The 54,773-nt window shown below is 76.0% G+C and carries 55 protein-coding genes and 2 tRNA genes (2 of these 57 cut by a window edge); 35 read left to right on the top strand and 22 right to left on the bottom strand.

The genetic code is table 11. The annotated features are described in order from the left end of the window. On the top strand, nucleotides 1-155 hold the 3' portion of the coding sequence (locus BKA00_RS09965) for a type II toxin-antitoxin system prevent-host-death family antitoxin (RefSeq protein WP_230298848.1). The gene continues 124 nt to the left of window position 1, outside the view; only the last 155 of its 279 coding nucleotides appear in the window; the start codon falls outside the window, past its left edge; its stop codon occupies nucleotides 153-155. On the opposite strand, the gene BKA00_RS09960 is transcribed toward BKA00_RS09965, so the two are convergent. The 3 genes from BKA00_RS09960 to BKA00_RS09950 all read right to left on the bottom strand — a co-directional run bounded on the left by BKA00_RS09960 (nucleotide 145) and on the right by BKA00_RS09950 (nucleotide 3,098). Further along, nucleotides 145-1,347, bottom strand: a complete 1,203-nt coding sequence (locus BKA00_RS09960; protein ID WP_185024642.1) for an MFS transporter — start codon at nucleotides 1,345-1,347, stop codon at nucleotides 145-147. The two genes, BKA00_RS09965 and BKA00_RS09960, sit on opposite strands and share 11 nt — an antisense overlap. Continuing rightward, nucleotides 1,344-2,078 carry a DeoR/GlpR family DNA-binding transcription regulator gene (locus BKA00_RS09955; protein ID WP_338072196.1) on the bottom strand — a complete coding sequence of 245 codons (735 nt, stop codon included), beginning with the start codon at nucleotides 2,076-2,078 and terminating at the stop codon, nucleotides 1,344-1,346. Before BKA00_RS09955 ends, BKA00_RS09960 begins: the two co-directional genes overlap by 4 nt. A gap of 204 nt (nucleotides 2,079-2,282) precedes the next feature. Next, the gene (locus BKA00_RS09950; RefSeq protein WP_185024640.1) at nucleotides 2,283-3,098 is read right to left on the bottom strand and encodes a glycerophosphodiester phosphodiesterase family protein; all 816 of its coding nucleotides are present in this window, start codon (nucleotides 3,096-3,098) and stop codon (nucleotides 2,283-2,285) included. A 114-nt stretch (nucleotides 3,099-3,212) separates the two neighbouring features. Here BKA00_RS09950 and BKA00_RS09945 point away from each other — a divergent pair, with 114 nt between their 5' ends. Continuing rightward, nucleotides 3,213-3,431 (top strand): EF-hand domain-containing protein, encoded by a 219-nt coding sequence (locus tag BKA00_RS09945; protein WP_185024639.1) that lies wholly within the window; start codon nucleotides 3,213-3,215, stop codon nucleotides 3,429-3,431. 18 nt (nucleotides 3,432-3,449) lie between these two features. Here BKA00_RS09945 and BKA00_RS38215 read toward each other — a convergent pair whose 3' ends face one another. From BKA00_RS38215 to BKA00_RS09915, 6 genes are all read right to left on the bottom strand, one after another. Continuing rightward, on the bottom strand, nucleotides 3,450-5,285 hold the full coding sequence (locus BKA00_RS38215; protein ID WP_230298847.1) for an MFS transporter: 1,836 nt from the start codon (nucleotides 5,283-5,285) through the stop codon (nucleotides 3,450-3,452). 230 nt (nucleotides 5,286-5,515) lie between these two features. Continuing rightward, the gene (locus BKA00_RS09935) at nucleotides 5,516-6,067 is read right to left on the bottom strand and encodes a TrmH family RNA methyltransferase (protein ID WP_185024638.1); all 552 of its coding nucleotides are present in this window, start codon (nucleotides 6,065-6,067) and stop codon (nucleotides 5,516-5,518) included. Next, nucleotides 6,064-6,678 (bottom strand): class I SAM-dependent methyltransferase, encoded by a 615-nt coding sequence (locus BKA00_RS09930; RefSeq protein ID WP_185024637.1) that lies wholly within the window; start codon nucleotides 6,676-6,678, stop codon nucleotides 6,064-6,066. The genes BKA00_RS09935 and BKA00_RS09930 overlap by 4 nt, the downstream gene beginning before the upstream one ends. A 49-nt stretch (nucleotides 6,679-6,727) precedes the next feature. After that, nucleotides 6,728-7,675, bottom strand: coding sequence for a VWA domain-containing protein (locus BKA00_RS09925; protein ID WP_185024636.1), 948 nt, complete (start codon nucleotides 7,673-7,675; stop codon nucleotides 6,728-6,730). Continuing rightward, nucleotides 7,672-8,685, bottom strand: a complete 1,014-nt coding sequence (locus tag BKA00_RS09920) for a DUF58 domain-containing protein (RefSeq protein ID WP_185024635.1) — start codon at nucleotides 8,683-8,685, stop codon at nucleotides 7,672-7,674. Before BKA00_RS09920 ends, BKA00_RS09925 begins: the two co-directional genes overlap by 4 nt. Further along, the gene (locus BKA00_RS09915; protein WP_185024634.1) at nucleotides 8,682-9,698 is read right to left on the bottom strand and encodes an AAA family ATPase; all 1,017 of its coding nucleotides are present in this window, start codon (nucleotides 9,696-9,698) and stop codon (nucleotides 8,682-8,684) included. The genes BKA00_RS09920 and BKA00_RS09915 overlap by 4 nt, the downstream gene beginning before the upstream one ends. Before the next feature lie 1,044 nt (nucleotides 9,699-10,742). Between BKA00_RS09915 and BKA00_RS09910 the strand changes: the two genes are divergently transcribed. Continuing rightward, nucleotides 10,743-11,396: a LysE family translocator gene (locus tag BKA00_RS09910; protein ID WP_185024633.1), complete on the top strand. Its 654-nt coding sequence runs from the start codon at nucleotides 10,743-10,745 to the stop codon at nucleotides 11,394-11,396. Between the two features lie 99 nt (nucleotides 11,397-11,495). Next, entirely contained in the window at nucleotides 11,496-13,142 is a 1,647-nt protein-coding gene (locus tag BKA00_RS09905) for a DUF885 domain-containing protein (RefSeq protein WP_185024632.1), read from the top strand. A gap of 111 nt (nucleotides 13,143-13,253) precedes the next feature. Here the strand turns inward: BKA00_RS09905 and BKA00_RS09900 are convergent, their stop codons facing one another. Beyond that, nucleotides 13,254-13,616 (bottom strand): hypothetical protein, encoded by a 363-nt coding sequence (locus BKA00_RS09900; protein ID WP_185024631.1) that lies wholly within the window; start codon nucleotides 13,614-13,616, stop codon nucleotides 13,254-13,256. Between the two features lie 206 nt (nucleotides 13,617-13,822). Continuing rightward, complete coding sequence (locus BKA00_RS09895; protein WP_185024630.1) at nucleotides 13,823-15,283, bottom strand: benzaldehyde dehydrogenase; 1,461 nt, start codon at nucleotides 15,281-15,283, stop codon at nucleotides 13,823-13,825. A gap of 339 nt (nucleotides 15,284-15,622) precedes the next feature. Here BKA00_RS09895 and BKA00_RS09890 point away from each other — a divergent pair. Beyond that, nucleotides 15,623-15,695: transfer RNA gene (locus BKA00_RS09890), tRNA-Cys, on the top strand. A gap of 41 nt (nucleotides 15,696-15,736) precedes the next feature. Further along, nucleotides 15,737-15,809 (top strand) — tRNA-Arg (locus tag BKA00_RS09885). A gap of 43 nt (nucleotides 15,810-15,852) precedes the next feature. Here BKA00_RS09885 and BKA00_RS09880 read toward each other — a convergent pair. Continuing rightward, a complete protein-coding gene (locus tag BKA00_RS09880) occupies nucleotides 15,853-16,305 on the bottom strand; it encodes a hypothetical protein (protein WP_185024629.1) in 453 nt (150 codons plus the stop codon). Between the two features lie 168 nt (nucleotides 16,306-16,473). Further along, nucleotides 16,474-17,199 (bottom strand): TetR/AcrR family transcriptional regulator, encoded by a 726-nt coding sequence (locus BKA00_RS09875; protein ID WP_185024628.1) that lies wholly within the window; start codon nucleotides 17,197-17,199, stop codon nucleotides 16,474-16,476. 94 nt (nucleotides 17,200-17,293) lie between these two features. Between BKA00_RS09875 and BKA00_RS09870 the strand changes: the two genes are divergently transcribed. From BKA00_RS09870 to BKA00_RS09810, 13 genes are all read left to right on the top strand, one after another. Further along, nucleotides 17,294-18,319: an ATP-binding cassette domain-containing protein gene (locus tag BKA00_RS09870; protein ID WP_230298846.1), complete on the top strand. Its 1,026-nt coding sequence runs from the start codon at nucleotides 17,294-17,296 to the stop codon at nucleotides 18,317-18,319. After that, entirely contained in the window at nucleotides 18,316-19,149 is an 834-nt protein-coding gene (locus tag BKA00_RS09865) for an ABC transporter permease (protein ID WP_185024626.1), read from the top strand. The genes BKA00_RS09870 and BKA00_RS09865 overlap by 4 nt, the downstream gene beginning before the upstream one ends. A gap of 223 nt (nucleotides 19,150-19,372) precedes the next feature. Then, a complete protein-coding gene (locus tag BKA00_RS09860) occupies nucleotides 19,373-19,780 on the top strand; it encodes a (R)-mandelonitrile lyase (RefSeq protein WP_185024625.1) in 408 nt (135 codons plus the stop codon). Nucleotides 19,781-19,832: 52 nt separating this feature from the next. After that, nucleotides 19,833-20,600 carry an SDR family NAD(P)-dependent oxidoreductase gene (locus BKA00_RS09855; RefSeq protein WP_185024624.1) on the top strand — a complete coding sequence of 256 codons (768 nt, stop codon included), beginning with the start codon at nucleotides 19,833-19,835 and terminating at the stop codon, nucleotides 20,598-20,600. 120 nt (nucleotides 20,601-20,720) lie between these two features. Next, the gene (locus BKA00_RS09850) at nucleotides 20,721-21,731 is read left to right on the top strand and encodes a hypothetical protein (protein ID WP_185024623.1); all 1,011 of its coding nucleotides are present in this window, start codon (nucleotides 20,721-20,723) and stop codon (nucleotides 21,729-21,731) included. A gap of 118 nt (nucleotides 21,732-21,849) precedes the next feature. Continuing rightward, on the top strand, nucleotides 21,850-23,010 hold the full coding sequence (locus tag BKA00_RS09845) for a hypothetical protein (protein ID WP_185024622.1): 1,161 nt from the start codon (nucleotides 21,850-21,852) through the stop codon (nucleotides 23,008-23,010). Nucleotides 23,011-23,095: 85 nt separating this feature from the next. Then, nucleotides 23,096-23,830: a response regulator transcription factor gene (locus BKA00_RS09840; protein WP_185024621.1), complete on the top strand. Its 735-nt coding sequence runs from the start codon at nucleotides 23,096-23,098 to the stop codon at nucleotides 23,828-23,830. Beyond that, complete coding sequence (locus tag BKA00_RS09835; protein WP_230298845.1) at nucleotides 23,827-25,320, top strand: HAMP domain-containing sensor histidine kinase; 1,494 nt, start codon at nucleotides 23,827-23,829, stop codon at nucleotides 25,318-25,320. Before BKA00_RS09840 ends, BKA00_RS09835 begins: the two co-directional genes overlap by 4 nt. Before the next feature lie 92 nt (nucleotides 25,321-25,412). Continuing rightward, on the top strand, nucleotides 25,413-26,729 hold the full coding sequence (locus BKA00_RS09830) for a bifunctional glycosyltransferase family 2/GtrA family protein (protein ID WP_185024620.1): 1,317 nt from the start codon (nucleotides 25,413-25,415) through the stop codon (nucleotides 26,727-26,729). After that, nucleotides 26,726-28,825 carry an ArnT family glycosyltransferase gene (locus BKA00_RS39780; RefSeq protein ID WP_185024619.1) on the top strand — a complete coding sequence of 700 codons (2,100 nt, stop codon included), beginning with the start codon at nucleotides 26,726-26,728 and terminating at the stop codon, nucleotides 28,823-28,825. Before BKA00_RS09830 ends, BKA00_RS39780 begins: the two co-directional genes overlap by 4 nt. 16 nt (nucleotides 28,826-28,841) lie before the next feature. Then, nucleotides 28,842-30,893: a glycosyltransferase family 39 protein gene (locus BKA00_RS09820; protein WP_185024618.1), complete on the top strand. Its 2,052-nt coding sequence runs from the start codon at nucleotides 28,842-28,844 to the stop codon at nucleotides 30,891-30,893. A gap of 62 nt (nucleotides 30,894-30,955) precedes the next feature. Further along, nucleotides 30,956-31,255: a 4a-hydroxytetrahydrobiopterin dehydratase gene (locus BKA00_RS09815; RefSeq protein ID WP_185024617.1), complete on the top strand. Its 300-nt coding sequence runs from the start codon at nucleotides 30,956-30,958 to the stop codon at nucleotides 31,253-31,255. 7 nt (nucleotides 31,256-31,262) lie between these two features. Beyond that, entirely contained in the window at nucleotides 31,263-31,736 is a 474-nt protein-coding gene (locus tag BKA00_RS09810) for a TIGR00725 family protein (protein WP_185024616.1), read from the top strand. A 101-nt stretch (nucleotides 31,737-31,837) separates the two neighbouring features. Here BKA00_RS09810 and BKA00_RS09805 read toward each other — a convergent pair whose 3' ends face one another. From BKA00_RS09805 to BKA00_RS09790, 4 genes are all read right to left on the bottom strand, one after another. Further along, on the bottom strand, nucleotides 31,838-32,194 hold the full coding sequence (locus BKA00_RS09805; RefSeq protein WP_185024615.1) for a hypothetical protein: 357 nt from the start codon (nucleotides 32,192-32,194) through the stop codon (nucleotides 31,838-31,840). Nucleotides 32,195-32,350: 156 nt separating this feature from the next. Beyond that, nucleotides 32,351-33,142 (bottom strand): SDR family NAD(P)-dependent oxidoreductase, encoded by a 792-nt coding sequence (locus BKA00_RS09800; protein ID WP_185024614.1) that lies wholly within the window; start codon nucleotides 33,140-33,142, stop codon nucleotides 32,351-32,353. Nucleotides 33,143-33,153: 11 nt separating this feature from the next. Next, a complete protein-coding gene (locus BKA00_RS09795; RefSeq protein ID WP_185024613.1) occupies nucleotides 33,154-33,309 on the bottom strand; it encodes a hypothetical protein in 156 nt (51 codons plus the stop codon). Further along, nucleotides 33,306-35,180 carry a hypothetical protein gene (locus BKA00_RS09790; RefSeq protein ID WP_221493086.1) on the bottom strand — a complete coding sequence of 625 codons (1,875 nt, stop codon included), beginning with the start codon at nucleotides 35,178-35,180 and terminating at the stop codon, nucleotides 33,306-33,308. The genes BKA00_RS09795 and BKA00_RS09790 overlap by 4 nt, the downstream gene beginning before the upstream one ends. A gap of 174 nt (nucleotides 35,181-35,354) precedes the next feature. On the opposite strand from BKA00_RS09790, the gene BKA00_RS09785 reads away from it, so the two are divergent. After that, a complete protein-coding gene (locus BKA00_RS09785; protein WP_185024612.1) occupies nucleotides 35,355-35,747 on the top strand; it encodes a cupredoxin domain-containing protein in 393 nt (130 codons plus the stop codon). 3 nt (nucleotides 35,748-35,750) lie between these two features. Continuing rightward, nucleotides 35,751-37,064, top strand: a complete 1,314-nt coding sequence (locus tag BKA00_RS09780; protein WP_185024611.1) for a hypothetical protein — start codon at nucleotides 35,751-35,753, stop codon at nucleotides 37,062-37,064. Nucleotides 37,065-37,090: 26 nt separating this feature from the next. Here BKA00_RS09780 and BKA00_RS09775 read toward each other — a convergent pair whose 3' ends face one another. Continuing rightward, nucleotides 37,091-37,615, bottom strand: coding sequence for a pyridoxamine 5'-phosphate oxidase family protein (locus BKA00_RS09775; protein WP_185024610.1), 525 nt, complete (start codon nucleotides 37,613-37,615; stop codon nucleotides 37,091-37,093). 99 nt (nucleotides 37,616-37,714) lie between these two features. On the opposite strand from BKA00_RS09775, the gene BKA00_RS09770 reads away from it, so the two are divergent. Further along, the gene (locus BKA00_RS09770; protein WP_185024609.1) at nucleotides 37,715-38,185 is read left to right on the top strand and encodes a PPOX class F420-dependent oxidoreductase; all 471 of its coding nucleotides are present in this window, start codon (nucleotides 37,715-37,717) and stop codon (nucleotides 38,183-38,185) included. Here the strand turns inward: BKA00_RS09770 and BKA00_RS09765 are convergent. Further along, nucleotides 38,182-40,497 carry an ATP-binding cassette domain-containing protein gene (locus tag BKA00_RS09765; protein WP_185024608.1) on the bottom strand — a complete coding sequence of 772 codons (2,316 nt, stop codon included), beginning with the start codon at nucleotides 40,495-40,497 and terminating at the stop codon, nucleotides 38,182-38,184. The genes BKA00_RS09770 and BKA00_RS09765 overlap by 4 nt on opposite strands. A gap of 61 nt (nucleotides 40,498-40,558) precedes the next feature. Between BKA00_RS09765 and BKA00_RS09760 the strand changes: the two genes are divergently transcribed. Both BKA00_RS09760 and BKA00_RS09755 read left to right on the top strand, forming a co-directional pair. Then, the gene (locus tag BKA00_RS09760; RefSeq protein WP_185024607.1) at nucleotides 40,559-41,512 is read left to right on the top strand and encodes a helix-turn-helix transcriptional regulator; all 954 of its coding nucleotides are present in this window, start codon (nucleotides 40,559-40,561) and stop codon (nucleotides 41,510-41,512) included. A gap of 122 nt (nucleotides 41,513-41,634) precedes the next feature. Further along, nucleotides 41,635-42,006, top strand: a complete 372-nt coding sequence (locus tag BKA00_RS09755) for a VOC family protein (protein ID WP_185024606.1) — start codon at nucleotides 41,635-41,637, stop codon at nucleotides 42,004-42,006. A 22-nt stretch (nucleotides 42,007-42,028) separates the two neighbouring features. Here BKA00_RS09755 and BKA00_RS09750 read toward each other — a convergent pair whose 3' ends face one another. Further along, nucleotides 42,029-43,405 (bottom strand): cytochrome P450, encoded by a 1,377-nt coding sequence (locus tag BKA00_RS09750; RefSeq protein ID WP_230298843.1) that lies wholly within the window; start codon nucleotides 43,403-43,405, stop codon nucleotides 42,029-42,031. Nucleotides 43,406-43,467: 62 nt separating this feature from the next. On the opposite strand from BKA00_RS09750, the gene BKA00_RS09745 reads away from it, so the two are divergent. After that, entirely contained in the window at nucleotides 43,468-43,665 is a 198-nt protein-coding gene (locus BKA00_RS09745; protein ID WP_185024605.1) for a hypothetical protein, read from the top strand. Here the strand turns inward: BKA00_RS09745 and BKA00_RS09740 are convergent. Continuing rightward, nucleotides 43,662-44,567, bottom strand: coding sequence for a LysR family transcriptional regulator (locus BKA00_RS09740; RefSeq protein ID WP_185024604.1), 906 nt, complete (start codon nucleotides 44,565-44,567; stop codon nucleotides 43,662-43,664). The genes BKA00_RS09745 and BKA00_RS09740 overlap by 4 nt on opposite strands. Nucleotides 44,568-44,651: 84 nt before the next feature. Between BKA00_RS09740 and BKA00_RS09735 the strand changes: the two genes are divergently transcribed. The 9 genes from BKA00_RS09735 (at nucleotide 44,652) to BKA00_RS09695 (ending at nucleotide 52,512) form a co-directional block, all read left to right on the top strand. Beyond that, nucleotides 44,652-45,710: an aminotransferase class V-fold PLP-dependent enzyme gene (locus BKA00_RS09735; RefSeq protein ID WP_185024603.1), complete on the top strand. Its 1,059-nt coding sequence runs from the start codon at nucleotides 44,652-44,654 to the stop codon at nucleotides 45,708-45,710. A gap of 83 nt (nucleotides 45,711-45,793) precedes the next feature. Then, the gene (locus BKA00_RS09730) at nucleotides 45,794-46,819 is read left to right on the top strand and encodes an NAD-dependent epimerase/dehydratase family protein (RefSeq protein ID WP_185024602.1); all 1,026 of its coding nucleotides are present in this window, start codon (nucleotides 45,794-45,796) and stop codon (nucleotides 46,817-46,819) included. 37 nt (nucleotides 46,820-46,856) lie between these two features. Next, nucleotides 46,857-47,543 carry a glycosyltransferase family 2 protein gene (locus tag BKA00_RS09725; RefSeq protein ID WP_230298842.1) on the top strand — a complete coding sequence of 229 codons (687 nt, stop codon included), beginning with the start codon at nucleotides 46,857-46,859 and terminating at the stop codon, nucleotides 47,541-47,543. Continuing rightward, nucleotides 47,540-48,223: a TIGR04282 family arsenosugar biosynthesis glycosyltransferase gene (locus BKA00_RS09720; RefSeq protein WP_185024601.1), complete on the top strand. Its 684-nt coding sequence runs from the start codon at nucleotides 47,540-47,542 to the stop codon at nucleotides 48,221-48,223. Before BKA00_RS09725 ends, BKA00_RS09720 begins: the two co-directional genes overlap by 4 nt. Then, entirely contained in the window at nucleotides 48,220-48,852 is a 633-nt protein-coding gene (locus tag BKA00_RS09715) for a class I SAM-dependent methyltransferase (RefSeq protein WP_185024600.1), read from the top strand. The genes BKA00_RS09720 and BKA00_RS09715 overlap by 4 nt, the downstream gene beginning before the upstream one ends. Continuing rightward, the gene (locus BKA00_RS09710) at nucleotides 48,849-50,003 is read left to right on the top strand and encodes a molybdopterin-dependent oxidoreductase (protein ID WP_185024599.1); all 1,155 of its coding nucleotides are present in this window, start codon (nucleotides 48,849-48,851) and stop codon (nucleotides 50,001-50,003) included. The genes BKA00_RS09715 and BKA00_RS09710 overlap by 4 nt, the downstream gene beginning before the upstream one ends. Then, nucleotides 50,000-50,479 carry a hypothetical protein gene (locus BKA00_RS09705; protein ID WP_221493085.1) on the top strand — a complete coding sequence of 160 codons (480 nt, stop codon included), beginning with the start codon at nucleotides 50,000-50,002 and terminating at the stop codon, nucleotides 50,477-50,479. The genes BKA00_RS09710 and BKA00_RS09705 overlap by 4 nt, the downstream gene beginning before the upstream one ends. Further along, the gene (locus BKA00_RS09700) at nucleotides 50,476-51,879 is read left to right on the top strand and encodes a hypothetical protein (RefSeq protein ID WP_185024598.1); all 1,404 of its coding nucleotides are present in this window, start codon (nucleotides 50,476-50,478) and stop codon (nucleotides 51,877-51,879) included. Before BKA00_RS09705 ends, BKA00_RS09700 begins: the two co-directional genes overlap by 4 nt. Nucleotides 51,880-52,059: 180 nt before the next feature. Further along, complete coding sequence (locus tag BKA00_RS09695; RefSeq protein WP_185024597.1) at nucleotides 52,060-52,512, top strand: DoxX family protein; 453 nt, start codon at nucleotides 52,060-52,062, stop codon at nucleotides 52,510-52,512. A 92-nt stretch (nucleotides 52,513-52,604) separates the two neighbouring features. Here BKA00_RS09695 and BKA00_RS09690 read toward each other — a convergent pair whose 3' ends face one another. Then, a complete protein-coding gene (locus BKA00_RS09690; RefSeq protein ID WP_185024596.1) occupies nucleotides 52,605-53,663 on the bottom strand; it encodes a 3-oxoacyl-ACP synthase III family protein in 1,059 nt (352 codons plus the stop codon). Nucleotides 53,664-53,814: 151 nt separating this feature from the next. Between BKA00_RS09690 and BKA00_RS09685 the strand changes: the two genes are divergently transcribed. Then, on the top strand, nucleotides 53,815-54,773 hold the 5' portion of the coding sequence (locus tag BKA00_RS09685; protein WP_185024595.1) for an ACP S-malonyltransferase. It continues 73 nt past the right edge of the window; the window shows 959 of its 1,032 coding nt (coding positions 1-959); its start codon is at nucleotides 53,815-53,817; its stop codon lies beyond the right edge, outside the window.

Here is a 54,773-nt window from a genome sequence, read left to right as displayed (position 1 = left end):
TCCTGGAGACGGTCCGCGCCCAGCGCGCCGACCTGCAGGTCGGCGGGACCGTCCCGCCGGGGCAGCCGTCGCGGCCCGCCGAACGGCCCCAGCAGCAGCCGCAGCCGCCGATGCGCATCGCGGCCGAGTACCGCCCGCCCGGCTTCAGGCCCTGACCTCGGTCTCGCTACCGGTGCGCAGGCCGGCGCCGGGCCCGGGGCGCACGAGTCCCGCCGCCGCGGCCGCGACGACGCACAGCGCCACCGGCAGGAGCAGCGTCAGGCCGAGCGGCATGACGCGGGTGAGCGGGCCGATGACGGCGGGGCCCGCGAGCATCCCGAGGTAGCCGAGCCCGGCCACGCGGGAGACGTTGGCGCCCGAGGACTCCCGGTCATGGTGGCCCGCCGCGCTGAACAACTGGGGGACCGCCCCGGACAACCCCGCCCCGAGCACGGCCCAGCCGGCCAGGGCCGGCGCGGCCCAGGGCGACAGCGCCGCCACCGTCAGGCCGCCCGCGGCCAGGGCGGTGCCGTAGCGGAGGACGGCCACCGGGCCGTGGCGCGCGGCGAGCCGGTCGGCCAGCAGGCGCCCGCCGGTCATGGCGGCGGAGAAGGCCCCGAAGGCGAGCGCCGCGGTGCCGGGGGAGGCGCCCAGATCGCGCAGGTGCAGCACGCTCCAGTCGTTGGCCACCCCCTCGCACAGCATGATCATGAAGGCGAGGACGGCCAGCCCCCGGATCCGCCGGGGCGTCCGGCGGCGCGCCGGCGGGGCGGCGGTGTCCGGCGTTCCGCCGGACCGCAGCAGCGCGGGAGCGGCCGCCGCGCCCACGGCCGTGCTCAGGACCGCCGTCATGGCGAAGGTCGCCGCCGGGCTCCAGTTCCAGGTGAGCGTCCGGGCGCCGGCCAGGGCGGCCAGCACGCCCCCGAGGGAGAACGCCGCGTGGAAGGCGGCCATGACGGGCCTTCCGTAGCCGCGCTCGACCTGGACCGCGTGGGCGTTCATGGCGACGTCCAGCGCTCCATGGGCGGCGCCGAGGACCAGCAGCGCCGCGCCGAGGGTCCAGGCGTCGGTCGCCAGGCCCGGGAGGACCAGCGCGGCACTGGCCGCCGCGGCGCTGAGCGGCACCACCCTGCGGGCGCCGGCGCGGTCGGTGAGGGGCCCCGCGACCCGCATCCCGGCGACCGCGCCCGCGCCGAGCAGCAGCAGGAGCCGTCCGAGCACCGCGTGGTCGATCTCCGTCCGGTGCTCGATGGACGGGATATGGACGATCCACATTCCCAGCAGGAAACCGGCCAGGGTGAAGTAGGCGAAGGTGGCGAGCCGGGCGGCCCGCGGTGATCCGGCAGGTCCGGGAGGGGCGCCGGTCATACGAGCCTGACGTCCACGCCGGCGTCCCGCAGCCGCGCGACGGCGGGGCCGGGGGCGGACCGGTCGGTGATCACCATGTCGAGGGCGGTGGCCGGGCAGACGAGGCCGAGGCCGCTGCGGCCGAACTTGGCGCCGTCGCACACCGCGACGGTGCGGCGGGCCGCCGCGATCGCCGCGCGCTTGACCGGGACCTCGTCCAGGTCGTGCGCCGTCAGCCCGTGCTCGGCGGACAGCCCGCACACGCCGAGGACGGCGGTGTCGACGCGCAGCGCGGCGAGCGACGCCTCGGCGAGCGGCCCGGTGAAGGCCAGCGAGCCGGGCGCGGCCCGCCCGCCCGGGACGAGCAGCCGGATCTGCGCGGCCCCGCTGAGGGCGTTGGCGGCGTGCAGGTCCAGGGGGACGACGGTGAGCCGCCGGCGGGCGATCGTGCGGGCGACGGTGAGGGCGGTGGTCCCGGCGTCCAGCACGACGGCCTCGCCGTCGGAGAGGAGCGCGTCGACCTCGGCGGCGATCCGCTGCTTGGTCTCGGCCGCCTCGTGCTCGCGCACGGCGAAGGGCATGGCCTCCCCGCGCAGCAGCAGGCTCACCGCGCCGCCCCGCACCCGGCGCAGCACGCCCCGCTCGGCGAGCAGGTCGAGATCGCGCCGGATGGTCATCTCGGATGCGCCGGTCTCGTCGGCCAGGTCCGCCACGCTCACGCGCTCGGTCGTTCGCAACCGCTCAATGAGCATGTCCACCCTTTTCGAACTTTCCATGTGTTCAATCAATCAGATTCGATGTTAGATAGTCAATCGAGACCTGAGGAGCCGCCATGCCCGGGATCGTGTTCGACTACGCCGGCGTGATCAGCGCGTCCGCCCGTGGGCGCCGGGGTGCTGCCGCCCGAGACGGTGGCGGTGCCGCCCGGGCGCGCCTCGCCGGGTGAGCCCGGGGGGTCAGGACGGGGCGGGCGGCGGGTTCTCCTGCGGCCACAGGCCGCGGGAGGCCATCACGTCGCGGAGGGTGACCAGCTCGTCGGTCATGATGCCGTCGATGCCGAGGTCCAGGAGGCGCTTCATGGTGGCGGCGTCGTTGACCGTCCAGGCGTGGACCTGCAGGCCGAGCCGGTGGGCGTGGTCGATGAACGCCTCGGTGACGAAGGGGACGGGGCCGAGGCCGTAGGGCACCTGCGCGCAGGCGACGCCGGTGGCGGCGAGGCGCACGAGCTTGGCGGTGGGGCCCCCGATGGACTTGGCGCGCAGCGCCATCAGCCCGCGGGGGCCGAGCGCCATGCACACCTCATGGTCGGTGAACTGGGGGAGCCGGGCGCGCATCTGCGCCAGCCTGCGGGTGGAGAACGACGTGATGCACACGCGGTTCCAGGCGCCGGTGCGGCGCAGCGTCTCGGCGAGCGGCCCGATGACGGGGGCGTCCTTGAGGTCGATGTTGACGCGCGCCTCGGGGAAGGAGCCGAGGACGTCCTCCAGGCGGGGGATGGGCTCGGTGCCGCCGATGCGGGCCTTGGCGACCTCGGCGTAGGGGAGCCGGGCGATGGCGCCGGTGCGGTCGGTGACCCGGTCGAGGGTGCGGTCGTGGAAGGCGACCACGACGCCGTCGGCGGTGGCGTGGGCGTCGGTCTCCAGGTAGCGGTAGCCGAGGTCGGTGGCGCGCTGGAACGCGGCCATCGAGTTCTCGGGGCGGCCGGCCGCGCCGCCCCGATGGGCGAAGGGGATCGGGCCGCGATGGTCGAGGAATTCGTACGAGCGCCGCACCCGTCCGATTATGGCCGACCGCGCTGCCCGATCTGACCTTACTGCGTAAAGGGCGGGGGCCGGAGCGACACTGCTAACGTCGGCGCCGCAATCGATCAGCGAGGGAGCACGAGCATGGCGGACGTGAACGACTACCGGGCGACCTTCGAGCTGGTGGACGTGGACGGCGACGGCTACATCTCGACGGCGGAGCTGAAGAACCTGATGACCCGGCTCGGGCAGGACATCACCGAGACGCGGGCCGTGGAGGTGGTCGTGGCCGCCGACGCCAACCGGGACGGCAGGATCTCCCTGGAGGAGTTCACCGCGCTGATGGAGCAGGCCTCCAGGTGACGGCGGCGGCCGCGCGGTTCACCGCGCCCGGCGCCGCAGCTTGAGGGCGTTGTCGGTGCGGGTCATGGAGCGCCCGTCGGGTGCGGTCTGGACCCGCTCGTGCTCGTCGCTGCGCAGGACCTCCCAGTCGGCTTCCGGCAGGGCGAGCGACTCCAGGACCTCGCCGGGCGTGGGCAGGTGCACTCCCGGGTGCGCGTCCGGGTCCCACGGCGGGGGCCCGGCGTGCCCGACGACGAGCAGGGTACCGCCGGGCGCGACGGCGGCCGCGGCGGCCCGCAGGACCTCCTCGCGCGGCATGTCGGCGGGGGAGTGCAGGAACTGCGCCGAGACCAGGTCGTAGGACCCCTCGGGGAACGAGGCGGCCAGATCGCGGCGCTGCCAGTCGACGCGGTCGGCGACGCCGGCCTCCTCGGCGTGCCCGGCGGCGCGCTCGAGCGCCACGCCGGAGATGTCGACGGCGGTGACGCGCCAGCCGCGGCGGGCGAGCCAGACGGCGTCGGCGCCCTCGCCGCATCCGAGGTCCAGGGCGGTGCCGGGCTCCAGGCCGGCGGCTTCCTGCACGAGGACGGCGTTGGGCTCGCCGCTCCACATGTGATGGTGTTCGGCGTAGCGGGAGTCCCAGTACTGCTGGTGGGTGGTGGTGTCGTCCATGCTCCGATCGTGCGCGGTGACCCCGTCCGGAGGCGAACCCTGTTGCCGTTTCGGCAACGCGAGCAGGACGAGGGGGACCAGGGCGGCGGGGGCCGCGGCGACGGCGTAGCAGGCCGGGAGCGGCAGCGCCTCCAGGGCCGCGCCCGTGGCGGCGGTGCCGCCGGCCGCGCCGAGGTTCAGGGCGGTGTTGACCCAGGCGACGGCGCGCGTGCGGGCGCCGGGAGGCGCGTCGGCGTCGGCGAGCAGGTAGGCGGTGGTCAGCGTCGGGCCGATGAACAGCCCGGCGGCGAACGCCGCCGCGGCAAGAACGGCGACGGACGGGGCGAGTCCCGCGGCGGCGAGGCCGAGGCCGAGCGGGCAGGCGAGCGTCGCGAGCCTGGCCCGGCCGGGCGCCGAGCGGCTCAGCGCGCCGTAGGCGAGGCCGCCGATGGTGCTGCCGACGCCGATCGCGGCCTCGACCCAGGCGACCGCGGCGGGCTGGTGGTGCTGCTGCGTGAACGCGACGGCCAGCAGGCCGGTCGAGCCGAGGATGACACCGGTGGCCGTGGCCGTGATGGCCGGCGCGAGCGGGAACGCCCGCACGCGGGCCGCGCGGCGGTGCGGTTCCGGCCGCGGCGCCGCGGCCGGTGAGGCGACCATCCCGGCTGTTCCGGCGGCGATGAGCAGGGCTGCGAGAGCGACTCCGAGGGAGGGGGCGGCGACGGTGGCGAGCAGTCCCGCCAGGAGTGGGCCGGTGACGAAGACCAGTTCCTCCGACACGGTGTCGAGGCTGTAAGCGCGCCGCAGGAGCGGCCCGTCCGGCAGGAGGGTGCTCCACAGCGTCCGCATGACCACGCCGACCGGGGGCGCGGTGACGCCGGCGGCGAGGACCAGGACGGTGAGGAGCGCGACGGGGGCGCCCGGCCGTGAGGTCAGCACGGCGAGGGCGGTGAGGACGAGAGCGTAGGCGGCGGCCATCGGGGCCATGACGCGGCGCGGTCCGTGCCGGTCGATGAGTGCGGCGCGGACCGGTGAGACGGCGGAGACGGTGAGGCCGAGCAGGGCCAGCAGCCCGCCTGCCTGGGCGTAGGAGCCTGTGGACGCTGTGAACGCCAGCGTGAGGGACAGGTAGAGGGTCCCGTATGACAGGCGTGCCAGGAACGCGAAGGCGAAGGTGCGGGAGGCCTGGGGGGCGCGCAGCACGGCCGCGTAGGACGATGTCACGGAGAAGTTCCTCAGAGGGGGGCTACGGGGACGCTGGAAGCCGCCGCCGTATGAGCGGCGGCAGGGGCGTCTACCCATAGATGAGGAACTGCATGGCTTGATCGTAACGCGCCCGCGACGGTCGCGGTATCCCCGGCGGCCTCGTCCTCGCGATGAATATCGATCGCTGATGCGCGGTGACAGGGCGCTTCAGCGATGCATCACGTGCGGCGAACGCGAACGTGCCCGGGTCAGGCGCTCCATTCGCGCCGGCGGGCCTCGGCGAGGGCGACGGCGGTGGCGACGGCGACGTTGAGGGAGCCGACGCGTCCGATCTGGGGGATGTAGGTGACGGCGTCGGCGGCGCTCAGGAGGGCGGGGGAGCAGCCGTGGTCCTCACTGCCGATGGCGAGGCAGACGTCTCCGTCGAGGGGCGCCTCGTGCAGGGGCACGGCGTCGGCCGTCAGCTCCACCGCGACCAGCCGCAGACCGGCCTTGCGGACGGTGGCGGCGGCCTCGGCGGCGGTGCCGGCGTGTTCCCACGACACGAGGCGCTCGGTGCCGAGGGCGGTCTTGGCGACGTTGCGGTGGGTGGGGGCCGTGGCGTTGCCGGCGAGCCAGAGGTGCTCGACGCCGAACACGGCGGCACTGCGGATGATCGAGCCCATGTTGAACGGCTGGGTGACCGATTCGACGAGCAGGTCGACGCGGGCGCCGGTGCGCCGGCGCCAGTCGCGGTTGAGGCGCTTGACGTCGGTGGGGCGCAGCTGGCGGCGGCCCTGCGCGGGGTCGGGGGTGCTCATCGGGTGGGGCCTTCCGTGCGGGGGGCGACGCGCAGGACGCGGTAGGCGGACCGGGAGGCGATCCGCTCGGTGGGGAAGCCCTGGGCCGCGAGCCACTTCTGGAGGGAGTCGGAGCCGAGGTGCTTCTGGACGACGAGGTGGGCGAGGCCGCCGGGGGCCAGGCGGGGGAGCCAGGTGAGGAGGAGGTCGTGCAGGGCGGTCTTGCCGATGCGGATCGGGGGGTTGGACCAGATCGCCGCGAACCGCAGCCCGGGGTCGGCATCGTCCACCAGAGTGAACCTTACATTGTCAAGGCCCGCGGTTTTTGCATTATTCTCCGCGAGGGTGATGGCTCTCTGATTCACATCAACCCCAAGAACACTCGCCTGAGGCGAGCGTTTGGCCATGGTGATGGCGATGGGGCCGTATCCGCAGCCGAGATCGAGCAGGTCGCCGGTCTGCGGGGGCGGAGGGACGGTCTCCAGCAGCACGCGGGTGCCGGGATCGATGCGGTCGGGGGAGAACATGCCGCTGTCGGTGTCGAGCCGTAGGTGCAGGTCCGGCAGGACGAGGTCGACGGTGCGGCGGCGGCTGGCGGCGCCCGGCCGCTCCGCGAAGTAGTGTTCCCCCACGTCGGCCGACCGTATCAGCGTTCGGGGCCCTCCGGCGCCGTGCGCGCGGTCAGGGGAGGCGGGAGAACCAGGCGAGCGAGACGCCGCCGGCGGCGAAGGCGAACAGCAGCGCGATGCCGACGTAGCGGGCGGCGACGTCGCGGTGCTCGGTCCTGAAGCCGAGGGAGGTGCCGATGTTGGCGTACACCTCGCGGAGCTGGTCGGCGTCGGCGGCCTCGTAGGCCTTGCCCTCGGTGCTCTCCGCGAGGCTCTTGAGGGTCTCCTTGTTGACCGAGACGCTGGTGGTCTCGCCTTCGATGTCGACGGTGCCGTAGGGGGTGCCGAAGGCGATGGTGGAGACCGGGACGTGGGCGAGGCGGCTGGCGTCGACGGCCTCCTGCACCGACCGTCCGGTGGTGTTGTCGCCGTCGGACAGCAGGACGATGTGGGCGGGCGGCGGGTCCTGGCGGGCCTGGGCGTCGAAGGACCGGACGGCCTGCAGCGAGGTGAACACCGCCTCGCCGATGGCGGTGCGCTTGGCCAGGACGAGCTGGTCGAGGGAGGCGACGGCGGCGTCGCGGTCGGCGGTGGGGGCGGCGATGAGGTTGGCGTTGCCGGCGAAGGCGACGACGCCGACGTTGAAGCGGCGGGGCAGGTCGCCGATGAACCGCTTGGCGGCGGCCTTGGCGGCGTCGAGGCGGGAGGGGGAGACGTCCCTGGCCATCATGGACAGCGACACGTCGACGGCGACGACGATGGTGGCGCGGTCGCGGGGGACCTTGACGGCGGTGGCGGGGCGCGCGAACCCGAACATCATGAAGGCGATCATGATGAGGAACAGGACGGCGGAGACGTGCCGGCGCCAGCCGGGGCGGCGGGGGGCGACCTGGGACAGCAGCGCGAGGTTGGTGAACCGGACGGCGTACCGGCCGCGGCGCAGTTGCAGGAGCAGGTAGACGGCGGCCAGGAGCGGCAGGAGGCCGAGGAGCCAGAGGCGTTCGGGTGACAGGAAGGTCATGGGCGCACTCCCGCGTTGGTGACGGGCCGGCCTGCGGCGCGGCGCTGGCGGAGGGCGAAGCGGGCGACGTCGGCGATCCAGTCGCGGTCGGTGCGCAGGACGAGGTGGTGGGCGCCGCAGCGGCGCAGGGCGGCGCGGGTGCGGTCGCGCTGTTCGGCGGCGGCGGCGGCGTAGCGTTCGCGGACGCGGCGGTTGAGGACGATCTCGTGGACGGTGCCGGTCTCGGGGTCGGTCATCTCGACGAGGCCGACGTCGGGCAGGTCGAGTTCGCGGGGGTCGATGATCTCGATGGCGAGGACCTGGTGGCGGGTGGTGAGGCGGCGCAGGGGGCGTTCCCAGGCGGGCTGGCCGTGGGGGCCGTCGGGGGTGGGGTCGGCGCCGTCGGGGGTGAGGAAGTCGGAGATGACGACGCGCAGGCCGCGGCGGGTCTGGCCGCGGTCGAGGGAGGCGACGGCGGCGGCGAGGTCGCGGGGCGGGGCGGTGGTGCCGGTGCGGGGTCCGGCGCGGTCGTCGGCGGACTGGGCGTCGAGGACGGCTTGGAGGAGGGCGTACATGGCGGGCTTGCCGGTGCGGGCGGGCCAGCGGCGCATGCCGTCGTCGTGGAGGAGGTAGGCGCCGACGCGGTCGCCGAGGCGGACGGTGAGGAAGCCGACGGCGGCGAGGGCGGCGACGGCGAGGTCGCGTTTGATCATGGTGCCGGTGCCGAAGTCCATGCTGGGGGTGAGGTCGACCAGGGCCCAGGCTTCGAGTTCGTGGTCGGCGATGAGGTCGCGGACGTGGGGGGTGGTGGTGCGGGCGGTGACGGCCCAGTCCATGTGGCGGACGTCGTCTTCGCCGGGCTGGTAGAGGCGGGCTTCGGCGAGTTCGGTGCCGGGGCCGGGGAGGAGGCCGAGGTGTTCGCCGTTGAGGAGGCCGTCGAGGCGGCGGGTGACCTGGAGTTCGAGTCGGCGCAGGGTGCGTTCGGGGGCGAGGTGGGCGAGTTTGCCGCTGCGCCGGCGCCGGGGGGTCATGCGGTGGTCACCGCCGCCGCGCCGTGGTTCCAGACGACGCGGGGTGGGGGGACGGCGGCGAGGATCTGGGTGATGACGTCGGCGGTGTCGATGCCGTCGGCGAGGGCGTCGAAGGTGAGGACGATGCGGTGGGCCATGACGTCGCGGGCGACGGCGTGGACGTCGTCGGGCAGGACGTAGTCGCGTCCGGCGAGGAGGGCGAGGGCGCGGGCGGCGGAGGCGAGGCCGAGGGTGGCGCGGGGGCTGGCGCCGATGTCGATGACGCCGCGCAGGTCGGGGAGGCGGTACTGGTCGGGTTCGCGGGTGGCCATGACGAGCCGGACGATGTAGTCGGCGATGAGTTCGTGGAGGGAGACCTCCTGGGCGGCGCGTTGGAGGCCGGCGAGGCGGTCGGTGTCGAGGATCTGGGCGGCTTCGGGCGGGTCGACGCTCATGCGCTGGAGGATCTGGAGTTCCTCGTGGGCGGCGGGGTGGTGGACGTCGATCTTCATGAGGAAGCGGTCGCGTTGTGCTTCGGGGAGGGGGTAGACGCCTTCGGACTCGATGGGGTTCTGGGTGGCCAGGACGAGGAAGGGGCGGGGGAGGGGGTAGGTGTTGCCGCCGAGGGAGACCTGGCGTTCGGCCATGACTTCCAGGAGGGCCGACTGGACTTTGGCGGGGGCGCGGTTGATCTCGTCGGCGAGGACGAAGTTGACGAAGACGGGGCCGAGTTCGACGTCGAACTGTTCGGTGGAGGGGTGGTAGATGCGGGTGCCGACGATGTCGGAGGGGACGAGGTCGGGGGTGAACTGGAGGCGGGCGAAGGTGCCGCCGACGACGCGGGCGAGGGTTCCGACGGCGAGGGTCTTGGCGACGCCGGGGACGCCTTCGAGGAGGCAGTGGCCGCGGGCGAGGAGCGCGACGATCATGCGTTCGACCATGTGGTCCTGGCCGACGATGACCTTCTTGACTTCGGCGAGGGTGTGCTGCAGGAGGACTGCGGCCTCGTCGACGTCGGTGGCGGCGATGGTCATGTGGGTGTCCCTCACTTGTCCGTCGTGTGCCCTGTCCTCGTGCGTCGGATGGGGGGCCTTACGACCCTACGCGATCACTTGTACCCGTTCGCCGGGGATACGTGCGTGCGGAGAGTGATCGGTTCGGGGTGCGGGCGGGGGGTGTTCCGGGGCCGATCGTAGGGCGTGGTTGTTAGTGTTGCGGCCATGTCGAGGCCGTTGCCGCCTGGTGATCCTGCTCAGTTGGGGCCGTTCCGTCTGGCGGCGCGTTTGTCGGAGTCCGCCGCCGGGATCGTGTTCCTGGGGGTGGACGGTGAGGGGCGGCGCGCGAGTGTGGCGGTGCTGAACCGGGGTGCGGCGGGTGATGCGGCGGCGCGGGACCGGTTCCGTGCTGCGATCAATGCGGCGGTGCCGGGGCCGGGGCGTGGGCCGGGGGGCGTGGGTTCGGGTGAGGGTGCGCCGGTGGTGGCGGCGCAGCCGGATGGGCCGGCGCCGTGGGTGGCGACGTCGTATGAGGTGGATCGTGTGGGGGCGGAGCGGTTCCTGGAGCCGGTCGCGTTCCAGGGGTCGGGCCGTGGTCGGTGGGGTGGGCGTCGGCGTGGTCCGCAGTTCCAGCCGTACTGGTTGGGGTCGGGTGAGCCGGCGTTGGAGGGGCCTCGGCCGGTGCCGGGTGGTGTCGGGGGTGGGGAGCGGGCGCCGGAGCGGAGTCTGGTCGCGGCCGTGGTGGGGCTGGCGGCGGTGTTGCTGGTGTTGGCGTTGTTGATGGGTGTGTTGTTCGCGTGTCAGCCGGTGGCGAAGGAGCCGCCGCCTCCGCCGCCGGAGCCGACGCCGTCTATTCGGGGGCCGGAGCGGTCTCCGGTTCCGACGACGCCGGCTCCGTCGCCGTCGGTGCCGCCGAGGTCGCCGGGTCCGTCGTCGCCTGCGCCTTCGCCGTCGTCGGGTTCGGGTGGGGGAGACGGCGCGCCTTTGTAGGGTTTCGGCGGGGGTGTCGGCCTCCGTCTTAGACGGCTGCTTTGCAGGGAAATGGGCGTTGCGTGGTGGTGGGCGGGCGGCCAGCATGGGGGGATGCTGGAGAGTCTGCTCGCGTTCGCGGGCGCGGCGGTGCTGATCGCGTTGGTGCCGGGGCCGAGCACGGTTGTGATCATGCGTCAGTCGATGCGGTCGGGGCGGCGCGCGGGGCTGGCGGCGGTGCTGGGGAACGAGACGGGGGTGCTGCTGTGGGGGGTGGCGGCGGCGGTGGGGCTGTCGGCGCTGCTGGCGGCGTCGCGGCTGGCGTATGAGGGGTTGCGGGTCGCCGGTGCGGTGGTGCTGGTGTGGTTCGGGGTGCGGGCGTTGTGGCGTGCGCGCCGTGGCGGCCCGGGCTCGGCGGGTGCTGGTGAGGGTCTGGACGTGGAGGGGGACGGGCCGGGGGCCGGGGGGACGGGGTGGCGGTCCTACCGGCTGGGGCTGGTGACGAACTTCGCCAATCCGAAGGCGGGGGTGTTCGCGGTGTCGTTCCTGCCGCAGTTCGTGCCGGAGGGGTGGCCGGTCGCGGCGGTGCTGGTGGGGTTCTCGGTGCTGTGGGCGTTGATCGACCTGGTCTGGTACACGGCGGTGGTGTGGCTGGTGGGGGCGGCGCGGCAGGTGCTGGGGCGTCCTGGGGTGCGGCGTCGGCTGGACCAGGTGTCGGGTGTGGTGCTGGTGGGGCTGGGTGTGCGGCTGGCGGCCGAGGCGCGCTGAGGGCCTGCCGGCCGCGGCCCGCGGGGGCCGGGGGCCGGGGGCGCCGTTTTGGCACAATTTCATGATCGCTTTTAAGGGCGGGGGTCGTAGCCTGGGGCGGTGATCTCTCTGGATGGCCTCGCCGACCGCTACGTGGACGAGTTCGCCGCGCTGGACCCGTGCCTGGCGGCGATGATGGGGATCGCCGGGCAGGACGCGCGGCTGACCGACTACGGCCCCGACGGGGTGGAGGCGCGTGCGGAGCTGACGCGGCGGACGCTGGCGGAGCTGGGCCGAGTGCCGGTGCGGGGCGAGGCGGGGCGGATCGCGGCGGCGGTGCTGCGGGAGCGTCTCGAGGTCGAGGCGGCGCTGGACGAGGCGGGGGTGCGGGAGCAGTTCCTGGACACCACCGACGGGCCCGTCCAGCGGCTGCGGATGGCCGTGGAGCTGCTGGACCAGGGGGCGGACACCGACTGGGAGGCCGTCCGCGCGCGGATGCGGGCGCTGCCGGGGGCCCTGGCGGGGCTGCGGGCGTCGTTGCGGCGGGCGTGCGGGCGGGGCCGGGTGGCGGCGCGGCGGCAGGTGCTGCGCAGTGCTCGCGAGTGCGCGGACACGCCGGCGTACCTGGCGGGTCTGGCGGCGCGGTACGGGGACGGGCCGCTGCGGGGCGCGTTGGAGGAGGCGGCGTGGGGGGCGTCGGCGGCGCTGGAGGAGTTCGCGTCCTTCTTGACGGGGGAGCTGGCGGGGCGGGCGCCGGAGCGGGACGCGCTGGGGGCCGACCGTTACCGGCTGGGGGTGCGGGACTTCCTCGGGACGGAGCTGGATCTGGCCGAGACGTACGCGTGGGGCTGGGAGGAGCTGGCGCGGATCGAGTCGGAGATGGCGGGGGCGGCGGGGGAGATCCTGCCGGGTGAGCCGCTGCCGGCGGTGATGGCGGCGCTGGACGCCGATCCGGCGCACCGGGTCGGGGGCGCGGAGGCGTTCCGGGGGTGGATCCAGGAGTTGGCGGACCGGGCGATCGCCGATCTGGACGGGGTGCACTTCGACATTCCGGGGCCGCTGCGGCGGATCGAGTGCCGGATCCCGCCGGTGGAGGCGGGGATCTACTATCTGGCGCCGGCGGAGGACCTGTCGCGTCCGGGGACGGTGTGGTGGACGGTGCGGGACCCGTCGGCCGACATCGTGACCTGGACGGTGCCGACGACGATGTTCCACGAGGGGGTGCCGGGCCACCACCTGCAGCTGGGGGTGACGACGCTGAACCGGGGCCTGAACCGGTTCCAGCGACTGTCGAGTGAGCTGCATCCGGGGCATTGCGAGGGGTGGGGGCTGTACGCGGAGCGGCTGATGGAGGAGCTGGGCCACTACCGGGATCCGGCGCACCGGCTGGGGATGCTGGCGGGCGGGCAGCGGTTCCGTGCGGCGCGGGTGGTGCTGGACATCGGGTTGCATCTGGAGTTGCCGATCCCGGCGGGGACGGGGTTCCACGAGGGGGAGCGGTGGACTCCGGAGCTGGGTTTCGAGTTCCTGCGGGGGCGCATGGGGCCCGATCCCGATTCGGCGGTGGCGTTCGAGATCGACCGGTATCTGGGGCGTCCGGGGCAGGCGATCGCCTACAAGCTGGGGGAGAGGGTCTGGCTGGAGGCGCGGGAGGCGGCGCGGCGCCGGGAGGGCGCGGGTTTCGATCTGAAGGGGTTCCACCGGCGGGCGCTGGATCTGGGGCCGATGGGCCTGGACCGGTTGCGCGCGGAGCTGGCGCGGTCGTGACGGGCGGTGCCGCGAGGCGCCGGGGCCTTGGGTGCCGCGGGCGGACCTGGTGGCGAGGCGGCGCCCGGGGAGGATCGGGCGGGCGCATCGGTTCGGGCCGCGGGGGCCGGGTCAGACGGGTTCGGAGGGGTTGAGACGGGTGCGGTGGTGGCTCTCCAGGGCCTCGACGCCGGTTTCGCGGAGCCAGCGCCGCTGGTTGGGGCGCTGCCAGCCGGTCCGGGGGGTGTCGGCCGTGCCCAGGAGGCCGGTGCTCGCGGTGTCGAGCGCGCCGTCGGCGGCGTCGCCGGCCACGGAGTCGGCGATCTCGTCGGATCTGCCGATGTGGCAGGCCCGTTCGTCGCCGGGTTCGACGATGGTCTTGTGGTAGCAGGGCGGCCACCGCAGCAGCAGGCGGCGGCCGCACGTGGGACAGGCCCATTCCTCCAGCCCGGTTTCCCCGGTCCGGACGCGGCGCAACTCGTGGGTCCGGTACAACTTGCCTCTCCTCGCCCGTTGGCTGAGTTTCGGCCAATGTTCGTGCATTAGTGATTTCCCGTGCTCAGCAGGTTAAACGGCGCGGCAAGCCTCTTTAAGGACGAGGAGCAGACGTGCTTGGCATGTCCGTAACCCGGGTCCGCTGAGGGTGACGGCGGCGGCCCGACCGCGCCGCGGCCCGCCAGCGCCCGCACGACGGGCGGGGGTCAGAAGGGGTAGGTGGCGATCTCGCCGCGGACCGTGACCCACTGCGTCTCGGTGAACGCCTCGATGTTGGCGTCGGGGCCGCCGAACCGCGATCCGTTGCCCGAGGCCGCCACCCCGCCGAACGGCACGACCGGCTCGTCGTTGACCGTCTGGTCGTTGATGTGGACCAGCCCCGCCGGGACGGCGTCGGCGATCTTCATCGCCTGCCCGACGTCGCCGAGGATGCCCAGCGACAGCCCGTACTCGGTCGCCGCCGCCAGCTCCACCGCCTCCTGCGGCGTGGAGAACGGCACCACCGGCGCGACCGGCCCGAACACCTCCTGCGCGTAGGCGGGCATGTCGGGCGTCACCTCGTCCAGCACGGTCGGGCGGTAGAACAGGCCCTCGTGGGTGCCGCCCGCCGCCAGCCGCGCCCCGGCCGCGACCGTCGCCTTGACCAGTTCGTCGACGTGGGCGAGCTGCCCGGCGTCGATGATGGGGCCGAGCGCGACCGGCCCGGCCGCGGGGTCGCCGACCGCGAGCGTGTCGGCCTTGTCGGCCAGCGCCGCGACGTACTCGGCGTGCAGGCTCTCGTGCACCAGGTGCCGCCCGGAGGTCATGCAGATCTGCCCCTGGTGCAGGAACGCGCCCCACGCGCCCGCCGACACCGCGTCGGCGACCCGCGCGCCCGGCAGCACGATCAGCGCGTTGTTGCCGCCGAGCTCCAGGTGGGCCCGCTTGAGCAGGCGCCCGCACACCTCGCCGATCCTGCGTCCCGCGGCGGTGGAGCCGGTGAAGGACACCACCCGCACCTCCGGCGCCTCCACGACCGCCTCCCCGGCCTCGCGGCCGCCCGGCAGCAGGTGCAGCAGCCCCTCCGGCAGCCCCGCCTCCTGGAAGACCCGCGCGATGCTCACGCCGCCGCACACCGCCGTGCGCGGGTCCGGCTTGAGCAGTACGGCGTTGCCGAGCGCCAGCGCCGGCGCCACCGACCGCATCGCCAGGATCAGCGGGAAGTTGAACGGCGAGATCACGCTCACCACCCCGGCGGGGCGGCGCCGCGCCAGGCTCCACCGCGGCTGCGCCGACGGCAGCACCAGCCCCTGCGGGTGCGAGGCCAGCGCCGCCGACTCGTAGCACAGGCTCGCGGCGAAGTGCGTCTCGAGTTCCGCCTTCGGCGGGATCGACCCGGCCTCCCGCACGATCCACTCGCCGATCTCGGCGGCGTGCTCCTCGAACAGCCGGCCCGCCGCGCGCAGCACGGCGGCGCGCTCCTCGTAGGTGCGGGCCGCCCAGTCGCGCTGCGCGTCCGCCGCGGTCCGCGCCGCGCGCGCCGCGTCCGCCGCGCGGGCCTCGCCGAGGGTGCCGAGCGTCCCGCCGGTCGCGGGCTCGGTCGCCTCGAACACGCCGCCGTCCTCGGCCGCCGCCCAGCCGCCGTCGAAGATCTTCCCGGTCCACACACCAGGGTCGAGCAACGTCATCGTTCCTCCTCGCGAAGCGGGGTGCCCGCGCCGAAACCCCCACCCTCGCCATGCGCGGCGCGCGCCGGAACATCATCATTCCGTTCAGCGGAAACATCCGGGCGGAAAAACGCGTTGCGGCCCGGTGCCGCGCGGGGCACTCTGATCGCACGGCACCCGCACGGGCCCCGCCCGGACGGGACGTACCAAGGCGGGGATCGGCACCGGAAGGGAGGGACGGGATGTGACCGGTTGTCGCCGCGCACGCACCGCGCCCCGGTCCGCCGGCCGGACGCCCCGCTGACTCCGCGCCCCCACCACTCCACGCACCCGCCCCCGCGCGAGGGGCGGCCCCTTTTTGACGCCGTGGCCGAGCGGTTCAGGCGGCGGTTTGCAGAACCGTCCCACGTGGGTTCGAATCCCACCGGCGTCTCCCGTCCCGTCCCCGCCGTCACCCTGGGGACGGGACCCCGACTCCCCGTAGCTCAGCGGACAGAGCGCCGGCCTCCGAAGCCGGAGGCCGCAGGTTCGATCCCTGCCGGGGAGGCGCCGCCGCCCCGCCGCGCGCCGGGGGAGCGGCCCCGAACGGCTCAGCGGCCCCCCGGCGCCCCCGGCGAGGGCGCGGAGCCCGGCACGGGCGGCCACACGAACACGTGGGCGTACCAGGCGCCCGCGTCGCCCCGCACGGGCCGCCTGCCGTAGGTGACGGCGACCGCGGCGACGTTGCGGCCGCGGTCGGCCTGCGCGCCGGGCGCGCCTCCGGGCCGCAGGACCTCGCCCAGCAGCAGCCGGACCGGCTCGTGCAGTTCCAGCCGCAGCACCAGCGACCCGCCCCGGCGCGTCCCCGCCCGCGCCACCGCGTCCTGGATCAGCGGCGCCAGCCGGTCGGTCAGGCTCGCCGCCGCCGGGCCCAGGCCCCACACGTGCAGGGCGCCCTGCACGATCCCGCGGACGCTGCTCGCCGCGGCCCGCCCGCCGGGCAGCGGCCACCGGCCGCTGCGCAGGGCCGGCCGCGGAACGCCCCGGGCGGGAACGACGCTCATGTGCCTCTCCGATCACGAACGAGCTGCGGGCCCTGGGGGCCCCGGACCGGCCGCGCCGGACCGAACGCAATCGTCACCTCGCCCGGTTCGTGCCCCGCACGCCCCCCGCTCATGCACCCCCGTCCCCGCCCGGCTCCACCGCCCCGCGTTCCAGTGCCGGGGGGCCGGTCAGGACGGGTCGGGGAGGGCGCCGGCGATGCAGTCCAGGACGCGCCCCAGCCCGCACCGGAACTGCTCCTCGCCGGACATGTGGGGCATGCGCGCGTCCCTCACGACCCGCTCGAACATCGGATACCGGCCGCTGTCGAGCAGCTCGCGGACGTAGGGGGCGCTCCGCGTCATCCACCGCTCGGGCGTCATCCCGCTCTGGCGCATCTCCCGCACCCACTCGATCTCACCGCGCACCGCGTACTCGACGTAGCCGTTCAGGATCTCCAGCAGGGTGAGCATGTCGTCGATCGGGACGCCGACGTCCAGCGCCCCGAAGGCGAACTCCACCAGCCGCAGCCGGTTGGGGCCGAGCGTGGCGCGCGGCCGGCGCAGGCCCGCCAGCCAGGTGTGCCGGAGCCACACCGCGCGGGTGTTCTCGGCGACCAGGGTCAGGTCGGCGCGCCAGTCCCCGCTCGGCCGCTCGGGGATGCCCATCTCCAGCAGGACGTGGTCGGCCATCAGGTCGACCAGGTCGTCGCGGGAGGGCACGTAGCGGTACAGCGACATCGCGCCGGTGCCCAGGTCGGCGGCGATGCGGCGCATCGAGGCGGCCTCCAGCCCCTCGGCGTCGGCGATGCGGATCGCCGCCTCGGTGATCTGGGCGCGGCTGAAGGCGGGGCGCGGCCCCCGGCCCTGCCGTTCGGGAATCGACCAGATGCTGACGTGCTGCTCGCCGCCTGCCAACGGACCTCCTCGTGTCTCTCCCGAGCATCCTAGTTGCGTACATCGTACCCAGTTGTCTACCGTAGCTGCGTACAACGTACCCAGAGGAGGGGTTGTGACCAACGAACCGATCGTGGTGGCCGAGGGGCTGCGCAAGCGCTTCGGCGACACCCAGGCCCTGGACGGCCTCGACCTGGCCGTCCCCGCCGGCACGGTCTGCGGGGTCCTCGGCCCCAACGGCGCGGGCAAGACCACGGCCGTGCGGATCCTGGCGACACTCGCCGACGCCGACGCCGGGCACGCCCGCATCGCCGGCCACGACGTCGCCCGCGACCCCGACCGGGTCCGCGCCCGCATCGGCCTGGCCGGCCAGTACGCCGCCGTCGACGAGAAGCTCACCGGACGCGGCAACCTGCGCATGTTCGGCCGCCTGTACCACCTGCCCCGCCGCGAGGCCCGCCGCCGCGCCGACGAGCTGCTGGAGCGGTTCGGGCTCGCCGAGGCCGCCGACCGGCAGGTCGCCGGCTACTCAGGCGGCATGCGCCGCCGCCTCGACCTCATCACCAGCCTCATCCTGCGCCCCCAGGTGCTCTTCCTGGACGAGCCCACCACCGGCCTGGACCCCCGCAGCCGCGGCGAGATCTGGGACGCCGTCCGCGGACTGGTCGCCGACGGCACCACCGTCCTGCTCACCACCCAGTACCTGGACGAGGCCGACCGGCTCGCCGACGACATCGCCGTCGTCGACCACGGCCGCGTCATCGCCACCGGCACCCCCGACCGGCTCAAGGCCTCCATCGGCGACCGCCTCGACGTCGTCCTGGACGACCCCGCCACCGCCGGCCGCGCCGCCGCGCTCCTGCGCACCCTCACCGGCAGCCACCCCGCCCTGGAGGGCGAACACCTCTCGGTGCCGCTCACCACCGGATCGGTGCGCCTGGCCGACGTCGTCCGCGAACTCGACCGCGCCGGCATCACCGTCGGCGACGTCGGACTGCGCCGCCCCACCCTCGACGAGGTGTTCCTGCGCCTCACCGGAACCACCCCCGACACCCCCGACGCCCCCGGCCAAGACCCCGTCCACACCGATGCGGCCCGCGCCGCCGACACCGCCGACCGCACCCAGGAGGCCGTCCGATGACCGCCCTGACCGCCCCCGCCCCCGACTCCCGCGCCGGGCGCCTGCGCTGGGCCCTCACCGACGGCCTCACCCTCATCGGCCGCGAACTCGGCCGCATCCGCCAGGAACCCGGCGAGCTCATCGCCGCCCTGATCTTCCCCGCGATCATGGTCGTGCTGTTCGGGTACGTGTTCGGCAGCGCCATCTCCGTCCCCGGCGGCGGCAACTACCGCGAGTACCTGATGCCCGGCCTGTTCGCCATGGTCACCTTCACCTCCACCATGGCCGTCACCATGCGCGTCGCCACCGACGCCTCCCGCGGCGTCATGGACCGGTTCCGCTCCATGCCCATGGCCCGCTCCGCCGTCCCCTTCGGGCAGACCGGCGCCGAGATCCTCAACGGCGTCCTCGGCATGGCGATCATGGCCACCGCCGGCCTGGTCGTCGGCTGGCGCGCCCACAACGGCCTCTGGCAGACCGCCGAGGCGTTCCTGCTGCTGGCGCTGATGCGGTACGCGCTCAGCTGGGCCGGCTGCTACCTCGGCCTGGTGGTCAAGAACGAGCAGGCCGCCGACCAGCTCATCCCCCTGGTCTTCCCGATCACCATGCTGTCCAACTCCTTCGTCCCCACCGCCGGCATGCCCAAGGTCCTGCAGGTCATCGCCGAATGGAACCCCGTCAGCGCCCTCACCGCCGCCTGCCGCGAACTGTTCGGCAACCCCGGCGCCCCCGCGGGCGACCTGGCCTGGCCCCTCGCCCACCCCGTCCCCGCCACGATCGGCTGGGCACTGGTCCTCCTCGCGGTGTTCGCGCCCCTGTCCGTGCGGACCTACCGCACCCGCGGCCGCTGACCCCCCGCGGCCAGGTCACCGACGCGACCAGCTCCACACCTCGACGTGCCGTGCTGCCTGCGGGCTCCTAGGGGTGTACTGCCGGTCCACCTCTTGACGGTGCCTCGCAGCGCCCGCCAAAAGCGGGTTGCCTGGAAGGCATGGTGCCCCTGCCGCAGGTAAGGAAGGTGACGGCAGGGGCCCATCCGGCCAACCAGCGGCACTCACGGACAAGGGGACGACCATGCAGATCACGCGCAGCTCCATCGACACCCAGAAGGGCCCAGCCGACTGGTTCACCGGCGACGTCTACATCGACGCCGTCGCCGCGGCGCCCGCCCCGTCCCGGGTCAGCGCCAGCCTGGTGCACTTCATGCCCGGCGCGCGGACCCACTGGCACCGCCACCCGCTGGGCCAGACCGTCTTCGTCACCGAAGGGATCGGCCTGTGCCAGCGCCGGGGCGGCCCGGTCGAGGTCATCCGGCCCGGCGACCGCGTGCTCTTCGAGGCCGACGAGGAGCACTGGCACGGCGCCGCACCGAACCGGCTGATGGTCCACCTGGCCGTCAACGAGAGCGACGCCGACCACGCCGTCGTCCACTGGCTCACCCCCGTCACCGACGAGGAGTACGCCGCCCCGGCCACCGCCTGACGCCGCCCGGCGAGCACCGCACCGCACGACACCCTCGTCAGGAGAGGCACCCATGAATCCCACCTACGACTTCACCGGCCAGGTCGCCTTCGTCACGGGCGCCTCCTCCGGCATGGGCCTGGCCGCCGCCCGCGCCTTCGCCTCCTCCGGCGCCGCCGTGGGCCTCGCCGACATCGACGGCGACGCCGCCGAGCAGGCCGCCCGGGACCTCACCGGCGCCGGGCACCAGGCCCTCGCCCTGGCCTGCGACGTCACCGACGAAGACCAGGTCGCCGCCGCCGTCGACCGCACCGCGGCGGCCTTCGGGCGGCTCGACATGGCCTACAACAACGCCGGCGTCATGGCCCCGCTCACCGACGCCGCCGACGAGAACGCCGACCAGTTCGACCGCGTCAACGCCGTCAACCTGCGCGGCGTGTGGGCGAGCATGAAGCACGAACTGCGCCACATGCGCGCCCAGGGCGGCGGAGCCATCGTCAACTGCTCCTCCCTCGGCGGCCTCGTCGGCAACCCCGGCCGCGCCGCCTACCACGCCTCCAAGCACGGCGTCATCGGCCTGACCAGGAGCGCCGCCCTCGAATACGGCCCGCGCGGCGTCCGCGTCAACGCCGTCTGCCCCGGCACCATCAGCACCCCCATGGTCGACTCCATGATCGCAGCCGGGGACCTCGACCCCGGCGGAGCCGAAACGGGCCAGGCCATCGAACGGCTCGGCACCGCCGAGGAGATCGCCCAGGCCGTGCTGTGGCTGTGCAGCCCCGGCGCCGGCTACGTCACCGGCGTCGCGCTCCCCGTCGACGGCGGCTACACCGCCCGGTGACCCGGCCGCCGCGGCCGCCGGCATCGGCGGGCCCCGGGCCGCCGCGTCCCCCGCGCGGGGGAGCGGCCTCGGCCGCGGCGGGGAGGCCCCGCCCGCCCCGCGGCCGCCACGATCGTGGCCATGGCCACCACGATCGCCGCGCGCCTGTCGCCGCACGCCCTGGGGCGCCGCCTGCCCGCGGCCGCGCTCGCCTGGGTCACCGCCTACGGCGCCCTGCGCGCCTACTGGGCGTCGGGGCACCGGCCACACGACATGTCGCCCATCGGCACCGACCTCGTCGCCTTCACCGGATGGGCGGGCGCCGGCCTGTGCGGGGCCGCCGCGCTCGTGCTGGCCGCCCTCGCGCACCCGCGCGCCGACCGCCTGGCCCGCGCGCCGCGCCTGGCCCTGGCGGGCGCCGCCTGGACCGCCGCGGCGTGCCTGGTCGCCTCCGGCGCGATGCTCCTGCTGGACGCGGTCGGCGCGATCCTGCCCGGCCTGGGCCTCGGGTTCTACCCCCTCGGCGCGCTGTCGCGGGCCGCGGTCGTCGCCGCCGGGGTCATGACGGCCCTGTCCGCCCGCGCCTACACCGCCCGCACCCGAACCGGACCGGCCTGCGCCGCCTGCGCGCGCCCCGCGGCCGCGCCCGGCGCCCTGCCCCGCACACCCGCCTGGGCCTTCGGGGCCGCCTACCTCGCCGTCGCCGGATGCCTCACCCGCATCGCCGCCCAGGCCGCCGTCGGGTTCGGCGAGACGCCCACGGCCGGCGGCGCCTCGGCGACGCTGTTCGAGGCCGGGTTCGTGCTCGGCGGCTGCCTGCTGCCCCTGGCCCTCGTCCACTCCTTCGGGCGGACGTGGCCGCGCTGGTTGCCCGGCCTGGCCGGGCGCGGCGTCCCGCGCCGGCTGGTGCTGTGGCCCGGCGCCGCGATCTCCGCCGGACTGGTCGTCTACTTCGGGCTGATGCTGCTGCAGATGTCCTGGGAGCGGCTGCACGGCCGCAACCCGTTCCCGCCCGAAGGCGGCCTCGACCTGCCCGAGGCGTTCTTCTGGGTCGCCGTCCCCGCCTACTTCGCCTGGGGCGCCGGCATGGCCGCCGCGGCCCGCGCCTACGCCCGCCGCACCCGCACCCCCTGCCCCTCCTGCGGCCGCTGACCGCCCGCCCGCGGGCGCGTCCCCGGGCGGCGGGCGGCGGACCGCGACGCGTCCACCGGAACTGACGGCACTGTTCGGCAGTTATGGTGATTTGGGGCGGGAACGCGAAGAGGGGGCCGTGACCGTGGACGACAACGACGACCGGCCGACCGGGCTCGACCGCGCCGACCAGGCGGCCGCCCGCCGCGTCCAGGAGATCTGGGACGGCCTGGCACCGGCCGCCGCGCGGCTCGCCACCGCGAGCGAGCCGGTCCGCGACGCCGCCCGCGGCGCCGCGGCGCTCGCCGCCGACCGCATCCTGGCGCAGGCGGCGGGCACGCCGGTGATGAAGGCCGCCGAGCAGGCCGCGCGGGACGCCGCCGTCAAGGCCGCCCGCGCCGCCGCCGAACGCGCCGTCACCGAGGCCCGCGCCGCCGCCGCGGCCAACCCCGCCACCGCCGGCGCGTTCGAGGCCGCCACCGCCGCGATGACCCTCGCCGAGCAGGCGGCCCGCCACCCCATGGCCGCCGCCGCGCGCCGCCTGGCCGCCCAGAGCCCCCTCGCCCGCGCCGCCGCCGGCACCGTCGCCGACGTCGCCGGCCGCACCGCCTCGGCCCCCGTCGTGCAGGCCGCCACCCGCGTCGTCGCCGACACCGCCGTGGACACCGTCGCCGGCGCCGCCGCGGACGCCCTCATGGCCGCCGGCCGCGACGTCGTCGCCCGCGTCGTCCGCCAGACCGCTGAGCAGGCCGCCCGCGACCTGGCCGCCGCCCTGCGCGACACCGCCCGCGACGCCGCCGAGGCCACCGGCGCCACCGCCGAACTGGCCCCCCTGGCCGACCTGGCCGCCCGCGCCGGCCGCGACCCCGCCGTGCGCGGCGCCGCCCGCACCGCCGCCGGGCTGCTCACCGCCGCCGCCGGCAGCGCCCTGGCCCGCACCGCCCGCGACCTGGCCGCCCGCGCCGCCACCGCCGCCGTCGAGGCCGTCCTGCGCGAACTGCTCCGCGACGCCCTCAAGCTCGCCCTGCGCGACACCCTGCGCGGCATCATCGTCGAGGTGTCCCGCGACGTCGTCGTCGACGTCGCCAAGACCACCTGGACCACCGCCACCCGCCCCGCGCCGCCCCGCCCCCGCGCCCCGGCCGCCGTCGTCATCGAGGCCACCGTCGAGACCACCGAGACCACCGAAACCGTCGAGGTCGTCGAACCCGGCGGCGGCGACGCGTGGGCCGACGCCACCGCCGACAACGGCACCGACACCAGCGCCGACCCCGGCCCGCTCCCCGGCCGCGATCGCTGAACCGCCCCTCAGAAGATTCTGAAAGAACCATGAGAAACGCCCGCCGGCGGCCGGGCCCCCCACCGGCGCTGTTTACCGTGAGTACATGGAACCCGGCGCGCAGGACACACCGCCCCCGCGGATCCTCGTGGTCGACGACGAACCCGCCGTCCGCGAGTCGCTGACCAGCAGCCTGGAGTTCGAGGGCTACCGCGTCGCCGGCGCCGCCGACGGCGTCACCGCCCTGGAGCGGGTCGAGCGCGACACCCCCGACCTGGTCGTGCTGGACGTGCTCATGCCGCGCATGGACGGCCTCACCACCTGCCGGCGGCTGCGCGCCCTCGGCGCCACCATGCCCGTCCTCATGCTCACCGCCCGCGACATGGTCGGCGACCGCGTCACCGGACTGGACGCCGGCGCCGACGACTACCTCGCCAAACCCTTCGACCTCGACGAGCTCCTCGCCCGCGTCCGCGCCCTGCTGCGCCGCGCCGCCATGGCCGCCCCCGCCCCCTCCGGCGGCGCCCCCGGCGGCGTCCTGGCCTTCGACGACCTGCGCATGGACACCCTCACCCGCGAGATCACCCGCGCCGGGCGCCCCCTGGAACTGACCCGCACCGAGTACATGCTGCTGGAGATGTTCCTCACCCACCCCCGCCAGGTCCTCACCCGCGAGCAGATCCTGGAGACCGTCTGGGGATACGACTTCGAACCCGCCTCCAACTCCCTGGACGTGTACGTGATGTACCTGCGGCGCAAGACCGAGGCGGGCGGGCTGCCGCGGCTGGTGCACACCGTCCGCGGCGTCGGGTACGTGCTGCGCCCGGCGGCGTCCCCGTGAGCACCCGCGCCCCGGTCGCCCGGCGCCTCACCCTGCGCCTCACCCTGCGCGCCCGCATGGCGCTGCTCACCGCCGCGGCCGTCGCGCTCGCCGTCGCCGCCTGCGCCAGCGCCGGCTGGCTGCTGACCCGCAACCAGCTGTACCGGGAACTGGACCGCCGCCTCGGCGCGGTTTCTGGCGGCCCGCCCGGCGCCCGCGACGGCGGCTACCGCGACGGGCCGCCCCCCTTCCACGGCCCCCGCCTGCCCCGCCGCCCCGAGGCGATCCTGGCCGCCTGCTCCGCCGAGCCCACCGGGACCGGCACCCAGAACCCGCCGCCCGGCCCCTACGAGATCATGCAGCTGGTCCGCGCCGACGGGCGCCGCTGCACCGTCCCCGGCGCCGGCGCGCTCCAGGTCGGCGCCGAGGACGCGCGGGTCGCCCGCGGCGAACGCGACCACGCCTACCACGACGGCACCGGCGTCACCGCGTCCGGCACCGAGGACGGCGTCCGGATCCTCACCCGCTCGTTCCGGCTGCCCGACGGCACCCCCGCCGCCGTGTCCTACGCCATCTCCCTGGACGAGGTCCAGGGCCCCCTGGACAACCTGGCGCTCCTGCTCACCGCCGTCACCGCCCTCGGCGTCCTGGTGTCGGCCGCCGCCGGCCTCATGATCGCCCGCGCGTCGCTGCGGCCCGTGGACGAGCTCACCGGCGCCGTCGAGCACATCGCCCGCACCGAGGATCTGGCCACCCGCATCCCCGAGGAGGGCACCGACGAGATCGCCCGGCTCAGCCGCTCCTTCAACACCATGACCGCCGCCCTGGCCGCCTCCCGCGAACGCCAGCAGCAGCTCATCGCCGACGCCGGGCACGAGCTGCGCACCCCCCTCACCAGCCTGCGCACCAACATCGACCTGCTGATGCGCGCCGAGGCCGCCGGCCGCGACCTGCCCGAGGAGACCCGCCGCAACCTGCTGACCAGCGTCCGCGCGCAGATGCGGGAACTGTCCAGCCTCGTCGGCGACCTGCTGGAACTGGCCCGCCCCGCCGACACCGAGCCCGTCCGCGAGACCGCCGCCCTGCACGAGGTCCTGGACCGCGCCGTCGAACGCGCCCGCCTGCGCGGCCCCGGCCTCACCGTCACCTGCGACGCCCGGCCCTGGCACGTCCACGGCGACCCCGCCTCCCTGGAACGCGCCATCGTCAACCTCCTGGACAACGCCGTGAAGTTCAGCCCGCCCGGCGGCACCGTCACCGCCGCCCTGCACGACGGCGAACTCACCGTCCGCGACCACGGCCCCGGCATCCCCGCCGCCGACCTGCCGCACGTGTTCGAACGGTTCTGGCGCTCCCCGTCGGCCCGCAGCCTGCCCGGCTCCGGGCTCGGGCTGTCCATCGTCGCGCGCGTCGTCGCCGAATACGGCGGAACCGTCGCCCTGGAACCCGCCCCCGGCGGCGGCACCCTCGCCCGCGTCCACCTGCCCGGAAGCCCCGCCCCCGGCGACTGAGCGAGCCGCCCCCGGCGGGCCCGGCGCGTTTCTCATGCGGCGTTAAGGCACGGCTCACCGCCCTCCCACACCGGCCCCCGAACCTCGGTCCCATGAGTCACCTCATCACCGAACCGGGCACGCCCGCCGCGCCGCCCCCGCCGCCGCACGACCACGGCGGACGGGGACGGCTCGTCGAGGTGGTCGTCCCCGTCCACAACGAGGAACGCGTCCTCGCCGCCAGCGTCGAACGCCTGCACGCCTACCTCGCCGACACCCTGCCCTACCCCTTCCGCATCACCGTCGCCGACAACGCCAGCACCGACGCCACCTGGCCGATCGCCCGCGACCTGGCCGCCCGCCACCCCCGCGTCCGCGCCGTCCGCCTGCGCGACAAGGGCCGCGGACGTGCCCTGCGCCACGTGTGGGGCACCAGCGACGCCGACGTCGTCGCCTACATGGACGTCGACCTGTCCACCGACCTGGACGCGTTCCTGCCGCTGGTCGCCCCCCTCATCTCCGGGCACAGCGACCTGGCCATCGGCTCCCGCCTGACCCGCGGCTCCGCCGTCGTGCGCGGACCCCGCCGCGAGATCATCTCCCGCTGCTACAACCTGCTGCTGCGCACCGCCCTGGCCGCCCGCTTCACCGACGCCCAGTGCGGCTTCAAGGCCGCCCGCACCGAGATCGTCCAGGCGCTGCTGCCCGCCGTCGAGGACGAGGAGTGGTTCTTCGACACCGAGCTGCTCCTGCTCGCCGAACGCAACGGGCTGCGCATCCACGAGGTCCCCGTCGACTGGGTCGACGACCCCGACAGCCGCGTCGACGTCCTGCGCACCGCCCGCGACGACCTGCGCGGCATGGCCCGCGTCGCCCGCCGCATGCTCACCGGCGCGTTCCGCGCCCCCGTCGGCGGACGCCCCCGCCCCACCGCCGCCGACGCGCTCCCCGCCGGCATGGCCCGCCAGCTGCCCGCCTTCGCCGTCATCGGCGTCCTCAGCACCCTCGCCCAGCTCATCCTGTTCGTCCTGCTGCGCCTGTTCCTCGGGCCGCTGTGGGCCAACGCGCTCTCCCTGGTGATCACCACCGTCGGCAACACCGCCGCCCACCGCCGCTTCACCTTCGGCGTCACCGGCCCCCGCCGCGCCCTGCGCCAGCAGCTCGAAGGCGGCGCCGCGTTCCTGCTCGGCCTGGCCCTCAGCACCGGCGGCCTGGCCCTGCTGCACGCCGCCGCGCCCGGCGCCGGACGCGCCGTCGAGGTCGCCGCGCTCGTCACCGCCAACGCCCTGGCCACCCTCGCGCGGTTCCTGCTCATGCGCGCCTGGATCTTCCACCCCCGCCGCCTCGGCGACCACCCCGCCCCACCCGCCGCGGGAGCCTCCACCGCGCCCCCGCCCGCCCACGACACCACCGGAGGGACCACGGCATGACCTCCACCCTCACCCCGCCGCCCCCCACCGGGCGCACCGCGCCCCGCGGCCGCGCCCGCCGCCTGCTCCTCGGCCCCGGCGACCACCCGCGCTGGGCGCGCCCCGCCCTGTGGGCCGTCCTGATCGCCGCCACCGCCCTGTACGCGTGGGGGCTGTCGGCCGCCGGGGACGCCAACGCCTACTACTCCGCCGCCGTCAAGAGCGGCACCCAGAGCTGGAAGGCGTTCTTCTTCGGCTCCCTGGACGCCGGCTCCTACATCACCGTCGACAAACCCCCCATGGCCCTGTGGGCGATGGGACTGACCGCCCGCGTCATCGGATTCGGGACCTGGAGCCTGCTGCTCCCGCAGGTCGCCGCCGGCGTCGCCGCCGTCGCCGTGCTGCACGCCACGGTCCGCCGCGCCTTCGGGCACGCCGCCGCGCTCACCGCCGCCGCCGTCCTGGCCCTCACCCCGATCACCGTCGCGATCAACCGCGACAACAACCCCGACACCCTCCTGGTGCTGTTCCTGGTCGCCGCCGCCTGGGCCTGCCAGCGCGCCATCGACACCGGCCGGCTGCGGCCCCTGCTGCTCGCGGCGCTCCTGGTCGGATGCGGCTTCAACACCAAGATGCTGCAGGCGTTCCTGATCGTCCCCGCGCTGGCCCTGGCCTACCTGGCCGCCGCGCGGCCCGGCCTGCTCCGCCGCGCCGGGCACCTGCTCGCCGCCGGCGCCGTCCTCGCCGCGTCCTCCCTGTGGTGGACGCTGCTGGTCGACGCCATCCCCGCCCGCTCCCGCCCCTACATCGGCGGCAGCACCGACGGCACCGCCTGGGACCTGGTCATCGGCTACAACGGCCTCGGCCGCATCCTCGGCCAGGGCAGCGGCCCGGGCGGACGCGGCGGCCCCGGAGGCGGCGGCGGGTTCGGCGGCCGGTCCGGCGCCGGACGGCTGTTCAACGACATCCTCGGCGGCCAGATCTCCTGGCTCGTCCCCTTCGCCGTCCTCGCCCTGGCCGCCGGGCTCGTCCTGCTGCGGCGCCGCCCCCGCACCGACACCGCACGCGCCGCGCTGCTGCTGTGGGGCGGATGGCTCGCCGTCCACTACGTCGTGTTCAGCTTCGCCCAGGGCACCTTCCACCCCTACTACTCCACCGCCATGGCGCCCGCGATCGCCGCGCTCACCGGCGCCGGAGCGGTCCTGCTGACCGGCGCGCACCGCAGGTCGCGGGCCTGGGCGTGGGCGCTGCCCGCGGGCGTCGCCGCCACCGGCGCGTGGGCGTTCGTCCTGCTGGACCGCACCCCGTCCTGGAACCCGTGGCTGCGGTGGGCCGTCGCCGCCGCCACCGTCCTGGCCGTCGCCGCCCTGGTCGCGGGCCGGGTCTCCGGACGCGCCGGGGCACGCGCCACCGTCATCGGCGCCGCCCTCGCCGTGATCGCGGGCCTGGCGGGCCCGGGCGCCTACGCCGTCTCGGCCGCCTCCACCACCTCCAACGGCACCAACCCCCTGGCCGGTCCCACCTCCGGCGGCGGATTCGGCGGCGGATTCGGGCCGCGCGGCGCCATCCCCGGCGGCCGCGGCGCACCCCCCGCCATGCCCGGCGGACAGGCCCCCAACGGGCCGATGCCCCCGTGGCAGGCCGGAGGCCAGAACGGGCAGGCCCCCGACGGGCAGTCACCCGACGGGCGGGGCGCGGACGGGCGCGGGCAGCGGCCCGGCGGGTCCGGCGCGCGCGGCGGACCCGGCGACGGCCCCGGTGGGGGCGTCGGTGGGGGCGTCGACACCAAGATGACCGACTACCTGGAGGCGAACCAGGGCGGCGCCACCTGGCTGGTCGCCGTCTCCAGCGCCCAGGAGGCCTCCTCGATCATCCTGCGGACCGGGCGCCCCGTCATCGCCATGGGCGGCTTCACCGGCAGCGACCCCGCCATGACCGTCGCCAAGCTCCAGCAGTACGTCAAGGACGGCAAGCTCCGCTACATCCTGCTCGGCGGCCGCATGGGCCCCGGCGGCGGCGACACCGCCGTCACCGCCTGGGTCCAGAAGAACGCGACCCCCGTCGACGCGAGCGCCTACGGCGGCGCCACCGGCGCCCAGCTGTACAAGCTCGACTGAACAGGGGAAGACGCACATGACCACCACGATCCCGGCCGCCCCGCCCGCGCCCCGCACCCCGCGCGGGTGGGGCGGCGCCGCCCGCAGGCTGCTGCGCGGCCCCGCCGCCGACCCCGCCTGGGCACGGCCCGCCCTGCTGGCCCTGCTCACCGCGACCGGCGCCGCCTACATCTGGGGACTCGGCGCGTCCGGATGGGCCAACGCGTTCTACTCCGCCGCCGTCCAGGCCGGCGCCACCAGCTGGAAGGCGTTCTTCTTCGGCTCCTCCGACGCCGCCAACGCCATCACCGTCGACAAGCCGCCCGCCGCGCTGTGGCCGATGGCCCTGGCCGCCCGCGTGTTCGGCGTCAACACCTGGAGCATCCTCGTCCCGCAGGCGCTCATGGGCGTGGCGACCGTCGCGGTGCTGCACGCGGCCGTCCGGCGCCGCATCCCCGCCTGGGCGGCCCTGCTCGCCGGCGCCGCGCTCGCCCTGACGCCGGCGGCCGCGCTGATGTTCCGGTTCAACAACCCCGACGCCCTGCTGGTGCTGCTGCTGACCTGCGGCGCCTACGCGGCGCTGCGCGCCCAGGAGAACGCGGGCACCCGCTGGCTGCTGCTCGCCGCCGCCTGCGTCGGAACCGGGTTCCTGGCCAAGATGCTCCAGGCGTTCCTGGTCGTCCCGGTGTTCGCGCTGGTCTACCTGCTCGCCGCGCCGACGCCCTGGCGGCGCCGGCTGTGGCAGCTGGCCGCCGCCGGGGGAGTGCTGCTGGCCTCCGCGGGGTGGTGGGTCGCGGCCGTCGCGCTGGTGCCCGCCTCCGCCCGCCCCTACATCGGCGGATCGCAGCACGACTCCGTCCTGGAACTGGCCCTCGGCTACAACGGGATCGGACGCCTCAACGGCGAGGAGACCGGCGGCCTCGGCAACCTCGACCAGGACGCCGGATGGGGCCGCATGTTCGGGCCCGTCATCGGCGGCCAGATCTCCTGGCTGCTGCCCGCCGCGCTCGCCCTGCTCGCCGCCGGGCTGTGGGCCGCGCGCCGCGCGCCCCGCACCGACCCCGCCCGCGCCGCCCTGGCGCTGTGGGGCGGATGGCTCCTGCTCACCGCCGCGGTCTTCAGCTGGATGCAGGGCATCTTCCACGAGTACTACACCGTCGCGCTCGCCCCCGCGATCGCCGCGCTCACCGGCATGGGCGCCGCGCTGCTGTGGGAACGCCGCCGCGCCCCCGAGGCCGCCGCGGTCCTGTCGGCGACCGTCGCCCTCACCGCCCTGTGGGCCTACGTGCTGCTCGGCCGGTCGGCGGACTGGCACCCCTGGCTCGCGCCCGCGGTCGCGGCCGCCGGGCTGCTGGCCGCCGCGGGCCTCGCGGCCGCGAGGCTGCTGCGCGGACCCGTCCTCGCCGCGGCCGCCGCCCTGGCGGTCCTGGCCTGCCTCGCCGGGCCCGCCGCCTACGCCGCCGAGACCGTCCGCACCCCGCACACCGGCGCCATCGTCACCGCGGGCCCCGCCACCTCCACCGGCTCCGGCCCCGGACGCGGCCGCCCGGGCCGCCGCCCCGGACGCGCCGGACCCGGTGGCTGGACCCGCGGCCCCGCCGCACCCCCGCCCCAGGGCCCCGGCGCCGCCGGACGCATGCCCGGCGGCCCTGCGGGCCCCAGAGGCGGCGGGGGACCGGGAGGCGGGCCGGGCGGGCTCCTGAACGCCGGGGCCCCCGGCGCCGCCGTCACCGCCGCTCTCAGAACCGGCGCCACCTCCTACACCTGGGTCGCCGCCGCCGTCGGATCCAACACCGCCGCCGGCTACCAGCTCGCCGCCGGAAGGCCCGTGATGGCCGTCGGCGGGTTCAACGGCACCGACCCCGCCCCCACCCTCGCCGAGTTCCAGCGCCTCGCCCGCCAAGGCAGGATCCACTACTTCGTCGGCGGCGACCGCGGCCGGCCAGGGGCGCGCGGCACGGGCCCGGGGACGCGCGCCGCCAGCGGCAGCGACGCCGCCCAGCAGATCAGCGCATGGGTCGCCGCGAACTACACCCCCGCCACCGTCGGCGGCACCGTCCTGTACGACCTGACCCCCGGCGCGGCGTGACCGGGCGTCCCGCGCGGGGAAGGGAGGAAGGAGAACGGCACCAGCGAACAGGGAGTGACCCGATGGCCGACACGCTCGACGCCGACGAAGTCGCCGAACGCCTGCGCGGCCTGCCCGCCTGGAGCCGGGACGGCGACCGGATCCGCAGGCAGGTCACCGCGCCGTCCTTCCCCGCCGGGATCGAGGTGGTCGCCGACGTCGCCCGCGCCGCCGAGGACGCCGACCACCACCCCGACATCGACATCCGCTGGCGCACCCTGACCTTCGCCCTGTCCACCCACAGCGCCGGCGGCCTCACCGGCAAGGACTTCGACCTCGCCGCGACGATCGACCGGATCGCCGCCCGGCACGGCGCCGGGTAGGGCCGCGATGGCCGTGCAGGTGGCGGTGTGCGGGCCGGGGGAGTGCACCGAGCTCCAATGGGACCACGCCTACGAGACCGGCCGGATCCTCGCCGGGCGCGGCGCCGTGGTCGTGTGCGGCGGGCACGGCGGCGTGATGGCCGCCGCGGCCGCGGGCGCCCGCACCGCCGGCGGCGTCGTGGTCGGGATCCTGCCCGCCGCCGACCGCACCGCCGCCGGGCCCGACCTCACCGTCGCCGTCCCCACCGGACTCGGCCAGGCCCGCAACAACGTCCTCGTCAACTCCGCCGACGCCGTCATCGCCGTCGGCGGATCCTGGGGGACGCTGTCGGAGATCGCCCTGGCCATGCGCGCCGGACGCGTCCCCGTCGTCCAGCTCGGCGGCTGGCGCGTCCACGACGAGGACGGACGGCCCGTCGGCGGCCTCGTGCACGCCGCCGACCCCGCCGCCGCCGTCCGCGCCACCGGCCTGTGGCCCTAGCCCCGCGCCTTGACCGGCGGTCCGACCCGTCCTCACAAGAAGAAGCGGCCCCGAAGGGCCGCTCCTTGTTGGCGGGCCACGCCCCAGGTGCCGCAGGAGAGTCAGTGGGTCCGCTCCCAGAGCTCACGCTTCCGGGCCTGGCGGATCCGCCGCTCCTCCTGGCGGCGCTGGGCCGCGTCCCTGGTGTTCCGCGCGGCCACGCGGCGCCTGTACCACCTGCTGGCCTTCACGGAGTCCTCGACGCACGCGACGACCGCGAGGCCGGCGAGGGGGACGAAGACGATGGCGACGATGGCGACGCCCGTGAGCAACCCGTCTCCGACAGGGTCGTCGGGGCCGCCGTCCAGCATGTCGAAGAAGGCGCCCCAGACGCCGCCGGCGACGAGGATGAGGACGAGGGACAGGATGACCTTCCCGAGGTCCTCCAGGGTTTGTGCGGTGCGCTCGAATCCGCGCATGTGATCACGACCTTCGGTCTTTGGTTCCGAGCTCCGGGCGTCCGGAGCAGCCCTAGGTGACCAGGGCTGGACTAGACCGTGCGCGGCCGAAGGCCGTTGGCCACACCTCGGTCCCGCCGCCGGAGCACGCTCCCGCCGGCGACCGGCCGGGCGGCTCTAGTGGGCGGAGAAGCCGCCGTCGACGAAGATCGACTGGCCGGTGACGTAGGCCGCCGACGGCGACGCCAGGAACACCGCCGCGCCGGCGAAGTCCTCCGCCAGGCCGTTGCGGCCGGTCATCGTCCGCTCGGCGAGCGCCCGCACCTTCGCCGGGTCCGACGACAGGCGCGCGTTCAGCGGCGTCATCACGAAGCCCGGCACCAGGGCGTTGGCGGTGACGCCGCGGCTCGACCACGCCTCGGCCTGCGACCGGGCCAGCGCCACCAGCCCCGCCTTGGACACCCCGTAGGCGCCGCTGGTCACCGACGCCCGGAACGCCTGCTGCGAGGCGATGTGGATCAGCCGCCCGAACCCGCGCTCGGCCATGCCCGGCCCGAACCGCTGCCCGAGCAGGAACGGCGCGTCCAGGTTCACCGCCATCGTGGTGTCCCACACGTCGGTGCCGAGCTCGTCCATCGGCGGCCGCAGGTTCACCCCCGCCGCGCTGACCAGGATGTCGGGCTCGCCGAACGCCGCCGCCGCGTCCTCGGCGGCCCCGGCGACCGCGTCCCGCGACCCGAGGTCGGCGCTCACCGCCGCGGCCCGGCAGCCGTGCCCCTCCAGCTCCCCGACGGTCGCCGCCAGCTCGGACTCCCGCCGCGCCACGACGACCACCGAGGCCCCGGCCCGCGCGAGCGCCCCGGCGATCGCGCGGCCGATCCCCGAACTGCCGCCCGTCACCACCGCGACCCTGCCCTCCAGCGAGAACAGCTCGGACAGGTACGGCGCGGGAGACGGGCGATCGCTCATGAGCGCAGAGTCTAGGGGCCGGGCGGCGGGTCGTCCGGCGGGCCCCCGCCGCGGCGGCGGTCCCGCCACACCACGAAGACGATCACCGCGACCACCACGAACGTCGGCACGAAGAACGGCACCGCCGTGATGATCGGATGGGACGCCAGCACGCCCTGCGCCGTCATGCGCCCGCCCTCGCGCGCGGCCCGCCCCGGGCGGCCCCGGCAGGCCCGGGGCGGTCCGGCAGCCGCCGCGCGATCCGCGCCACGCCCCAGCCCAGCGACAGCACCAGTGCCAGCGTGCACAGCAGCACCACCGCCGAGCACACCGCCCACAGCCAGCCCGGCACGTCGGTCCTCAGCTCCCGCTGCAGGATCGTCCGCTCGCCCCGCAGGTCCCGGGTGAAGCGCGGCGGCGCGGGCAGTTCCTTCGCGCCGATCGCCGAATCGTCGGGCAGGTAGACCGGGACGCCCGCCAGCGTCCGCCCGTCGTGCACGCGCACCAGCGTCTTCCACTCGCCGTGCAGCGGCATCGGCTCGCTCGTGCGGTAGACGCCCTCGCGGACCCTCACCAGGCGGTCGACGTGCAGGCCCTGCCCCTGCCAGCCCGTCACCGTCACCCAGGCCGGGCCGTCGACGGCGTCCGCGGGGGAGAACTCGACGCGCGCTTGGGCGGTGCGGTGCGCGGCGTCGCCGCGGACGCCGGTGAGGGTGACGGTGGCCGTGCGGCCCTGCGGGACCGAGACGACCAGTCCGTTGGCGACCGCCGCCGCCACCGCCAGGATCGCCGCGGCGAACAGCCCGCGCGCCACCACCGGGCGCGGCGCACGCCCGTGCAGCCCCTCGGCCAGAAGCGCCCCGCACACCCCGCCCGCCACACCGCCCACCACGGCCATCACCATGCCCTCGGCCACGATGTCCGGCGTCCACGGCAGCCGGAACGCGACCTGCCCGTAGGCGTACTCGGCGCCGAACCCGGCCGTGCCGATCAGCACGCCCGACACCGCGCCCAGCGCCAGCGGCCGCCGCGCCAGCACCAGCGCCGCGACCTCCACGCACACCGCCTCGGCGAAGTACAGCGGCACCGCCGCCCACAGCTCCCCGATCACCCCGCCGACCAGGACCGACACCCCGCCGCGCACCACCATGTAGAACACCACGGCGAACACCGCGCCGCCGCGCCCGGCCCACAGCCGCGCCGCGACCAGCGCGCAGCCCGCCGCCAGCGCGATCAGCAGCGGCTGGTGGACGAGCCGGAACTGCGGCACCCCGAAGTCGTACTCGGCCTGGAACACCGACAGCCCGATCAGCAGCCCGCCCGCGTGCATGCAGCGCCGCACGTACCGCAGCCACCCCGGCGGCCGGCCGGCGTCCCCGGAGGCCTGGCGGCCCTCCCGCTCCAGCACCATCATCGCCACCAGCGACAGGCCCGCCCCGCCGATCAGCATCAGGTGCGTCGGCCCCCACAGCGTCACGTCCTGCCCGAAGATGCGGTGCCACACGTCGTCGAGGGGGAACCCCAGCAGCGCGTAGAAGCCGGCGCCGGCCAGCAGCACCCCGCCGGCCGGGGCGTGCCAGTCCCGGGTGATCCGCACCGACGCCGCCCCGGGGCGCTCGCCCCTGGGCAGCACGACGGCCAGGACCCCGGCGGTGAAGATGCCGAACAACCCGATCAGGATGGGGTAGTGGGCGATGTTGGCCAGCGGCCCCTCGTCCCGGCCGTGGGAGATGTGCAGGGAGATGTCCCAGTACATTCCGAGCAGCGCGACCAGCAGCGACACCATCGCGACCGGGATCGGCAGCGCCGCCCACCCCGGGGTGCCGCGGCCCGGGCCGCGCGTCGCCAGGTCCGCCGCCCGCGCCAGGACGGTGACGCGGCCGCTGCGGTGCCCCCATCCGAGCACCAGCAGCGCCGCCGTCAGCGCGGCCGCGGCGCCCGAGGCGATGAGGATCTGGTCGAGTGCCGCGCCGCCCGCCGGTCTGGCCGGCGCCCCGGCGAGCCGCGCCGCGGCGCCCGCGCCGCCGATCATCGCGCTCATGCCCGTCACGTGCTCCACCACCGCTGCTCCCTTGACGCGCGAACCAGGACGCCCCCGTACTGATCGGGGCGAACCCCCAAGCGGAGTATGTCACTTTCCAATGTGTCATTGTCTAGTGTCACACTTTGTGGTGTGCGACACCGGAACGGAAGGGGAGACATGCGGCGGCGGACACGAGCGAGAGCGACCGCGGTGCTGATCACGGCCACGGCCGCGCTGACGGCGGCGGCCGCCTGCGGAGAGCCCGCGTCACCGCCGTCAGGCGCGCGGACCGGCACGCCGCCCACCGCGGCGGACGGCGCCCCGGCCGCGTCCGGGCCCCCGGCCGTCCGGATCGCCGTGACCGTCACCGGCGGGAAGGCCCGCACCGCGCAGCGCCGCGTGAAGGTGCCCCGCGGCGCCGCCGTCGAGATCACCGTCACCGGCGACACCGCCGACGAGTTCCACCTGCACGGCTACGACCGCGAACTGCGGCTGCGCCCCGGACGGGCGGCCACCCTGCGCTTCACCGCCGACACCCCCGGCGTGTTCGAGGCCGAGCTGCACCACTCCGGCGCCCGCGTCCTCGAACTCCAGGTCGGGTGACCCGTGCACGTGCTCGCCCACGGGCTCGGCGGCCGCACCGACCTGCCCCTGGACGCCGTCGCCGCCATCACCGGCGGCGGCCTGGCCGTCGCGGCCTCCTTCCTCGCCCTCACCGCCGCGTGGAAACGGCCCCGCCTCCACCCCGACGCCGGGCGCCCGCTGCCCCCCGCCCTCGCCCGCGCGCTGGACGCCCCCGCCCTCACCGCGGCCGGACGCGCCCTCGCACTGGCCGCGGCCGCCCTGGTCGTCGCCGTCGCGTTCGCCGGGCCCGCCTCCGACGCCCGCAACCTCGCGCCGTGGGCGCTGTTCGTGACGTTCTGGGTGGGCCTGGTCCCCGCCAGCGTCCTGATCGGGCCCGTGTGGCGGCGCGTCAACCCGCTGCGGACCCTGCACACCGCGCTCTGCCGCGCCACCCGCACCCCGACGGCGGGACGGCGCGCCCTGCCCGCCCGCCTCGGCTACTGGCCCGCCGCCGCGTGGCTCACCGGGTTCGTCTGGCTGGAACTGGTCGCCCCGCACCGCTCCGACCCGCGCCTGGTCGGCGCCCTCATCCTCGCCTACGCCGCCGGCAACCTCGCCCCGGCCTGGTGGTTCGGCCGCGACTGGTTCACCCGCGGGGACGGGTTCGAGGCCTACTCCAGCCTGCTGGCCCGCCTGTGCCCGATCGGGCGGCGCGGCGACGGCGCCCTCGTCCTGCGCACCCCGCTCACCGGCCTGACGGGGGGCGGCCCCGAACCCGGCCTCACCGCGACCGCCTGCGTGCTGATCGGCTCGACCGGGTTCGACGGCATCACCCGCACCACCTACTGGCGCGACAACGTCGACCCCGCGAGCGTCCCCGCCGGAACCCTGGGCCTGGCCGCCGCCGTCGGCTCCGTCGCGCTGCTGTACGTCGCGGCGCTGCGGCTCAGCGCACGGCTGACCCGCCAGGACCCGGCCCTCCCGCCCGACCGGTCCGCGCCCGCGAGGTTCGCCGCGACCCTGCTGCCGATCGCCCTCGGCTACACCCTCGCCCACTACTTCTCGTTCTTCGTCCTGGAGGGCCAGACCACGTTCATCCTCGCCAGCGACCCCTTCGGGACGGGCCTGAACCTGCTCGGCTCCACCGGCAACCGCGTCGACTACGACCTCGCCGGACCCACCCTCGTCGCCCAGGTCCAGGTCAACGCCATCGTCCTCGGCCACATCGCCGGGACGATCGCCGCGCACGACCTCGCCCTGCGCCGCCCCGGCCCGGCCGCGCGGGCCCAGCTGCCCGTCGCCGCCGTCATGGTCGCGCTCACCTGCGCCGGCCTGTTCGCCCTGCTGAGCGGCTGACCGCTGACCGCCGCCACGATCGGCGGTCAGCGCGCGAACGTCCATCGCATCGCGCCGTACGGCTTCACCGTCCCCACCGCGAACACCGTGTGGAAGACGATCCGGTAGACGTACCACGGCGGCGGCCCCGCGCTCTGCGCGCTGTAGGGCGCGGTGAACGCCCCGCCCTCCACCCGCGCCGGCCACCCGCCGTCCCGGTACCCGGCCGCGACCGCCTCCAGGACCTCCGGGTCGGTGACGCGCTCGGCCTCGCCCTCCAGGACCACGTCCCCGACCGGGGTGCGGACCGAGACCGTGCACGCCGGGTTCGCCGCCAGGTTCCGGGACTTGCGCGTGCCGGGCCCGCTGACGACGTACAGGTCTCCGTCGTGCCACAGCGCGCCGACGCCCGCCGAGTGCGGGCGCCCGTCCGGGCGGACCGTGCCGAGGAACACCGGCGTGCCGGGCTCGGGCAGCGCCGCCTTCAGCGCGTCGCGCACGCCGTCCCACGCCAGCTCCCCGGCCCCGTAGATGTCGAGGTCGCGCGCCTCGACGGGATCGCGGTCGCTCATCGTCACCCTCCTTCAGGAACCGCCGTGCGAAAACCTCTCAAGGGGTAGACGGCGGGGCGGAGGCGAAATCATCGGTGCCCGGTTCCTAGAGTTGCCCGCATGGCTCCTTCGATCGCCACCGCGAACCGCGTCGACCGCTCCGAACTGCTGGAGTTCCTGCGTCCCCGCCACCACGCGCTGCTGTCCACCGCCCGCGCCGACGGCCGGCCCCAGATGTCGCCGGTGACGTGCGGCGTCGACGACCAGGGCCGCATCGTCGTGTCCACCTATCCCGAGCGGGCCAAGGCCCGCAACGCCCGCCGCGACCCGCGCGTGTCGGTGTGCGTGCTGTCCGACGACTTCAACGGCCCCTACGTGCAGGTCGACGGCACCGCCGAGGTCATCGACATGCCCGAGGCCGCCGACGCGCTCGTCGACTACTACCGCTGCATCGCCGGGGAGCACCCCGACTGGGACGAGTACCGGGAGGCCATGCGCCGCCAGGACAAGTCCCTGATCCGCGTCACCGTCGAGCGGTGGGGACCGATCGCGACCGGCGGGTTCCCCGCCCGCCTCGTCCCCGACAACTAGCGGCGGCCCGCGGCCCGCGCAGGCAGGCCGCGGCGCAGGAACTGCGCCGTGACCGACGACGGCGCCTCCAGCAGCCCGGCGGGAGTGCCGGCGAACACGACCTCGCCGCCGTGCCGGCCACCGCCGGGCCCGAGGTCGACCACCCAGTCGGCGTGCGCGACGACCTGAAGGTCGTGCTCGACGACGATGACGGTCCCGCCGCCGTCCACCAGCCGGTCCAGCAGCGCCAGCAGCGAGCCGACATCGGACATGTGCAGGCCCGTCGTGGGCTCGTCCAGCACGTACACCGTGCCGGCGCCGTGCAGGCGGGTCGCCAGCTTGATGCGCTGCCGCTCGCCGCCCGACAGCGACCCCAGCGGCCGCCCGAGCGTCATGTAGCCGAGCCCCACCTCGTCGAGGGCGCGCAGCCGCGCGGTGATCGCGCGTCCGGCCGGGTCGGCGCCCTCAGCGGCGGCGGGCCCGTCGAAGAAGCCCAGGGCCTCCTCGGCGGTCATCGCCAGGACGTCCACGATCGTGCGGCCGCGCAGCGTGTGCGCGAGGACCTCGGGGCGGTACCGGCCGCCCCGGCACGCCTCGCACGTGGTGGTGACCGGGTCCATGAACGCCAGGTCGGTGACGATGACGCCGTTGCCGTCGCACTCGGGGCACGCGCCCTTGGAGTTGTGGCTGAACAGCGCCGCGCCGGCGCCGCTCACCCGCGCGAACAGCCGGCGCAGCGGGTCCATCACGCCGACGAACGTGGCGGGGCTGGACCGGCGGGACGCCGCGATCGCCGACTGGTCCACCACGACCGCGCCGGGGTGCCGCGCGGCGAACTCGTCCATGACCAGGGTGCTCTTGCCCGACCCGGCCACGCCGGTGACCGCCGTGAGCACGCCCGTGGGGAACCGCACCGTCACGTCCTTGAGGTTGTGGGTGCGGGCGCCGGTCACCGCCAGCCATCCGCCCGGCTCCCGGAACGCGGCCTTCACCGGCGCCCGGCGGCCCAGCGCCCGGCCGGTCGGCGTCGCGGCCGCGCGCAGCCCCGCGACCGTCCCGGTGAACACGACCTCGCCGCCGTGCACGCCCGCGCCGGGCCCCATGTCGACCACGTGGTCGGCGACGGCGATCACGGCCGGGTCGTGCTCGACCACCAGCACGGTGTTGCCCTTGTCGCGCAGCCGCAGCAGCAGCGCGTTCAGCCGGTCGACGTCGCGGGGGTGCAGGCCCGCGCTGGGCTCGTCGAAGATGTAGGTCATCCCGGTCAGGCTGGACCCCAGGTGCCGGACGACCTTGAGCCGCTGCGCCTCCCCGCCCGACAGCGTGCGGGTCGGCCGGTCCAGGGACAGGTAGGACAGCCCGATGTCGGCCAGCCGCCGCAGCCGCGCGACGGCCTCCCCGGCGACCCGCGCGGCGACCGGGTCGGTGATCTCGCCGAGCGCGGCGACCAGGTCGCCGACCTCCATCCGCGACAGGTCGGCGATGCTGCGTCCGCCGATCCGCGAGGCCAGCGCCGCCGCGTTGAGCCGCGCCCCGCCGCACGCCGGGCAGGTCTGCTCGCGCACCACGCGGCGGGCGGCGTCGCGCACCTTGGGCGGCAGGGACGCCAGGTCCCGCCTGAGGTAGAGGCGGTCGAACCGCTCGATCATGCCCTCGTAGGCGTTGTGGCCCATCGACCCGGTCCGGTTGCGGCGCGGCACCCGGAACCCCTTGCCGTGCAGGAGCAGGTCCCACTCCTCGGGGGTGAAGTCCCGCAGCGGCTTGTCGGGGTCGAACAGGCCCGACTCGGCGTAGAGCTGCCACACGAACGTCCCCACGCCGAACGGAGGGAAGTCGACCGCGCCCTCGTTCAGCGACCGCCCGGTGTCCAGGAACAGGTCCAGGTCCACCCGCGCGACGTGGCCCAGGCCGTCGCATTCGGGGCACATGCCGCGCGGGTCGTTGAAGGAGTAGGCGGAGGCCTCCCCGGCGCTGGGCGTGCCGTGCCGCGAGAACAGGACCCGCAGGACGGGGGAGATGTCGGTGATGGTGCCGACCGTGGAGCGGGCGTTGCCGCCGATCGGCCGCTGGTCGACCACGACCGCGGGCGCGAGGCGGTCGATGACGTCGGCGTCGGGCCGCTCGCGGCGGGGCATCCGGTCGCGGGCGAACCAGCTGAGCGTCTCGTTCAGCTGCCGCTGCGACTCCGCCGCGACCGTCCCGAACACGATCGACGACTTGCCCGACCCCGACACTCCGGTGAACACCACGAGCCGGTTCTTCGGTATACGCAGCGAGACGTCCTTGAGGTTGTTGGTCCTTGCGCCGGTGATGATGATGTGGTCCCCGTTCATGGCCGGAACGCTAGGCGGCAAAGAGGCCAGGATCTGACCGCATTCGACGCATACTGGGGTCATGTCGTCCGAACGCCTTCTGCGGCTGTTGTCCCTCCTGCAGACCCGCCGCGAGTGGAGCGGGCCGGAGCTGTGCGAGCGCCTGGCCGTCAGCCCCCGAACCGTCCGCCGCGACATCGAGCGGCTGCGCGGCCTCGGCTACCCCGTGCACGCCACGCTCGGAGCGGCCGGCGGCTACGTCCTGGAGGCCGGGGCCGCGATGCCGCCGCTGCTGCTGGACGACGAGGAGGCCGTCGCGATCGCCGTCGGGCTGCGCGCCGCGACCGGGGGAGCGGTCGAGGGCATCGCCGAGGCGTCGGTGCGCGCCCTGGCCAAGCTCGAACAGGTCCTGCCCGCGCGGCTGCGGCGCCGCGTCACCGCCCTGCACGCCGCCACCACCACCCTGGGCTCCCGGCCCGCAGGGCCGGTCGCCGCCCCCGAGACCCTGACGGTCCTGGCCGCGGCGTGCCGCGACCACGAGCGCGTCCGCTTCGCCTACCGCGGCGCCGGCGACCGGGAGACCCGGCGCCTGGTCGAGCCGCACGGCCTGGTGTCGGCGGGGCGGCGCTGGTACCTGGTCGCGTTCGACACCGCCCACGACGACTGGCGGGTCTTCCGCGTCGACCGCGTGTCCCGCCCGCTGCCGACCGGCGTGCGCGTCGCGCCGCGCGAACTGCCCGCCGCCGGCCCGGCCGAGTTCGTCACCCGCTTCCTGGCGGGATCGCTGCCGGCGACGCGGGCGGTGCTGCTCGTGCGCGCGTCCGCGCGGGAACTGGCCGACCGGTTCCGCGTGGCCGAGACCGAGATCGAGCCGGTCGACGACCGCACCTGCGTGCTGCGCACCTCCCCCGACTCCCTGGAGTGGACGGCGCTGCGCATCGCCTACCTCGACATCGACTTCGAGATCCGCGAACCGGCCGAGCTGCGCGACCGCGTCGCGGCCATGGCCGAGCGCCTGGCCCGCGCCGCCCGCTGACGCCCCGCCCGGTCGAGGCGCGGCACCCGCGAACGCGGCGCGGTGTCATCCGAGGTACCTGACAGAAGGTGTCAGCTTCTCCTGGAAGCCTGAGGGCACACCGATCATGAAGGAGCCGATAGATGTCCGGTATCGCCGAGTTCGTCGCCGTCAACCTCGACTGCCCGGAGCCGCCCGTCCTCGCCGCGTTCTACGCCGCGGTGACCGGAGGCGAAATCACCTACGACACCCCCGAGGCCTCCGCCGTCAAGCTGCCGAACGGCCTGGACGTGTACTTCCAGGGCGTCGCCGGGCACCAGCCGCCGACCTGGCCCGAGGGGGAGCGGCCCCAGCAGTTCCACCTCGACTTCTACGTCGACGACCTGGACAAGGCCGAGGAGACCGTGACCGGCCTCGGCGGCGCCAGGCCCGACTTCCAGCCCGGCGGCGACCGCTGGCGCGTCCTGACCGACCCCGCCGGCCACCCCTTCTGCGTCTGCCTCCGGCAGAACTAGTCGGGCCCGGCCGGGGCCGGGGCTAGCCGAGCACCCGCACCGGCACGCCGCCGCGCGGGCGCATCGCGGTCACGCTCGTCGGCGTGGCGGCGGGGGACACCAGGGACAGCCGCGTGCGGCGCAGCAGGCACGCCAGCATCGTCTTGATCTCCACCGTCGCCAGCGTCGAGCCGATGCAGCGGTGCGGGCCGCCGCCGAACGGCAGGTACGTCGCGGGCGTGGTGGGACGGTACAGCGCCGAGGACCGGTCCCACCGCTCGGGCCGGAACCGCCCCGCCTGCGGCCACACCTCCGGCATCCGGTGGGTGACGAACGGCGAGTAGAACACCATCGCCCCCGCCGGGACCCGGTACCCGCCGTAGGAGAAGTCCTCGACCGGGACGCGGGCGCTGAGCACGGCGGGCGGGAACAGCCGCAGCGTCTCGTTCACCACCCCGTCCAGGTACTCCAGCGCGGGCAGGTCGGCGGCCTCGACCGGCCGGTCGCCGACCACCTCGGCCACCTCCCGCCGCGCCCGCTCCTCGGCCTCCGGATGGGACAGCAGCGCGTGCACCGCCCACGCCATCGCGGCGCTGGTGGTGTCGTACCCGGCCGAGATCAGGCTGATGACCTGGTCCTGGAGTTCCTGGCGGGTCAGGCCCGCGCCGTCCTCGTCGCGCGAGGACAGCAGCATGCCCAGCACGTCGTCGTACTCGCCGCCCTCGCGCAGCCGCCGCTCGATCTCCTCGTCCACCCGCCGGGCGACCAGCGCCCGCGACGCCGCGACGCGCCTCATGTAGGGGTTGGGCACCGACCGCAGCACCATCTGCAGCACGAAGTTGCGGTCGACGGCCGCGAGCGCGACCTGCAGCCGCCGCCCGATCACCTCGCTGTCGGCGGCGAGCCGGTCGCCGAACAGCACCTCCACCGTGCTGCGGCGGATCACCGCGCGCAGTTCGGCGTAGGCGTCCAGCGTCCGGCCGGGGCGCCAGGACTCCAGCGCGGCGTCGGTGTTGGCCGCCATCCGCGCCACGTACCCGGCGACGCGCCGGTGGTGGAAGGCCGGCTGGACGAGGCGGCGCCGCCGCCGGTGGTCGTCGCCGTCGCTGACGATCAGCGCGGTCTCCCCGTTCACCGGCACCAGCAGGTCGAAGGCCTCCCGCCAGCGGAACAGGCCGGAGTTGGCGAACACGAACGCGTTGGCGTCGGGGCCGAACAGGTGCACGAACGGCATCCGGCGCGTTCCGACGACCGCGACGGGGCCCGCCTCGGCGTGCAGGCGCAGCAGGCTCGCGCACGGGTTCCGCGTGAACCCGATCCCGTGCCGGACCGTCAGCGACGGGGAGGGGCCCCGCGCCCTCCCGCCCGCCGTGGAGGCCTTGCGGGGACGGGGCGCGCGTACCGGGGTGTCGGGTGCCACGCGCCCCACTATCGCACGCCCCCCGCCGCCCCGGCGCCGCGCGCGGTGGGAGGATGGGATCCGTGAAGGACGACCGAGCGGAAGGGACGCACAACCCCAAGCCGGGCAGGCAGACGGTGGACCGCTCCGCGGCGGTGCTCCGCCGCGAACGCGGCTACTCCGTCAACGACGAGGAGCGGCCGGCCGGCCGCCGCGAGCCGCCTCACCGACCTGCACCGCCGCCTGTCCTGACCTGCGCCTGTCCTGACCGCCGCCGCTAGCCCGCCGCGCCGGAGGCGGTGGAGGCGGCGGCGAGTTCGTCCAGCAGCGCCGCGACCGCGGGCGGACGCGGGCCCGCGGCGACGACCGCGCTGATGCTGCGGCCGCCGAGGCCGCGCACGCCGGGCAGCGCCACGCCCGGCTCGGTGTGCAGGGCGAGCGCCAGCCCCGGCAGCGTCGTCACGGCCAGGCCCCGCGCGACCAGCCGCTGGACGGCGACATGGTCCTCGGTGGCGAAGGCGATGTCGGGGGTGAACCCGGCCCGCGCGCACGCCCACCGCAGATGGTCGCGGCACCGCGCGCAGCCCGACGCCCACGTCTCCCCGGCGAGGTCCTCCAGCCGCGGCCGCCGCGCCGACGCCAGCGGATGCGCGGCCGGGACCAGCAGCCGCAGCGGGTCCTCGCACAGCGCGACCTCACGGAACCGCGCGTCGGCCTCGGGCGGCATGGACGCGTGCCGGAACACCACCGCGATGTCGGCCTCCCCGGCGCGCAGCAGCGCCAGCGCCTCGGGCGGCTCGGCGTCCACCAGCGTCACCGACACCCCCGGAGCGCGGGCCCGCAGCCGGACCAGGGCGTCGGGCAGCAGCCCGCCCGCCGCCGTGGGGAACACCGCGGCCCGCACCCGGCCGGCGCGCAGCCCGGCGATCGCGGCGATCCGCTCCTCGGCGTCGCCCATGCGGGCCAGCACGTCCTCGACGTGCTCGACCAGCACCCGGCCCGCCTCGGTCAGCCGCACGCCCCGGCCGTGCCGGACCACCAAGGGCGTGCCGACCACGGCCTCCAGACGGGCGATGTGGTGCGACACCGCGGGCTGGGTGTAGGCCAGGGACCGGGCGGCGGCGGTCATCGACCCGAGCCGCGCCACCTCGCGCAGGATCCGGCCCCGATGCAGGTCCAGCATCGACGCAAGGTATCAACACCGCTGATGGGAAACCAAGAAAACCGCACTTTGTGCTATGGCCTCCCGAGGCCCCACGATCGGGGTATGACCCTTTCCCTGCCGCAGGCGCAGCGCGAGTTCGGCGCCGGCGTCGCCTTCCTCAACACCGCCACCTACGGGCTGCCGCCGCGCGCCGCGCACGAGGCGATGCTCGCCGCCGAACGCGACCGGGCCGCCGGGCTGCTGGACCCCGGCGCGCTGGACGAGGCGGTCGCACGGTCCCGGGAGGCGTTCGCGCGGCTGCTGGGCGTCCCGGCGGACCGGGTCGCGTGCGGCCCGCAGGTGTCCTACTTCACCGGGCTGGTCGCGGCGTCCCTGCCCGCCGGCGCCGAGGTCCTGGTCGCCGACGGCGACTTCACCTCGCTGCTGTTCCCCTTCGCCGCCCGCCCCGACCTCAGCGTCCGGTCGGTCCCGCTGGAGCGGATCGCCGGGCACGTCGGCGCGGGCACCGCCCTGGTCGCGGTGTCGGCGGTGCAGTCCGCCGACGGCCGCATCGCCCCCATGGACGAGATCGTCGGCGCCGCCCGCGCGCACGGCGCCCGCGTCCTGCTGGACGCCACCCAGGCCGCCGGATGGCTGCCGCTGCCCGCCGACCGCGTCGACTGGCTGGTCGCCGGCGGCTACAAGTGGCTGCTCGGCCCGCGCGGGACCTGCTTCCTGACCGGCACCCGCGAGGCCCTGGACGCCCTGCCCGCCATCGGCGCCGGCTGGTACGCCGGCGCCGACGTCTGGGACTCCGTCTACGGGCTGCCGCTGCGCCTGGCCGACGGCGCCCGCCGACTGGACCTGTCCCCGGCGTGGCAGTGCTGGGCCGGGCACGCCCCCGCCCTGGAACTGCTGGAGCGGGTCGGGATCCCGGCGATCCACGACCACGACGTGGCGCTGGCGCGCCGGTTCGCCGCCGAGCTCGGCCTCCCGCCGGGCGACTCGGCGATCGTGTCGGTGCCCGTCCCCGAGGGCGCCGCCGACCTGCTGCGCCGCAACGGGGTCATCGCCTCCGTGCGGGCCGGACGGCTGCGCTGCGCGTTCCACCTCAGCACCACCGACGCCGACGTCGACAAGGCCGTCGGACTGATCGCCCCGCTCCTCCCGGCCGCCGGGTGAAGTTCTTACAAGGTTCGAACAAGGTGCCTTGACCGGCCCGTCCAGGCGGCCCCGGCCGGGCCGTGCGGCCTACCTTCGTGCGCATGAACGTACTGCTCACCGGGTCGGCCGGGTTCGTCGGCTCGCACATCGCCGAGGCCCTGACCGCCGCCGGCCACCAGGTCCGCGGGCTCGACACGCGCCCCGACGGCCTCGGCGACCCGCCCGCCGACGTCCGCGACGCCGCCGCGGTCGCGCGGCGGCTGGAGGGCGTCGACGCCGTCTGCCACCAGGCCGCCAAGGTCGGCCTCGGCGTCGACGTGTCCGACCTGCCCGACTACACCTCCGCCAACGTGCAGGGCACCGCCGTGCTGCTGGCCGAGATGGCCCGCGCCGGCGTCGGGACCCTGGTGCTGGCGTCCTCGATGGTCGTGTACGGGGAGGGCGCCTACACCTGCGCCGTCCACGGACCCGTCCGCCCCGGACCCCGCGCGCTGGACGCGCTGCGCGCCGGGCGGTTCGAGCCGCCGTGCCCGGCGTGCGGGCAGCCGCTCGCCCCCGGTGCCGTCGGTGAGGAGGCCCCGCCCGGCCCCCGCAACGCCTACGCCGACACCAAGCTCGCCCAGGAGCACCTGGCCGCGTCCTGGGCGCGCGCGACCGGCGGGTTCGTCGCCGCGCTGCGCTACCACAACGTCTACGGGCCGCGGATGCCGCGCGACACCCCCTACGCCGGCGTCGCGGCGATCTTCCGGTCGCGGCTGATGGACGGGCGGGAGCCGCTGGTGTTCGAGGACGGCGCGCAGCGCCGCGACTTCGTCCACGTCCGCGACGTCGCGCGCGCGAACGCGCTGGCGCTGGAGCGCGCCGCGGCCGCCCCGCCCGAGGCCGGCGCCCTGCGCGCCTACAACATCGCCAGCGGCGACCCCCGCACCGTCGGCGACATGGCCGGCGCGCTCGCCGACGCGTTCGGCGGCCCCCGGCCCCGCGTCACCGGGGACTACCGGCTCGGGGACGTCCGCCACATCGTCGCCAGGCCCGACCGCGCCCGCCGCGAGCTCGGCTTCCGCCCGCGGGTGCCGTTCGCCGAGGGCATGGCCGAGTTCGCCCTGCCGCACGTCACCAGTTCGTAAGGGTCGCCGCCCCGTCACCGAAAGTAGCGTCTGAGCTGTGATCGATGTGGTTCTCCCGTGCCTGAACGAGGCCGAGGCGTTGCCCTGGGTGCTGGACCGGATGCCCGAGGGGTTCCGCGCCCTGGTGGTCGACAACGCCTCCACCGACGACTCCGCGCGCGTTGCCGCGGACCGCGGCGCCCGCGTCGTGGCGGCGCCGCAGCGCGGCTTCGGCGCCGCCTGCCACGCCGGCCTGCGCGCCGCCGAGACCGAGGTGGTGTGCGTGATGGACGCCGACGCCTCGCTCGACCCCGCCGACCTGCCCCGGCTGGTCGCCGCGCTCGGCGCCCTGTCGCCGCCGACTCTGTCACCGGGCCTGCCGCCGCCGGGTCTGGTGCTGGGGCGGCGGCGGCCGACCGGGCCGGGCGCGTGGCCGCCGCACGCCCGCCTGGGCAACGCCGTGCTGGCCCGGTCGCTGAACCGGCGCGCCGGGACCCGGCTGCGCGACCTCGGGCCGATGCGCGCCGCCCGCCGCGACGCCCTGCTGGCCCTCGGCCTGCGGGACCGCCGGTTCGGCTACCCCCTGGAGATGGTGCTGCGCGCCGCCCGCGCCGGCTGGCGCATCGGCGAGATCGACGTGCCCTACCGGCCCCGCACCGGCGACTCGAAGGTCACCGGGACGCTCGGCGGGACGGTCCGCGCCGTCCGCGACATGCGCCGCGTGCTGGCGGAGGTCGCCCGATGACCGCAGCGCCCCGCCCCGGCGGCCCCGGGCCCGACGACGCCGGCCTCGCCGACATCATCGTCATCGCCAAGCAGCCCGTCCCCGGCCGGGTGAAGACCCGCCTCACGCCCGCCTACACCGCCGCCGAGGCCGCCGCGCTCGCCGAGGCGTCCCTGCGCGACACCCTCGCCGCCGTGGCCGCCGCGAGGGCCGGCCGGCGGGTCCTCGCGCTCGCCGGCGACCCCGGGCCGTGGCTGCCGGACGGCTTCACCGTCGTCGCCCAGCGCGGCGGCGGCCTGGACGAGCGCCTGGCCCACGCCTTCGCCGACGCCGACGCCGGCCGCCCGCTGGTACTCATCGGCATGGACACCCCGCAGGTCACGCCCGCGCTGCTCGACCGCGCCCGGCGCGCCCTCGGCCGCCGCGACGCGGTGTTCGGGCCCGCCCGCGACGGCGGGTTCTGGCTGCTCGGGCTGCGCCGGCCCGCCGCGGCGCTGCTGCGCGGCGTCCCGATGTCGCGCCCCGACACCGGCGCGGTCCAGCTGGCCCGGCTGCGCGCCGCCGGGCTGCGGACCGCGACGCTGCCCGAGCTCACCGACGTCGACACCCCCGCCGACGCCGCCGCGGTCGCCGCGGCCGCGCCGGACGGCCTGTTCGCCGCCGCCGTGCGCGCCCTCGGCGACCGGACCGTCCCGGCATGATCGGCGAACTGTACGAGGAGGCGCTGCGGGGCCGCGCCCCGGTGGAGATCGAGCACGCCGACGGGCGCCGCCGGCCGCTGCCGCTGCACGACTGGCTGGCCGTGCGGGACGGTGACGGCGGGCTGCTGGACCGCTGCCAGGGCGCCACCCTGGACGTCGGCTCGGGACCGGGCCGGCTGACGGTGGCGCTGGCCCGCCGCGGCCTGCCGGTGCTGGGCATCGACCTGGCCCCCTCCGCGGTCGCGCTGACCGTCGCGGCGGGCGGCCCCGCCCTGTGCCGCGACGTGTTCGGCCGCGTGCCCGGCGCCGGGCGCTGGCGCACCGCGCTGCTCGCCGACGGCAACATCGGCATCGGCGGCGACCCCGCCGCGCTGCTGCGCCGCGTCCTGACGCTGCTGGCGCCCGGCGGCCGGGTGCTGGCGGAGGTCGACCCGCCCGGCTCGGCCTCACGGGTCGAGCCGCTCCGGCTGCGCTCGGACCGGTCGGTCGGCGAATGGTTCCCCTGGGCGCACGTGTCCGCCGACGCCGTCGCCGGGCTGGCCGCCCGGTGCGCCGCGACCGTGACCGAGACCTGGGAGGACGCGGACCGCTGGTTCGTCACCCTGCGCCCCGTGGAGGAACGCCCATGAGACCCGCACCCGGCCGGCACAGGCCGCCCGCGCCCGCCGCCGTGCTGCGCGGCATCCCGGGACGGTTCACCAGCCGCCTGCACGACGAGCGGATCGCCTCCTGGCTCGGCATCGCCCTGGGCGTCAGCGTCCTGGTGTCCTTCGGGACCGGGCTGGTCAGCCACTTCATGCAGCAGCCCGCCGGGTGGATGCGGTGGCCGTCGCGGCCGGTGAACCTGTACCGGGTCACCCAGGGCGTGCACGTCATCGGCGGGCTGGCGACCGTCCCGCTCCTGCTGGCCAAGCTGTGGACGGTCTACCCGCGGCTGTGGCAGTGGCCGCCGGTCCGCTCCCTCGTCCACGGCGCGCAGCGGCTGCTGGTGTTCGTCCTGGTCGGCGCGGCGCTGTTCCAGTTCGTCACCGGGGTGCTGAACGTCGCCTACTGGTACGTGTTCAGGTTCTACTTCACCACCGCGCACTACTGGACGGCCTACATCCTGGTCGGCGCGCTGGTCGTCCACATCGCCGACCAGTGGGCCAAGGCGCGCCGCACCGTCATGACCCGCCCCGAGGACGGCGTCGGGCGCCGCGGCTTCCTGCTCACCGTCGCGGGCGCGAGCGGCGTCGTCGCGCTCACCACGGTGGGGGAGGCGGTCACCCCGCTGGCGCCGCTGGCGGTGCTGGCGCCGCGCCGCCCCGGCACCGGGCCGCAGGACGTCCCGGTCAACAAGTCGGCCGCCGCGACCGGCGTCACCGCCCAGGCCCGCGACCCCCGCTGGCGCCTCACCGTCACCGGCCGGGTCGCGCGGGACGTCACCCTGTCGCTGGCCGACCTGCGCGCGCTGCCGCAGCACGACGCGCGGCTGCCCATCTCCTGCGTGGAGGGCTGGAGCGTGGAGGCGGCCTGGCGGGGCGTGCGGCTGCGCGACGTCCTGCGCCTGGCAGGTGTCGCCGGTGACGCGCAGGTGCGGGTGGAGTCGCTGCAGGCCCACGGCCTCTACCGCACGTCGATGGTCAACCCGCCGCACTGGCAGGACCCGCTGACGCTGCTGGCCCTCGGCATGAACGGCGTCCCCCTCGCCCTCGACCACGGCTACCCCTGCCGCCTCATCGCCCCGAACCGGCCCGGGGTCATGCAGACCAAGTGGGTCCACCGGCTGGTGGTGTCGTGAACGCGCGGACCGTGTCGAAGGCGGCGGCGTACGCGGCGGGCCTGGCGCTCATCGGCGTCGGGCTGCGCGGGATCGTGGACGAGGTCCCCCTGGCCGGATGGGCGAAGTGGTTCGCCGGGGCGGCCGTCCTGCACGACGCCGTCCTTGTTCCCGCGGTCCTGGCCGCGGGGGCGCTCACCGGCCTCGTGCCCGCGGGGCAGCGGCGCGTCGTGCGCGCGGCGCTGGTCATCGGCGCCTGCGTGACCGTGGTCGCGATCCCCGTGGTGCTGGCCTACGGGCGCCGCGCCGACGAGCCGTCCCGCCTCCCGCTGCCCTACGGCCGCAACCTGGCGATCGTGCTCGGCGCCATCGCCGCCGCGGCGGCCTGCGTCCTTCTGGCCCGCGCGGCCACCGCCCGCCGCCGGGCCGGGCGCGTGTCCGGGCGCGGCGGAGCGACCCGCGCCCGGCGACCGTCCCGGAAGGAGACGCGGCGATGACGCTCACCGAGACGCACGGCCGGGCGGAGGCCGCCGAGAGGCGGGCGGGGCGCGGATGGCCGGGGTGGGCCGCGGTCGCGGTGTGGGCGGCCGCGATCGCGGCGGCGTTCACCGTGGGCTGGTACCTGCGGCGCGCGGGCCTGGCCACCGAGGACCCGCTGCCCCCGCTGCACGCCCGGGCGCGGGAATGGCCGCCGCCCTGGCGGCTGCTGCCCGCCGCGGCCGTCGCGGCCCTGGCCGTGGCGGCGCTGCCCGCGCTCGCGGCCCGGCTGCCGTGGCGCGCGCTGCCGCCGGTCGCGTGGGCGGCCTCCGCCGCCTGGACGGTGGCACTGGCCGCCGGCGACGGATGGGACGCGCTCGCGCGGCCGCTGGACGCCCCGACCGAGTACCCGGCGGGCCTGGCGCAGCTGCGCCCCGACCCGCTGGAGTGGCTGCGGACCTTCACCGAGCGGCTCGGCGGCTACACCACGCACGTGCGGGGGCATCCGCCGCTGCCGATGCTGGTGCTGTGGGCGCTGGAGAAGGCCGGTCTCGGCGGTACCGGCTGGGCGGCGGCGCTCGTCATCGCGGCCGGGACTTCGGCGGCGGCGGCGATCGCGGTGACGGTGCGGTGCCTGGCGGGGGAGCGGGCGGCGCGGGCCGCGGTGCCGTTCCTGGCGCTGGCGCCGCTGGCGGTGTGGATCGCGACGGCGATGGACGCGTTCTTCCTGGCCGTCGCGGCCTGGGGCACGGCCCTGCTCGCGCTCGCCGCGCGCGGCGGGCGGAACCGGGCGCTCGCCCCGGCCGCGACGGGCGGGCTGCTGCTGGGGTGCCTGCCGTATCTGAGCTACGGGCTGCTGCCCCTGTTCGCGGTCCCGCTCGCCGTCGTGGTGCTGGGCCGTCCGCGGGTGCGGGCGCTCGTGGCCGCCGGCGCCGGGCTGGTGGTGGTCCCGGCCGCGTTCACGCTGCTGGGGTTCTGGTGGCCCGACGGCGTCCGCGCCACCCTGGACACCTACCTGGTCAGCCGCGGATCGGCGCAGCGCTCCTACGCCTACTTCCTGTTCGCGAACCTGGCGGTGCTGGGCCTGCTGACCGGTCCGGCGGTGGCGCACGCGCTGCCGCGCACCCTGGCCCGGCTCGGCCGGGGCGCCCTGTGGCGGGAGGTGCTGGGACGGGGGCCGCGGTCCCGGGCGTTCGCGCCGGAGGCGGCGGTGGCGGCGCTGGCGGGCGCGGCGCTGCTCGGCGTGCTGGTGCTGGACGCGTCCGGCGTCACGCGCGGCGAGGTCGAGCGGATCTGGGTGCCGTTCGCCGCCTGGCTCACGGTCGCCGCCGCCGTCGACCGGTCCCGGGTGCGGGCGTGGCTGGCGGCGCAGGCGGTGACCGCGCTGGCCGTCCAGGCCCTCGTGCTGTCCCCCTGGTGAACGCGCTTGGCCACTTCTCGTCACCTGCTCCGCATCCGCCGCGTCCACCGCCCTCCCACCTGCGGTGACGTCGCCGCGGAAAAAATCTCGAAGTAATCCGGGGCGCGATGTCGATCCGGCGGCCCGCTGTGCGACGCGTCAGTGAAAGCCGATGAGACAGCGCACGGAAGGACCGCCGCCATGAGCGCCCAGACCCACACCGCCACCCGCGTCACCGCCACCCGCCCGACCACCGCCCGATCCTCCGCCGGGGGCCGCCGCACGCTGCGCAAGGTGCTGTGGGGTGCGCAGATCCTGCTCGCCGCGTTCCTGTTCTTCGCCTCGGCGCTGCCCAAGTTCGCCGGGCAGGCCGACGCGGTCAGGACCTTCGACGAGATCGGCTGGGGCCAGTGGCTGCGGTACCTGACCGGGGCCGTCGAGGCCGCCGGCGCGATCGGGCTGGTCGTCCCGCGGCTGGCGGGGCTCGCCGCGGCCGGGCTGATCGGCCTGATGGGCGGCGCCGCCCTGACCCAGCTGCTGGTGCTGGAGCCGGCGTGGGCGCTGCTGCCCGTGGCCTTCGCGGTCGTGTTCGCCGCCGTCGCCTGGGACCGGCGCGCCGAGTCCCGCCAGGTGCTGCGCCTGCTGAAGCGCTGAACGGACGCGTCCGCGCGGTGGGGGCCCGCGAGCCGGAGGGCTCGCGGGCCCCCACCGTCACGCATGCCCGCGGCCGGCGTGCGGGGACGGGGTCAGGGCGGGGGCCAGGTGATGAGGGTGTGCCCCCAGGTCAGGCCCGCGCCGAAGCCGGCGAGCAGCACCAGGTCGCCGGGGCCGATGCGGTGCGTCCGGACGGCGCGGTCGAGGGCGTAGGGGATGCTGGCGGCGCCGATGTTGCCGACCTCGTCCCCGACGATCGCCAGCTGCGCCGGGTCCAGCCCGGCGTCCGGGGCCAGCGCGGCGACCAGCCGCGGGTTGGGCTGGTGGGGGACGACCAGGGCCAGGTCGGCGGGCTTGACCCCGGCCGCCTCGGTCGCCTCGGCCACCAGCCGCGGGAAGATCGCGGTGATGAAGTCGCGGACGGCGCGGCCGTCCATGTGGATGGTGTGGCCGAGCGCGGCGAGGGTCTCGGCGTTCGCGGGCAGGCGGCTGCCGCCCGCGGGGATGAGGACGTCGTCCGCGCCCGAGCCGTCCGACCCGAGGGTGATCGGGCCGATGCCGTGCCCGGGCGGGGCGGGGCCGACGACCGCGGCGGCGGCGCCGTCGCCGAACAGGGCGGCGGTGGCGCGGTCGGCGGGGTTGAGGAACCGCGAGTAGACCTCCACCCCGATGACCAGCGCGTAGGGGGGCGCGCCGCGCTGGGTGGCCAGCCAGCCGATCGCGGTCTGCAGCCCGAACACGAACCCGGTGCAGGCGGCGGAGATGTCGAACGCGGCGGCGCGGCGGGCGCCCAGCATCGTCTGCACGCGGCAGGCGGTGGACGGGGCGATCACGTCGGGCGTGGAGGTGCCGAGGACGATCAGGCCGAGGTCGGCGGCGTCCAGCCCGGCGGCCTCCAGCGCCCGGCGGGCGGCGGCCGCGGCCAGGTCGGAGGCGGCCTCGCCGGGAGCGGCGACGTGCCGCCGCCTGATCCCGGTGCGCCGCTCGATCCAGTCCGGCTCCAGGCCCAGCGAGCGGGACAGGTCGGCGCTGTGCGCGACGTCGCGGGGCAGGTGGGCGCCGGTTCCGCGGATGGCCCACCCCCGCCCGCCGTCCCGCGCCGCTCCGCCGTCGTCCGCTCGGGCCGGCGGGTGCGTGTCGGGCGCGGTCATGCGGGGCCTCCCCCCATCGCCGGACTGGCGGTTGTCAGTCCCATCCCATAAGTGAATAATCCCATTTCAGGATTTTGGTCCATAACTGAGAGCTAAGCGGCCCTTGTCGTAAAGGAAATGGCAGCCTTCCTTCCAGGTAAGGAGACCCCGCGTGCCCGCACCCCCATTCCGCCCGGCCGAACAGCTCGAACCCGACGACGTCTGCGCCTTCCTGTTCCCCGGCACCGGCTCCGCCGGGGTCCCCGACCTGCCCGCCCTCGCCCGCACCGGGCCCGGCGCCGCCCGCGCCGTCGCCGACGTCCTGGACGCCGTGCAGGAGGGCCTGCCCCCCCAGGGCTGGCCGCGCCTGCGCTCGATCCTCATGGACGATCCGGGCGGCTACCGGGAGGCCGCCCGCACCCCCGGCGTCGCCCAGCTCGCCGGCTACGCCGCGTCCGTCGCCGTCGACCGCGCCCTGCGCGCCCACGGGGTCCATCCCCGCTTCGCGGTCGGGCAGAGCTTCGGGGAGATCGCCGCGCTGGTGTGCGCGGGCGCGTTCTCCATCGCCGACGGTGCCCGCATGGGCGTGGCCGCCGTCGGCGTCCTGGCCCGGCACGGCGGGGGCGGCGGCATGGGGCTGCTGGAGGCCGGGGAGGACCGCACCCGCGCCTGCATCGACGCCGCCGCCGCACCGGAGGTCGTCGTCGCCTGCCTCAACGCCCCGCACGTCACGGTCGTGTCGGGGCCCGACGGGCCGCTGGAGGCCGTCCTCGCCGCCGCGCGCGGCCAGGGCGTGAACGCCGTGCGGCTCGCGGTGCCCTACCTGTCCCACCATCCGGCGATGGCCGGCGCCGACGAGGAGTGGTACGCCATGATCCGCGGCTTCCCGCAGCGGCCCCTGGAGCTGACGGTCCACTCGCCGGTCCGCGGCCGCGCCTACCGCGACGACGACGACCTGCACCGCGCCCTGGCCGACTGCATCGTCGAACCCGTCCGGCTGCCGGAGTCCCTGCGCGCCGTCCACGCGGCGGGCGCCACGGTGTTCACCGAGGCCGGAGCGGGCAACGCGCTGTGCCAGTGCGCGCGTCTCACCCTGCCGGACGTGCGGACGATGGCGCCGCTGCGCGACCG

Origin of the sequence: Actinomadura coerulea, from assembly GCF_014208105.1 — a bacterium.
Classification (GTDB): domain Bacteria; phylum Actinomycetota; class Actinomycetes; order Streptosporangiales; family Streptosporangiaceae; genus Spirillospora; species Spirillospora coerulea.
Note: the sequence above shows the minus strand (reverse complement) of the source record. Positions and strands in the feature narration are given on the sequence as shown.

Excerpts from the sequence above, each read along its gene's own strand:
- BKA00_RS09795 (WP_185024613.1), bottom strand. The coding sequence starts at position 33,309 with ATGACGGCGCAGGGCGTGCTGGCGTCCCATCCGATCATCACGGCGGTG.
- BKA00_RS09800 (WP_185024614.1), bottom strand. The coding sequence starts at position 33,142 with ATGAGCGATCGCCCGTCTCCCGCGCCGTACCTGTCCGAGCTGTTCTCG.
- BKA00_RS09910 (WP_185024633.1), top strand. The coding sequence starts at position 10,743 with ATGCTGGAGAGTCTGCTCGCGTTCGCGGGCGCGGCGGTGCTGATCGCG.
- BKA00_RS09755 (WP_185024606.1), top strand. The coding sequence starts at position 41,635 with ATGTCCGGTATCGCCGAGTTCGTCGCCGTCAACCTCGACTGCCCGGAG.
- BKA00_RS09915 (WP_185024634.1), bottom strand. The coding sequence starts at position 9,698 with ATGACCATCGCCGCCACCGACGTCGACGAGGCCGCAGTCCTCCTGCAG.
- BKA00_RS09815 (WP_185024617.1), top strand. The coding sequence starts at position 30,956 with ATGGCCGACACGCTCGACGCCGACGAAGTCGCCGAACGCCTGCGCGGC.
- BKA00_RS09955 (WP_338072196.1), bottom strand. The coding sequence starts at position 2,078 with ATGCTCATTGAGCGGTTGCGAACGACCGAGCGCGTGAGCGTGGCGGAC.
- BKA00_RS09860 (WP_185024625.1), top strand. The coding sequence starts at position 19,373 with ATGCAGATCACGCGCAGCTCCATCGACACCCAGAAGGGCCCAGCCGAC.
- BKA00_RS09770 (WP_185024609.1), top strand. The coding sequence starts at position 37,715 with ATGGCTCCTTCGATCGCCACCGCGAACCGCGTCGACCGCTCCGAACTG.
- BKA00_RS09935 (WP_185024638.1), bottom strand. The coding sequence starts at position 6,067 with ATGAGCACCCCCGACCCCGCGCAGGGCCGCCGCCAGCTGCGCCCCACC.
- BKA00_RS09810 (WP_185024616.1), top strand. The coding sequence starts at position 31,263 with ATGGCCGTGCAGGTGGCGGTGTGCGGGCCGGGGGAGTGCACCGAGCTC.
- BKA00_RS09695 (WP_185024597.1), top strand. The coding sequence starts at position 52,060 with ATGAGCGCCCAGACCCACACCGCCACCCGCGTCACCGCCACCCGCCCG.
- BKA00_RS09820 (WP_185024618.1), top strand. The coding sequence starts at position 28,842 with ATGACCACCACGATCCCGGCCGCCCCGCCCGCGCCCCGCACCCCGCGC.
- BKA00_RS09840 (WP_185024621.1), top strand. The coding sequence starts at position 23,096 with ATGGAACCCGGCGCGCAGGACACACCGCCCCCGCGGATCCTCGTGGTC.
- BKA00_RS09945 (WP_185024639.1), top strand. The coding sequence starts at position 3,213 with ATGGCGGACGTGAACGACTACCGGGCGACCTTCGAGCTGGTGGACGTG.
- BKA00_RS09700 (WP_185024598.1), top strand. The coding sequence starts at position 50,476 with ATGACGCTCACCGAGACGCACGGCCGGGCGGAGGCCGCCGAGAGGCGG.
- BKA00_RS09880 (WP_185024629.1), bottom strand. The coding sequence starts at position 16,305 with ATGAGCGTCGTTCCCGCCCGGGGCGTTCCGCGGCCGGCCCTGCGCAGC.
- BKA00_RS09895 (WP_185024630.1), bottom strand. The coding sequence starts at position 15,283 with ATGACGTTGCTCGACCCTGGTGTGTGGACCGGGAAGATCTTCGACGGC.
- BKA00_RS09865 (WP_185024626.1), top strand. The coding sequence starts at position 18,316 with ATGACCGCCCTGACCGCCCCCGCCCCCGACTCCCGCGCCGGGCGCCTG.
- BKA00_RS09735 (WP_185024603.1), top strand. The coding sequence starts at position 44,652 with ATGACCCTTTCCCTGCCGCAGGCGCAGCGCGAGTTCGGCGCCGGCGTC.
- BKA00_RS09730 (WP_185024602.1), top strand. The coding sequence starts at position 45,794 with ATGAACGTACTGCTCACCGGGTCGGCCGGGTTCGTCGGCTCGCACATC.
- BKA00_RS09830 (WP_185024620.1), top strand. The coding sequence starts at position 25,413 with ATGAGTCACCTCATCACCGAACCGGGCACGCCCGCCGCGCCGCCCCCG.
- BKA00_RS09715 (WP_185024600.1), top strand. The coding sequence starts at position 48,220 with ATGATCGGCGAACTGTACGAGGAGGCGCTGCGGGGCCGCGCCCCGGTG.
- BKA00_RS09925 (WP_185024636.1), bottom strand. The coding sequence starts at position 7,675 with ATGACCTTCCTGTCACCCGAACGCCTCTGGCTCCTCGGCCTCCTGCCG.
- BKA00_RS09720 (WP_185024601.1), top strand. The coding sequence starts at position 47,540 with ATGACCGCAGCGCCCCGCCCCGGCGGCCCCGGGCCCGACGACGCCGGC.
- BKA00_RS09805 (WP_185024615.1), bottom strand. The coding sequence starts at position 32,194 with ATGCGCGGATTCGAGCGCACCGCACAAACCCTGGAGGACCTCGGGAAG.
- BKA00_RS09855 (WP_185024624.1), top strand. The coding sequence starts at position 19,833 with ATGAATCCCACCTACGACTTCACCGGCCAGGTCGCCTTCGTCACGGGC.
- BKA00_RS09690 (WP_185024596.1), bottom strand. The coding sequence starts at position 53,663 with ATGACCGCGCCCGACACGCACCCGCCGGCCCGAGCGGACGACGGCGGA.
- BKA00_RS39780 (WP_185024619.1), top strand. The coding sequence starts at position 26,726 with ATGACCTCCACCCTCACCCCGCCGCCCCCCACCGGGCGCACCGCGCCC.
- BKA00_RS09765 (WP_185024608.1), bottom strand. The coding sequence starts at position 40,497 with ATGAACGGGGACCACATCATCATCACCGGCGCAAGGACCAACAACCTC.
- BKA00_RS09920 (WP_185024635.1), bottom strand. The coding sequence starts at position 8,685 with ATGACCCCCCGGCGCCGGCGCAGCGGCAAACTCGCCCACCTCGCCCCC.
- BKA00_RS09775 (WP_185024610.1), bottom strand. The coding sequence starts at position 37,615 with ATGAGCGACCGCGATCCCGTCGAGGCGCGCGACCTCGACATCTACGGG.
- BKA00_RS09740 (WP_185024604.1), bottom strand. The coding sequence starts at position 44,567 with ATGCTGGACCTGCATCGGGGCCGGATCCTGCGCGAGGTGGCGCGGCTC.
- BKA00_RS09850 (WP_185024623.1), top strand. The coding sequence starts at position 20,721 with ATGGCCACCACGATCGCCGCGCGCCTGTCGCCGCACGCCCTGGGGCGC.
- BKA00_RS09960 (WP_185024642.1), bottom strand. The coding sequence starts at position 1,347 with ATGACCGGCGCCCCTCCCGGACCTGCCGGATCACCGCGGGCCGCCCGG.
- BKA00_RS09760 (WP_185024607.1), top strand. The coding sequence starts at position 40,559 with ATGTCGTCCGAACGCCTTCTGCGGCTGTTGTCCCTCCTGCAGACCCGC.
- BKA00_RS09710 (WP_185024599.1), top strand. The coding sequence starts at position 48,849 with ATGAGACCCGCACCCGGCCGGCACAGGCCGCCCGCGCCCGCCGCCGTG.